This window comes from Roseobacter insulae (genome assembly GCF_019375555.1).
In the GTDB taxonomy this organism is placed as follows: Bacteria; Pseudomonadota; Alphaproteobacteria; order Rhodobacterales; family Rhodobacteraceae; genus Roseobacter; species Roseobacter insulae.
In genome coordinates, this window is the sequence record NZ_JAHXDN010000009.1 from 55,665 (window position 1) to 111,099 (window position 55,435).

Genomic DNA, 55,435 nt, shown 5'->3' on the forward strand with positions numbered 1-55,435 from the left:
CAACAAGGACGCCACGCTGGAAATTCTCGGGCGCTTTACCGAAGAGCTCTTTGCGCTGCAGCGGGCGATCCGAACGGGGGACGGAGATCACCTGCACGACTACTTCACCCGCACCCGGGCGATCCGCCGCGGGATCATCGAGGCGGGTCAAGATACCGACGCACCGGATTTCGGTCGCGTGAAACAACCGAAGTGAAGGTCCTGAGCCTTGTCTTTGCGCTGCTTGCCGGCGCTGCGCTGGCGGCGCCCGAAACGGTGAAACGACCGGTGGGCCGGCCGGGTTCAACCGCCGGGGGCACACACCCACTGGTGCTTGACGGGTCGGGCGCCATCGCAACACCCCAACGTGACCCCGCGGCCCAGGCAGCAACGCGTCGCGGCACCGCCCCCACAACATCCCTGCGACCGCAGAAACGAACCCGCGCGGTAATGCGCAGCGCGCGCAAGCACCGCAAGCTGCGCGAGAAGGGGGCGGTATGCGGCGACACCGATATTCAGGGGGAAATCGTCGGGCGCGTGGCCGGCAGGATCTCCGGATGTGGTCTTGCAGAGGCTGTGCGCGTGCGCTCTGTTTCAGATGTGACCCTCAGCCAGCGTTCGGTGATGGATTGCGACACCGCGCGGGCGCTCAAGAGCTGGGTGGATCAGAGCGTCAAGCCCGCCCTGCGCAAGCAAGGGGGCGGCGTGAAGGGATTGCGCGTGGCCGCGCACTACGCCTGCCGCACGCGCAACAATAAAAAGGGTGCGCGTATTTCCGAACACGGCAAGGGGCGCGCGATTGATATCTCGGGCTTCCAGCTGCGCGACGGGACGAGGATCACCGTGCTAAGGGGGTGGACCGCGCGCGCAACGGCGCAAGCCATGCGCGATATGCACCGAGGCGCCTGCGGGCCCTTCGGCACAGTGCTGGGGCCGAATGCCGACAGTTTCCACCGGGACCACTTTCACTTCGATACCGCAAGGTACCGTTCCGGGACGTACTGCCGCTAGCGCAAACGGAACCGGGGCGCGGGACCCAGCGGGATAAAGCCCAGAGAGACGAAGCCGTCGCGCAGGGTCAGTGTGACGTCCAGCGTCTCCGGGTTTCCGGCCAAGGAGGCTAAAGTCGACAGCGCCTGTTCGATCTGGGGTCGCAAACCGGACGGCAAAATGCCAGCGGTCTCGGCGATCGCCAGCATCGCGCGCCAGTTTCGGGCCTGCACATTCACACTGCCGGTCGCGGCCCCGGCCACGTCAACATCGAGGTTGGCCGCAAACCGCAACTGGAGATCGCCCCAGATCGCCTCTGCCTGCGGTATGGAAATCTGTCGGGGTTGAGGACGGGAAACTTCGAGCGCGGTGATGTCCCAGATCCGGTCAAATCGCACGGTTGACTGCACGCTCAACCGGTCGAAAGTCACCGGCCACTCTTGCGGAATGAACAAGGCCGAACGTGGTATCTCCCCCGGTCTCAACCCGTCGACATCAAGATTGAAATGGTAGGTCGCCGGCATCTCCGGGTCGTGCACAACAGCCGCACGAGACGTTCCACCGGAGAGCAGATCGCCTGCCTCGCCGTCGAGCAGCCACACGTCTGCAGATGCTTCCATCTGCTCCAGTGCAAGGGCCGCTCCGGTGTCCACGAACAGGTTTGCCCGGCCCTCCTGGGTCAGAAACCGGGTGCGTGTCTCGGGGCTTGCCAGAAGAATGGGATCATTCGGCAAAACCAGGGTGATTTGTCCCGGGTCCCACACCGGCGCCCCCAGGCGCAGTGCAGAGGTTTCCAGCGCCACACCGGTGTCAGGGTCAGCCAGCAGCGGGTCCTTCAGAGTGATGCGAATATCAAGCGGATAGCCTTCGAAAGCGATAGCGGAGGTTTCGGCCTGCCACCCTTCGGACTGCCGGGCCGCAAGCCAGCCTTCGATGCCCCGTACAGCTCCGAGCGTGGCCATGACCCACCATCCGCTCCACACCAGAGCGACAAGCACAACCAGCCAGATGACACGACGCATGACAGAGCCCTTTCCCTTGCCGCCGTTTTCAGGTTTACGCAATGCAGCGAGGGAGAACCAGCACGATGACGATGTGGGTATTCGGGTATGGAAGCCTGTTATGGAACCCCGGATTTGACGTGGCCGAACAGGCCGTGGGCATATTGCCAGGATATGCGCGATCCTTTTGCATGTGGTCGATTCACCATCGCGGCACTGAAGATCACCCCGGGCTGGTTCTGGCGCTGGACGAAGACCCCGCCCATGCCTGCGAGGGTGTGGCTCTGGCCGTTGCCGCCGGTCAGGAGGCGGTAACACTGGCCTATCTGCGAGAGCGCGAATTGATCTCCTCTGCATATCTGGAACGGGAGCTGGATATTGACCTTGTTGACGGGCGGCGGGTGCGCGCGCTGTGTTATGTGATCAATCCTGACCACGTCCAGTATTGTGGCGGAATGCCGCTGGAGGAGCAGGCGCAGATCATCGCGCGGGCCAAGGGCGGCATGGGTCCAAACACCGAATATCTTTACAATACCGCCACCCATCTGACCGAGATCGGCTTGCACGATCCGGACCTTGAATGGCTCAGTCAGCGGGTCCGTCACCTCACCGCATAAATCCTTGGCGCTGGTGGCGGTTTTCAGTGTAAGCTGCCGTCAGAGCAGAACAATAAAGCGCAGGAGCCAGAGCGCATGGCATTGCCAGAAAAAGAGGCAAGACCGGTTTTCTCCCAACCGGTGCGGCAGATTTCGCTGATGCTGATTGTACTCGCGCTGTCCAGTTTCGGCAGCTTTCTCGCCCTGCCGCGCGTGTTGCCGGTTTTTGAGGCGAACCCCTATCTGAATGGCTTCATTATCTTCGTGTTTATCATCGGGGTTTTTGCCTGTTTTTATCAGGTTTTTCAACTGATCGGATCCGTGCGCTGGATTGAACGATTTGCCACTGATTCCCTCGACAGCAGTATCAAGGCGCCGCAACTCCTCGCACCGCTGGCGTCCCTGTTGCGCTCGCGGGGCGCGCGCATGCAGGTGAGTGCCTCGTCCACGCGATCTATCCTCGACTCGGTCGTGAACCGTATCGAAGAGGCGCGGGAAATCACCCGATATATTGTCAGCATGCTGATTTTCCTGGGGCTTTTGGGCACGTTCTACGGGCTTGCAACAACCGTGCCCGCCATCGTGGAAACCATCAGCAGCCTAGCACCCGAAGAGGGTGAGGGCGGTCTTCAGGTTTTCAATCGCCTGATGAGCGGGTTGCAAACGCAGCTGGGCGGCATGGGTGTGGCCTTCGCGTCGTCTCTGCTGGGGCTTGCGGGCTCTCTCATTGTCGGCCTGTTGGAACTCTTTGCCGGGCACGGCCAGAACCGCTTTTACCGCGAGCTCGAAGAATGGCTGAGCTCGATCACCCGCGTCGGGTTTACAACCGGGGACGAGGCATCGGGCGATCAATCCGTGCTGGCCGGTGTTGTCGACCACATGGCCGAGCAGATGGAAGAACTGCAGCGGATGTTCATACAGTCCGACGTCAGCCGCGGGCAGGTGCAGGAACGGCTCGGCGCACTTGCAAATTCGATCGAACAGATGACCGACCGAATGGACCGGCCCGATCCCGCGACCCTAGCCCTGGAGCGGGTTGCCGAAGGGCAGGAGCGGCTGATCTCGGTTCTGGAAAATCAGACGCATGGCGACGGTATCGATGCCGAAAGCCGCATGCGGTTACGGTCCATAGATGTGCAGATGCTGAGAATTCTGGAAGAGATATCCGCCGGGCGTCAGGAGAGCATGGCCGAATTGCGCATGGATATTTCAAAACTGGCCGATGCTATGCGCCCCAGACGTGCGCGGCCCGTGATGAAATCAAACCCCGAGGATAGCTGAGCATGGCGCTGTCGCGACGCACCGGCGCACGCTTTCAGGCCTCGATCTGGCCCGGCTTTGTCGATGCTATGACCGGGCTGCTGCTGGTGCTCATGTTCGTCTTGACCATCTTCATGGTTGTTCAGTTTGTGCTGACGGAGCGGATCACTGGGCAGGAATCCGAGCTTGACCAACTGGCCGGCGAGGTTGCCGCACTGGCGCAGGCGCTGGGGCTGGAACAGCAATCGAACGCCGATCTGGAAAGACGGGTCGGCGCGCTGAGCACGTCCCTGACGGATGCGCAGGCGCGTATTGCCACGCTGACGGCCACCCGGAATGCGCAGGCCGCCGCATTAAACGAAGCCGAGACCCGGATCACCAGTTTCGAAGCGCAGGTAGCAGCGCTTATTGCCCAACGTGATACGGCGCTTGGTGACGTCGCCGCGTTGGAGCAAAGACGCGATGCGCTTGAGGAGACGCAGGCCGCGTTGCTGAGCGAACAGGAAGCATTGAACCTTGCGTTGGCATCTGCGCGCACGGAGATAGACGCGCAGGTCGAAGCGGCCCGGTTGGCGGCGGCACGGCGCGAGGCGCTGGATGCGCTGGTCGCGGACCTGCGGGCACGAAACGCTGAAACTGCAGGTCAGGTGGATCGGTTGACGGCCGAGTTGGACAGCGCCCAACAGGCGCTGAGCGCGGAAGAAGCCGCCCGGCTGACCGAGGCGGCGGCCGCCGAAGCCCTGCGCGCACGTCTGGCGGATGCGGATGCCGAATTGACGGCCATGACACTGGCGCTGGAGGCACAACGCAAGGATGCGGAAGACACGCTCACCCTTCTTGCTGCGGCGCGTACCGCGGAAAGTGATCTGGATGCGCAGTTGGCCGCCGCCCTGTTGCGGGTCGAGGGATTGGAAGAGACCGTTGATACAGCAGCACAACAGGCCGAGACACTGCGCGCGGCGGAACGGGCGCTGAAAGAGCGTCTTGCAACTGCCCAGACCGATGCGCAGGCGGAACAGGACGCGTCACGCGCCCGTCAGGCCGATCTTGAGGCGGAGCGGAAACTCTTGCGTGAACAGCTGGCCACGGCGCTGGCGGCGAAGCTTGCCGCCGAGACGCTGGCAGAAGATACCAGCACCGAAACCGAACGTCGCGCCGCCCTGCTGGCCGAAGCGCGCCGCGCGTTGGCGCAGGAAGAAGCGATCAGTGCAGAGGCGCAGCGTCAAACAGAACTGTTGAACCAGCAGGTTGCCGCCCTGCGGATGCAACTGGGGGATTTACAATCACTGCTGGACGATGCGGTGGCCCGCGACGCGGCATCGCAGATCCGGTTGCAGTCGCTGGGGTCCGATCTCAATACGGCATTGGCCCGCGTCGCCGCCGAAGAGCGCCGCCGTGCCGAACTGGAAGAGGCCGAGCGCATTCGTCTGGAAAAAGAAGCCGCACGACTGGCGGAAGAAGCGGAAAGGTTGACTGAGGAAACCAAGGATCTGGCACAGTACCGGTCGGAATTCTTCGGCCGTTTACGCGATGTTCTGGGACGTCAGGAGGGCGTGCGCATAGAGGGAGACCGGTTTGTGTTCTCCTCGGAGGTGCTGTTTGAGCCGGCGAGTGCTGATCTGTCCACCGCTGGACAGGCGGAGGTTGCAAAAGTCGCCCGCATTCTGGCGAGCGTCGCGGGAGATATCCCTGATGAAATCGACTGGATTATTCGCGTCGACGGGCATACCGACAACCTGCCGTTGTCGGGTTTCGGACAGTTTGCCGATAACTGGGAGTTGAGCCAGGCGCGTGCTCTGTCCGTCGTGAAATACATGGTGAATGCGCTGGGTATTCCGCCCAACCGGCTGGCTGCAAACGGGTTTGGTGAATTTCAACCCGTCGCTCTTGGCGACAGCGAGGACGCGCGGGCCCAGAACCGGCGCATTGAACTGAAGTTCACTGAAAAATAGCTTTTCCGGCGCGTCTTCGATCGTGTCACCGGCGGAGGCATTCAACTCGCTTAGTGTCGCTTTTTCCGGAATCTCCGGCACTTCATATAAAGACCCCCTGCCACGGTCAGCCGGGGCAGGGGGGAAGTCGGTTGAGGCGCAGATTGTCGCGCTTATTCGGCGGTCAGCAAGGGAGGCTTGTTCCCCGACAGTCTTGGCTTGTCGGGTCCTTCGATCTTGAGGTCGATCTCGCCACCTTTGACGCCGACCTTGACGATGCCGCCCTTGGCCAGCTTGCCGAACAGCAGGTCTTCGGCAAGCGGTTTCTTGATGTGCTCCTGGATCACCCGACCCAGCGGGCGGGCACCCATTTTCGCATCGTAGCCTTTGTCCGCAAGCCATTCCGCCGCCGGTTTGGTCAGCTCGATCGTGACATTGCGGTCCATCAATTGTGCTTCCAGTTGCAGCACGAATTTTTCGACCACGCGCAGGATCACCTCTTTCGGCAGCGGCGCAAAGCTGATCACCGCATCCAGACGGTTGCGGAATTCCGGCGTGAACGTGCGTTCAATTGCCGCCGTATCCTCGCCTTCCCGCCGATCCCGGCCGAAACCAATAGCCTCCTTGGCCTGCTCGGACGCGCCGGCGTTCGACGTCATGATCAGAACGACATTTCGGAAATCCACAGTGCGGCCGTTGTGATCGGTCAGCTTACCGTGATCCATTACCTGCAGCAGGATGTTATAGACATCCGGGTGCGCTTTCTCCATCTCGTCAAGCAGGAGGACGCAGTGTGGATGCTGGTCCACGCCATCGGTGAGCATGCCACCCTGATCGAAGCCAACATACCCCGGAGGCGCGCCAATCAGACGGCTGACCGCGTGTTTCTCCATATATTCCGACATGTCGAAGCGCAGCAATTCCACGCCCAGCGTGTCGGCGAGTTGTTTTGCAACCTCGGTTTTACCCACCCCGGTCGGGCCCGCGAACAGGTAGTTGCCAATCGGTTTTTCCGGCTCGCGCAAACCCGCTCGGGCCAGCTTGATCGCCGATGACAAGGCTTCGATGGCCTTGTCCTGTCCGAAAACCACACGTTTCAGCGACCCCTCGAGGTCTTTGAGCACTTCTGCATCGTCCTTCGACACGTTTTTCGGCGGAATGCGTGCGATCTTGGCCACCACATTCTCGATTTCCTTCGTCCCGATTGTCTTACGGCGCTTGGCAGCGACCACCAGATGCTGGGCTGCGCCTGCTTCATCGATCACGTCGATGGCGCTGTCCGGCAATTTGCGGTCATTGATGTAGCGCGAGGCCAGTTCCACGGAGGATTTGATCGCATCGGCGGTGTATTTGACCGAATGGTGATCCTCGAAATACGGTTTCAGGCCGCGCAGAATCTTGACTGCATCTTCCACCGAAGGCTCATTCACGTCGATCTTCTGGAACCGGCGGCTCAGCGCACGGTCCTTTTCGAAATGTTGTCGGAACTCCTTGTACGTGGTCGATCCCATGGTGCGCAGTTTGCCACCCGCCAGCGCGGGTTTCAGCAGGTTGGAGGCATCCATCGCGCCGCCGGAGGTCGCGCCCGCGCCAATCACGGTGTGAATTTCGTCGATGAACAGAACCGCGTCTTCGTGCTGCTCCAGTTCAGAAACCACGGCTTTCAGACGCTCCTCGAAATCGCCGCGGTACCTTGTCCCGGCCAGCAAGGCGCCCATGTCGAGCGAGTAAATGGTCGTATTCTCAAGAACTTCCGGCGTTTCGCCGCCCACGATCTTGCGGGCAAGACCTTCGGCGATGGCGGTTTTGCCAACACCGGGATCGCCGACCAGCAGCGGGTTGTTCTTACGGCGGCGGCAAAGCACCTGGATGCAGCGTTCCACCTCGGCATCGCGCCCGATCAGAGGGTCTACATCCCCATCGCGGGACTTGGCATTCAGATCCACGCAGTATTTCTCCAGCGCGCTCTCTTTCTTTTCGCCTTCCGTCACGCCCTGCGCTTCTTCTTCGTGCTCCGGCGCGCCGGACACCGGGCGCGGTTCACCAAAGGCCGGGTCCTTGGCGACCCCATGGGCGATGAAATTCACCGCGTCATAGCGGGTCATGTCCTGATCCTGAAGGAAGTAGGCCGCGTTGCTCTCGCGCTCGGCAAAAATCGCCACGAGCACGTTCGCGCCGGTCACCTCGGTGCGCCCTGACGACTGCACGTGGATCGCGGCGCGTTGGATAACCCGCTGAAACGCTGCCGTTGGCACCGCTTCGGAGCCGTCTACGTCTGTCACCAGATTGCTGAGGTCCTCATCCACGAATTCGACCAATGTTGCACGCAGATCGTCGATATCGACACTGCAGGCTTTCATCACCCGGGTGGCATCCGGTTCATCAATTAGGGCGAGCAACAAGTGCTCCAGCGTTGCAAACTCATGACGTCGGGCATTGGCGAGGGCCAATGCGGAATGAATTGCCTGTTCCAGTGTGGTCGAAAATGAAGGCACAATGCGCGCTCCTTCTGATCGGGGTCGGTGGCGGATCTGATTTATGCCGATCCTTCAGCCAACCATGGCCTCATAGTGTTAGAGTTTGGTTGATCGCAGCCCCTCTTCAAGTTTTTTCTTCCATTTTACGGTCACAATTTGTGTGAAACCGACATGAAAGGCTGCAATGTAAGCGTTAGAAAGCGTCCTTGCGGGCGCGGATTTCAGCGAAAACCTGGGCATCAGTAGCGTCTGGCAGACCCAGACGGGCGCGGATGTCAGGGCTAGAGGCACGCAGAAACGGATTTGTCGCCATTTCCAGTGCGAGGGTTGAAGGAACGGTCGGGATACCGGCAGCACGAGCGGTCGCTATCTCTTCGTTTCTTGATATAAGTTCAGGATTATCGGGATCAATGGTTAACGCAAACTTAGCATTGGACGCGGTGTATTCATGTCCTGAACAGATGAGCGTTTCCGGCGGCAGCGCCATCAGTTTGGTCAGACTGTCCCACATCTGGTCCGCCGTACCCTCGAAAAGCCGCCCGCACCCCAGTGCCATCAGACTGTCGGCGGTAAAAGCGGCGTCCGCATCGGGCATGTAAAACGCGATGTGTCCGCGGGTATGACCCGACACGTCAAGAACCAGCACCGACTGCCCGGCAAAGTCGAAGGTATCGCCATCTCTCACGCGGCGGTTGAGAGGCGGCAACCTATGGGCGTCCGCGTCAGCGCCCGTGACCTGTGCCTGATGGTCCTGAAGCACGCGCGCCAACCCCTGAACGTGATCGGGATGGTGATGGGTCAGCCAGACTTCATGCAGGCGCCACCCGCGGGCACTCAAAGCGTTCAAAACCGGGGCGGCTTCGGGGACATCCACAAGCGCAGTGCGCCCGGTAACGCTGTCATGCACCAGAAAGGCGTAGTTGTCCGACAGGCAGGGGACTGTCACGATCTCAACGGGCATGGTCATTTTCCTCATGGTTTGCGAAACTGACGCCAGAGTGACCGATACCGGGACGGGCTGCAATGCATCTGGACGTGCAGGACCTGCGCAATTTTTACTACCGCTCCGCCCTGGGCCGTGCTGCGCAGGCGAGCCTGCAGGCGCGGATGCGGGAGATTTGGCCGGAAGCCAAGGGGCAGACCGTGACGGGGTTCGGATTCGCGGCGCCGCTGCTCAGGCCCTATCTGAAAGAGGCGCGTCGGGTGATCGCCCTGATGCCGGGGCCGCAAGGAGTGATGCCATGGCCGCCGGGGCAGCCAAATGTCTCCGTTTTGACCGAGGAAACGCTCTGGCCCCTGGAGACCGGACATGTGGACAAGCTGGTGGTTCTACACGGGCTTGAAACCTCGGAACGGGCCTCGGATCTGCTGGAGGAGTGCTGGCGGGTGCTGGGTCCCGGAGGGCGTGCGCTTTTTATCGTGCCGAACCGGGCCGGGCTCTGGGCGCGCCGCGATCGCACCCCGTTTGGGTTCGGGCGTCCCTATTCGCCGTCGCAGCTGGAAACACAGCTTCGCAAACACCAGTTTTTGCCCGAGTGGCACGCCGGTGCCTTGTATCAGGTACCATCGACCCGGCGCATCTGGATGAAATCCGGACCGGCCTTTGAAAAATTCGGGCGGCGCGTGCCCACCATGATGGCCGGCGGTGCTTTCATGGTGGAGGCTACGAAACTGGTATATCCACCCAAGGGCAAAGTGGCGCGCCAACGGCGCCTGAGTGCGACCGGGGTACTGGAACCGACCGCAAAGCCGATTTAACGATTGAACCACTGGATTACCGGCACCGGGAATGAGCGCCAAAAACGCGTTTTCGCCGCTCGGGAATCGGATTTTTCCGCGATAATTGCCGCATTTTGTAAAGTTTCTGAGGGGCCAAACGGTCGCACCTCCGCCAAGCTGCTGAAAACATGGGAAAAGAGCAAATCGAGCAGTTCGCTATCTCATGTTGCGGGGTGTGATCCTCTCTGCTACATCACCGCTGATTTCGACGTCTTGAGTAATTTCAAGCCGCGCCAACACTCTCGGTGACGCGATCTTTTCGCATATCCGGGGCCAGAACATCGGAAGGGTGGACGTGTCAGAACCAGCTTCGATTTCCACGAGTATTGCCGGGCGTTATGCCACTGCGGTTTATGAAATAGCCAAGGACGGCAAAGCTGTGAAAGCTTTGGAAACCGATCTTGAGGCGCTGCAAGCCGCTCTGAGTGACAGCGATGATTTCCGCACCCTGATCCAGTCACCGATCTACTCCCGCGAAGAGCAGGGGGCTGCGATCTCCGCCATCGCGCAGAAAATGGACCTGTCAGACACTTTCGCCAACACATTGGCGCTGATGGCGCAAAAGCGCCGCCTGTTCGTTTTGCCGCAACTCGTTGCGGCCCTGCGCGACATTATTGCTGCCGAGAAGGGCGAGGTGACGGCCGATGTCGTCTCCGCCAAGGCCCTGACCAAGACGCAGGCCGACAAGCTGGCCAAGACACTGAAAGCCTCAACAGGCAAAACCGTAACACTCAATGCGACCGTTGATGAAAGCCTCATCGGCGGTCTTGTTGTCAAAGTTGGTTCGCGCATGATCGACACGTCGATCCGCTCGAAACTGAATTCCCTCCAGAATGCAATGAAAGAGGTCGGATAAATGGGTATCCAAGCTGCAGAGATTTCTGCGATCCTGAAAGACCAGATCAAGAATTTCGGTCAAGAGGCCGAAGTGGCCGAAGTGGGCCGTGTGCTTTCCGTCGGTGACGGTATCGCGCGTGTTTACGGTCTGGACAATGTTCAAGCCGGCGAGATGGTCGAGTTCCCCGGTGGTATTCAGGGCATGGCGCTGAACCTCGAATCCGACAACGTCGGCGTTGTGATCTTCGGCTCCGACCGTGACATCAAGGAAGGTGACACCGTCAAGCGCACCAACTCCATCGTGTCCGTACCGACAGGCGACGAACTGCTGGGCCGCGTTGTGGACGGTCTGGGCAACCCGATTGATGGCAAAGGCCCGATCAACGCCAAGACATCGTCACAGGCGGACGTCAAAGCGCCGGGTATCATTCCGCGCAAATCGGTGCACGAGCCCATGGCAACAGGTCTCAAGGCCGTTGACAGTATGATCCCGATTGGCCGTGGCCAGCGCGAGCTCATCATTGGCGACCGTCAGACCGGCAAAACCGCCGTGGCGCTCGACACCATTCTGAACCAGAAGTCGTACAATGACGGCGCGGGCGACGATGAGAGCAAGAAGCTCTACTGCGTCTATGTCGCCATCGGCCAGAAGCGCTCCACCGTGGCGCAGCTGGTCAAAAAGCTCGAAGAAACCGGTGCCATCGAATACTCGATCGTTGTGGCCGCGACCGCGTCCGAGCCCGCGCCGATGCAGTTCCTCGCACCTTACTCTGCGACCGCGATGGCCGAGCACTTCCGTGACAATGGCCGCCACGCGCTGATCATCTATGATGACCTCTCCAAGCAAGCGGTTTCCTATCGCCAGATGTCCCTGCTGCTGCGCCGCCCGCCGGGACGAGAAGCCTACCCGGGTGACGTTTTCTATCTCCACTCCCGTTTGCTGGAACGCTCCGCGAAACTGGGCGATGACGCGGGCAACGGGTCGCTGACCGCGCTGCCGATCATCGAAACCCAAGGTGGTGACGTGTCGGCCTTTATTCCGACCAACGTGATCTCGATCACCGACGGTCAGATCTTCCTCGAAACCGAACTCTTCTACCAGGGCATCCGTCCCGCCGTGAACACCGGCCTGTCGGTGTCCCGCGTGGGCTCTTCGGCCCAGACCAAGGCAATGTCCTCCGTGGCGGGCCCGGTGAAACTGTCGCTCGCCCAGTACCGCGAGATGGCGGCCTTTGCGCAGTTCGGCTCCGACCTTGATGCCTCCACCCAGCAACTGCTGGCCCGGGGTGCGCGTCTGACCGAGATCATGAAGCAGCCGCAGTACTCGCCCCTGACGAATGCGGAAATCGTCTGCGTCATCTTCGCGGGTACCAACGGCTATCTCGACAAGGTCGACGTCAAGGACGTGGGTCGGTTCGAGGCCGGTATGCTGGCGCACCTGCGCTCCAAGCACCAGGCGCTGCTCGACGATATCACCAACAACGACCGCAAGGTCAAAGACGAGCTGGCCGACAGCATCAAGGCTGCTCTCGACGAATTCGCCGCTGATTTCGCTTAAGAGGTAGGCCCATGCCCAGTCTTAAGGACCTGAAAAACAGGATCGAGTCGGTCAAATCGACCCGCAAGATCACCAAGGCCATGCAAATGGTTGCCGCGGCGAAACTTCGCCGCGCGCAGGAAGCCGCGGAACAGTCGCGCCCCTACACCGAGCGGTTCAATGCCGTGATGGCGGGGCTTGCCGCATCCGTGGGCGGATCGGATTCCGCCCCGAAACTGCTGTCCGGCACGGGCAGCGACAAGGTGCAGCTTCTGATCGTGATGACCTCTGAACGTGGCCTTTGCGGTGGCTTCAACTCCAACATCGCCAAACTGGCGCGGACCCATGCCACCAAGCTTCTGGCAGAAGGCAAAGAGGTGAAAATCCTCACTGTCGGCAAAAAAGGCCGTGATCAGATGAAGCGGGACTACAGCCAATACTACATTGGTCACGTCGATCTGACAGAAGTGAAACGCGTGGGCTATGCGGATGCTCAGAGCATCGCCAAAGATGTGCTCAGCCGCTTTGATGCGGGTGAATTCGATGTCGCCACACTCTTCTATTCGAAGTTCGTGAACGTGGTGTCGCAGATTCCCACCGCGCAGCAGATCATTCCCGCCTCTTTCGAACAAGAGGATGGCGCTGAACCTTCGACACTATTTGATTACGAGCCCTCCGAGGAAGCCATTCTGGCCGACTTGCTGCCCCGTGGTGTTGCCACGCAGATCTTTGCGGGTCTGCTGGAGAACGGCGCATCGGAGCAGGGCGCGCGGATGTCGGCGATGGACAACGCCACACGTAACGCTGGCGAAATGATCGACCAACTGACCATCGAGTTCAACCGCTCGCGTCAGGCCGTCATCACCAACGAGCTGATCGAAATTATTTCCGGCGCGGAAGCGCTGTAAGAACAAACCGGAGAAACGACATGGCAAATGCAGTCGGCAATATCACCCAGGTCATCGGCGCGGTCGTTGACGTTCAATTCGAAGATCACCTGCCGGAGATCCTCAACGCGCTGGAAACAGACAATAACGGCAACCGTCTTGTGCTCGAAGTGGCCCAGCACCTCGGTGAAAACACCGTGCGCGCGATCGCCATGGATGCCACCGAAGGTCTCGTGCGCGGTCAAACCGTAACCGACACGGGCGGCCCGATCTCGATCCCGGTTGGTAACGCCACGCTGGGTCGCATCATGAACGTCGTCGGCGAGCCGGTGGATGAAAAAGGCCCGGTCAACGCGGATGAAAAACGCTCCATCCACCAGGACGCGCCCGAGTTTGCAGAACAGTCCACGACATCTGAAGTGCTGGAAACCGGCATCAAGGTGATCGACCTGCTGGCACCCTATGCGAAGGGTGGCAAGATCGGCCTCTTCGGCGGTGCGGGCGTGGGCAAGACGGTTCTGATCATGGAACTGATCAACAACATCGCCAAGGTGCACTCGGGCTTCTCCGTGTTCGCGGGCGTGGGCGAGCGGACGCGTGAGGGCAACGACCTTTACCACGAGATGATCGAATCCAACGTGATCGACCCGGAAAACCTTGAGAATTCTCAGGTGGCGCTGGTCTACGGCCAGATGAACGAGCCTCCCGGCGCGCGGATGCGTGTGGCCCTGACGGGCCTCACACTGGCCGAGCAGTTCCGCGACCAATCCGGAACCGACGTTCTGTTCTTCGTGGACAACATCTTCCGCTTTACGCAAGCGGGTTCCGAAGTGTCCGCCCTTCTGGGTCGTATTCCATCCGCCGTGGGTTACCAGCCGACGCTGGCGACCGACATGGGCCAGATGCAGGAGCGGATTACTTCGACCAAAGCCGGTTCGATCACTTCCGTGCAGGCCGTCTACGTACCGGCGGATGACCTTACAGACCCCGCGCCTGCGACGTCGTTCGCGCACCTCGATGCGACAACCGTTCTCAGCCGTGCGATTTCCGAACTGGGCATCTACCCGGCGGTGGACCCGCTCGATTCCACATCGCGTCTGATGGACCCTGCGGTCGTGGGCGAAGAGCACTATGCGGTTGCCCGTGACGTGCAGGGAATCCTGCAGCGCTACAAGTCGCTTCAGGACATCATCGCGATCCTCGGCATGGACGAGCTTTCCGAAGAGGATAAGCTGACCGTGGCCCGTGCCCGGAAAATCCAGCGTTTCCTGTCGCAACCTTTCGATGTGGCCAAGGTCTTCACTGGATCTGATGGCAAACAGGTGCCTTTGGCTGAAACCATCGAAAGCTTCAAGGCCGTCGTGGCAGGCGAATACGACCACCTGCCCGAAGGCGCCTTCTACATGGTGGGCGGCATCGAAGAAGTGAAAGCGAAAGCCGAACAAATGGCGGCCGACGCTGCTTAAGGAGCCTGACTTATGGCAGATACGACGCAATTTGACCTGGTTTCGCCCGAGCGGCGGCTTGCCTCCGCGCAAGTCGTGTCGGTCCAGATACCCGGTGCCGATGGCGACATGACGGCAATGGCGGGCCATGCGCCCACCATCACGACACTGCGCCCTGGCTTACTGAGTACCGAAAGCCCGGACGGTACCTCCGAATATCTGGTGACCGGCGGTTTTGCCGAGATCACTGCGACGGGTGTAACCGTTCTGGCAGAGCGGGCGCTGCCGCGCAGCGAAGTCACGGCGGATCACCTTGCTGAAATGGTCAAGGAAGCCGAAGAAGCCTACGCGAAAGCCAAGGAGGTTTTCGTGAACGAGCCCGGTCCGGTGGACGATGCAGCAAAACTGCTTGCCGATATGGTGGCCGTGGGCGATCATATCCGCGTCTGATACAGGATCTGCCTGAAGACATGAAAGAAAACCCGCCGTGTACCGGCGGGTTTTTTTTATGTGCTGGTCTGATCGGGCGTCTGATCAACATGCTTGGACACCCATTTGGCGATCATGCGGTGTTGCACCGTCGCCTGAGCGGCCACCCGGTAAAAGGTAATGAGTTCACGCACCGGACCGGACATACGCTCGAACCCCGAGATGAAGGCGACGATCACGCCGATCTCGGTCTGGCCCTGCATCACCAGATACCCGCCAAAGATCAGCACCGTAAACGGCCCCAGCGCATTCAGCACGTTGAGTACCGTTTTCAGTGCGAATTTCAGCAGAAAATACTTCATCCGGTTGCTGAAAATCTTGGGCAGAATGGCGAGGCAATAATCATGTTTCGCCTCCGTCATATTGGAAATCTCGTCGCCCAGATCGCGGATGTAGCCTACGCGCTCCTCGACAAGTTCGTTCAGGCGCTTTTGCATCAGGGGCGTGATCAGGATCTGCGGGATCAGAAAGGCCAGCGCGAACAAGGCGATGCGCGGCTCGACCACGAGCATGTACCCCAGCACCCCCAGCAGCATGGTGATATTGACACATGCCTGCGACAGGGATTCGCCCACGAAGCCACCAAGCTTCTCGACCTCCGAACCGACGATGGACACGGTGCGCCCGCTGCTGTCTTCGGTCGGGTCGGACTGATCGCCGTACAGTCCCAGCAGGTGCTTGCGGGTGTAGATCGTCGCGCTCTCCGACAGCCACCCCTGATAGAGCTTCAACACGAACTTGCCGAACTTGTGCACTATGATGAGCACCAGATAGATCGCACCATATTGCAAGAGAAGGGGGACGTTCTGAGACTCCACCACTTCGTTGACGATCCGCCGTTGCAACTCCAGCGGAATGAGGTCGATCAATGCGAAAACGACAGCAAGCAGACAGACATAAGCCTGATGCCATTCGCTCATCCGCCAGACATAACCCATCAGCGAAGAAGCGGGCGCATCATCCCCCGTCCGGGACACGTCCCTCGGCTTACGAAATGGCATTTTCACCCGACCAACCTCCACCTGCTACGCGTTCACCGTTCGCTCAGCTAGCACGGCGAGGGGGCTTCTCAACACATGACTATTCGGCAGCGTACATACCGTCATAGATCGGGCTGAGGGTTTCGGCTTCAAAAAGCGAGGACACCGAGGTGCCGTTCCAGATGTTCAGGATCGCCTGCGCAAAGACCGGCGCGGTCGGCACAATGCGGATGTTGGGCGCGTTCTTGACAGCCTCGGTCGCGGCAATGGAGTCTGTAATGACGAGGGATTTCATCACGGAATTTGTCACACGCTCCACGGCGGGGCCGGACAAGACACCGTGGGTGATGTAGGAGTGAACTTCCTTCGCGCCATTGGACAAAAGAACCTCGGCCGCTTTGCACAGCGTGCCTGCCGTGTCGCAGATATCATCCACAATAAGGCATGTTTTCCCGGTGACATCCCCGATGACTGTCATTTCTGCGATTTCGCCGGGTTTTTCACGGCGTTTGTCCACAATCGCCAGTGGCGAATTGATCCGCTTGGCCAGTTCGCGGGCACGCGCCACGCCACCCACGTCGGGCGAGACGATCATCAACTCGCCCATGCGGTCCTTGAATGCTGTCTTGATGTCCAGCGCGAAAATCGGCGAGGCATAGAGGTTATCCACCGGGATGTCGAAGAAACCCTGGATCTGTGCGGCGTGCAGGTCCATCGTCAGCACCCGTTCGATACCGGTGCCGACCAGCATATTGGCCACCAGTTTCGCGGTGATCGGCGTGCGCGCCTTGGTGCGCCGGTCCTGGCGTGCATAGCCGAAATAGGGCAGCACGGCCGTGACGCGGGCAGCGGATGATCGGCGCAGCGCATCGGCCATGATCAGCAGTTCCATCAGGTTGTCGTTGGCCGGGTTCGAGGTGGATTGCAGGATGAACATATCCTCGCCGCGCACGTTCTCGTAAACCTCCACGAAAATCTCGCCGTCATTGAACCGTTCGACGCGCGCATCCACCAGACCCATTTGAACGCCGCGATGCATAGACATGCGGCGGGCAATGGCCTTTGCAAGCGGCATATTGGCATTGCCGGAGATCAATTTGGGTTCTTGGACGTGGGGCATGGGGGAGGTTTCCAGGAGCAGCAACAGGGAATTGTGACAGATTCGTGATGTTGACTTCACCTAACACGGCCTTACCAATCGGCAAAGAACTCGCGCGCGCTTAAGGAGCCCAAAATGGCACATATCGACCTCTTTTTCTCCACCATATCCCCCTATGCCTACCTGGCCGGGAATCGCGCTGAAGAGGTTGCCGCGAAACACGGCGCAACCATCACCTACAAACCCCTGGATATCATGGCATTGTTTGCCCGAACGGGGGGAACGCCGCCCAAGGATCGCCATCCCAGCCGGATCGAGTATCGCGCATTGGATCTGGTGCGTCAGGCCGCATTGCAAGGGCTGCCTTTCAACCTTCAGCCTGCGCATTGGCCGACAAATGCCGCCCCGTCTTCCTATGCCTTCATCGCGGCCCAGAACGCGGGCGGCGGTGATCTGGGCAAGCTGATGGCTGCCTTCTGCCGGTCGGTCTGGGCGGATGAAAAAGACATTGCCGAGGACGCCGTTGTGCGGGCTTGTCTGCAAGAGGCCGGGTTTGATCCCGCGCTGGCTGACAGCGGCCTTCTGGTTGGTGCGGAAACCTATGCCGCCAATCTCGAGGAAGCGGTCGACAAGGGGGTTTTCGGCTCACCTTTCTACGTGACCGATACCGGTCAGCGTTTCTGGGGTCAGGATCGTATTGATGATCTGGACGCGCATTTGTCCGGGAAGGTATGAACGCGGATTTCCACACCCATGCAAGAACTTATGGGCAAGGACGCAGACAGGCGCTGGCGCTTCATTGCACACTTGGGCATTCTGGCGCTTGGCGCAGGCTCGGAGAGGCGCTGGAGGACCGTCTGACGCTTGTTGCCATGGATTTGCCGGGCCATGGCAAGAGCGATGACTGGGATGGCCGGTGCGATCTGCACCAGCTTTGCACCGACGCAGCACGGCGGTATTTAACCCAGCCAATGGATGTGATCGGGCATTCCTTCGGGGCCACTGTCGCGTTGAGGCTGGCCGTCGAGCAACCGCACCTGATCCGCAGCCTGACGTTGATCGAACCGGTTTTCTTTGCTGCGGCGCTGGTTGATGCGCCCGAAACAGTGTCGGCATATGAAAGCGAAGCCGAACCATTTTTGTCGGCGTTGCGCGAGGGGAACAGATTGCAGGCGGCCCGCCTCTTTAACCGGTTCTGGGGGGATGGCACCAAATGGGATGACATTCCCGAAGCGACACGCCGGTACATGTCGGATCGCATCCATATCGTGTCGGGGCAATCGGCTGCCATCATCGACGATAACGCCGGCATGATGAAACCGGGTGTTCTGGCCAGGGCCCTGATGCCTTGCCTGCTGATACAGGGTGACCGAACTGCCGATGTGATTGATGCCATTCAGACAGGCCTTGCTGCGCGCCTTCCCGGTGCGCGGCGGGCTGTGATCACGGGGGCAGGGCATATGGCGCCTCTCACGCATCCGGCAGAGGTGGCCCGCGAGATCGCCGCGTTACTCGAAGTGGCTGAGGAATAAGTCGATCTGGTCGGGACGGATCGACCAGTCACATACCAGTCGCGCGGCAAGCATTTCGTCCGGATCATCGCCGTCCAACGTGCACTCCCACATGTAATACATGGCCCCTGCATCATGCAGCCGTTCGTGCACCCGGCGTGGGAAGCGCGCAAAAATCATGTTCGCTTGCGGTTCGTGCAGGAATTCAGCACCCCGGCTGCGCAGCCCTTGAGCAAGGCGCGCGGCGTTTTTATTGGCAGCCTTGGCGGTTTGCAACCAAAGCCCCTTGTCCAGGCAGCCGGCCATTTGCGCCGAGAGATACCGGTGCTTGGAAAAGAGATGTGCCCCCCGTTTGCGGCGCAGTTCGAATTCCCACGATTTATCCGGGTCAAAAAGAACAACCGCCTCAACACCCATGCAGCCGTTTTTCGTACCTCCGAAACTGACAACATCCACACCGGCCTTCCAGGTCATTTCGGCCGCTGAACACCCCAGTTGCACAAGGGCGTTGGCGAACCGTGCGCCATCCAGATGGACCGGCAGATCGAAGGATGTGGCGACCGCGGTCAAGGCGGTCAGCTCTTGCAGGGAATACAGGCTGCCACGCTCTGTGACCTGCGTAATCGAAACGGGGCCGCGTTGCGGGCCATGCACACCGCGCGTATTTTCCATGTCGATCCGGGCGCGCAGTGCGTCGGGGGTCATTTTATCACTGCCGGAGACAAGGCTCAGCTTGGCGCCGCCACTGTAGAATTCGGGCGCGTTGCACTCGTCTTCCTGAATATGCGACACGTCGGAGCAAAAGACCGTCTGCCAGGGTTGGCAATAGCACGCCAGCGCCAGAGAGTTCGCGGCCGTTCCTGTCGCAACAAGATACACAGCGGCCTGTGGCGCCTCGAAAATCTCGCGGATCTGTGTGCGGACTTCCTCCATAGCCGGATCGGCACCATAGGGCATGGCGTAGCCGGTGTTTGCATCCATCACGCGCTGCATCACCTGCGGGTGGGCGGCGCCAGCATTATCCGAAGCAAAAAACATCAGGTCGGCTCCTCAATGATGTGATCTTCCCAATCATCTTCGGGGATATCGAATTCACTTAAAGTCCAGCCCTGCACGGAAACGCCGGCATCATGTACCGATTGCGCAGTGCCGCTGATCAGCGGATGCCAGTCGGGCAATGGTTCGCCCTGCCAGAGCAGACGGTAGGCGCAGGTTTGTGGCATCCAATAGGCATGGGTGTCTAAGTTGTCGGGTTTCAGCACGATGCAATCGGGCACGAACTGGTGGCGGTTGTCGTAATGCGCGCAGCGGCAGGTGCTATCGTCCAGCAAGCGGCAGGCTATGCGTGTGAGGGCCACGGTGCCGCTGTCTTCGTCTTCGAGTTTGTTGAGACAGCATTTGCCACAGCCGTCACAGAGGGATTCCCATTCCTTCTGGCTCATTTTCGCCAGCGGCTTGCTTTCCCAGAACCGGCGTTTCAGCCCTTTGCGGTCAATCGGATCCGTCACAGCGTGCTCAAGATCCTGCGCGCCGCGGCGCTGTCTGCGTCCATCTGCGCGATCAGCGCGTCAAGGCTGTCGAATTTTTCTTCTGGCCGCAGGTGTTCGACCAAGGCGACGGACAGGGGCGCGCCGTAGAGATCACCCTTGAAATCGAAGATGAAGGTTTCCAGGTTTGGGCGGTTCTCGCCAAACATCGGACGAACCCCCATCGACGCGACGCCCCGGTAACTGCCGCTGTGCGGGCCTTCGAGCACATCCACCAGAACAGCATAAACGCCAAAAGCAGGTGGGTGCAGGCCTTCGATGGACATGTTGGCGGTGGGATAGCCCAGTTCACGCCCCCGTTGCTCGCCCCCGATGACGGGCCCTTCAATGCGGTGCCAGTGACCCAGCATATCTGCGGCAAGGCGCGGGTCACCGGCGCTGAGCGCTTTGCGGATCGCGGTCGATGAAACGGTCTTGTCAGACTGCGCAACGAGGGGCGCAATGGTGACGCCAAACCCCATGTCCTGTCCAAACTGCTGCAAATGCCGGGCTGTTCCCGCGCGCGCTTTTCCAAAGCAAAAGTCGGCACCGACAATGACATGTCGCAGCCCGAAGCCGTCGGCCACCACGCGCCTTGCAAATTCCTCGGGGGACAGGGCCGCGAGGGCAGCGTTGAAATTCAGTTCGTATAGTCTTTCCACCCCGAGCTTCTCCAGACGGCTCGCCCGCGCTTCGCGGCTCATCAGGCGAAAGGGCGGCGCGTCAGGGGCGAAATAGGCGCGGGGGTGCGGCTCGAAGGTGACAACCCCGAGGGGGGCGTCCGGTTCAGCGCAGCGGGCCAGCTCAATCACGGACTGATGCCCAAGGTGAACGCCGTCAAAATTGCCGATCGCGGCGCTGGCCCCGCGGTCTTCTGGGGCGACGAATTGGTAATCCCGGATGGTTCTCATGCGCCTTGGGTAACCGCCGCGCGCATGACACGCAAGCCGTCTGGAGATTGCGGTCAGCCACTTGCGGACATGCGTTCAGATCAGTCGAATTTGCGCGAGGGTGCCATTACCGTGGCCTCGCCGACCAGAACCTTCTTGCCGTCCACGGAGCAGTGACAATCGAGCTTGACCCGACGCTTTGCCATTTCGATGTCGATGACGGTGACTTCGGCGTGCACAAGATCACCAGGCCGCACCGGCGCCAGGAATTTCAGCGATTGTCCCATGTAGACAGTGCCGTGGCCCGGCAGCTGCTCCCCGATCACGGCGGAAATCAACCCGGCCGTCAGCATGCCATGCGCGATCCGCCCTTCGAAAATCGTATCCCGCGCGTAATCGTCATCCAGATGCACCGGGTTCCGGTCGGTGGAAATCTGCGCGAACATCTCGATGTCCTCATCGGTCACCACCTTTTGCAGATAGCGGGACATCCCCATCTCGATGTCTTCAATGCAAATTGTTCCGCGGGGCAGATTGTCCAACATGATGACCCTTCCGGTAATTTTCTGAGCATTGCGATGTGATTGTTGAAACTTAATTACTTCGCAGGCGCAGAAAAGCAAGGGAAAAATAGGTCAGCGAAGGTAACCTATTGTAAAGGTCGGGCTGGACATTTCTTTTTGTAAATAAACCCTTAGGGCATCCGGGTCAGGGTCTGTGCCGGTCTTGGTTTCTGCCGCCGCAAGACCGCCGGAAATAAACAGCGAATCGATGTCTTCACCCATGGCGCCTGCAATATCCGTGAGAACCCCGTCGCCTATCGCCAGAATGCGGCTGTCGGGCACATCCGCGCCAAGGGCAAAGAGCCTGCGACGCGCCAGATCGTAAATCGGCGGATGCGGTTTGCCAAAGTACAGGCTTTCGCCGCCCATTTCGGTGTACAGCTGTGCCAGAGCACCGGCACACCATTCCCGCTGCTCGCCCCTGTCCACAACGATGTCGGGGTTGGCACACAGCAGTTTCAGGCCGCGCTGTTTGGCCATCAGGAATTCAGGTCGCATCACGCTGGGGTCCGCAAGGGGATCGGCCGGACCGGTGCACACGATGCCTTCCGCCTGATCCAGCGGCACGGTGCGCACATTGACGGGATCATGAACCACGCCAATCGGCTCGAAGAAGCGTTCTTCTCCCGGGTAGCCGATGTGCCAGACCTTCTCGCCCACAACCCCGCGGAACATGGCGGCGCGGGCGCTGTCCCCCGAGGTCGCGATCGTGTCCCAGCTGTCATCCGGCACACCGAATCCGATCAGTTGCTTTTCCACCCCTGCCCGGGGGCGGGGGGAATTGGTGACCAAGACCACCTTGCCACCGGACGCACGGTAGGTCCTGAGGGCGGCAACCGCATCGGGCAGGGCTGCGACCCCGTTGTGCACGCAGCCCCACAGATCGACGAAAAGCGCGTCATATTGCGGAGCAATCTCGCTCAGGGCGTTGATAATGCGTGTCATGGAGCGTCCTGTCCTTGTGTTGGTATCAGGCACGCGGCCACGGATGCAGCCAACCCAGCCCGTCAAAGCCCCGATATCAAGATGCCGGGGCCCGGTTCGGTCAGACCTTGAGGTTCGGAATAATCTGTTTCTTTCGGCTCATGATGCCGGGAAGCACCACGGTGTCTCCGTCAACTTTCGCGTCAAAGCTTTTTTCGGCGATGGATTTCACCAGATCGTTCGGTACCAGCAATGTCGCTTCTTCTTCCAGGATGTCGACCACGAACAGCAGCACCTGATCCGCGCCGTCTTCGTCTGCTACGCCGGGCATTGCCGCCATCAGGGCATCCTTGCGGTCCATCACCAGCTGCGGCGCGGTTGTTTCCAGAACCGATACCCGGAACTGCTTGCCACCCACCTTGTATTCCTTGCTGTCCATGCGCAGCAATTCGGCGTCTGAAAAAGCGGAGACATCCGACTTGGCGGCAAACATTTCGGCGGCATACTCCGAGATGTTGATGTCCAGCGCCTGTGCCAGATCCCAGGCAATTGCCTTATCCTCATTCGTAGTGGTCGGGCTGCGGAATTCCAGCGTGTCGCTGAGGATGCAAGAAAGCATTGCCCCCTGAATGTCGCGGGGCATCTGCGCAATGTCCTTGCCAATCATTTTCCACATGATGGTGGCGGTACAGGCCAAGGGTTCAATCCGGATGTCGATCGGGCCCTTCGTCTCCAGTCCGCCGACGAGCTTGTGGTGATCAATGATGCCCTGAATATCCGCCGTATTGATATTGTCCGGCAGTTCGGCAGGGTTGTTCGTGTCGACGATCACGACGGGTGTGTCCGGTGCCACCTCGGAAATAATCTCCGGTTTTTCCAGTGACCAGCGGTCCAGAACAAACAGGGCCTCGGTGTTGGGTTCGCCCAAAAGGACGGGTTTCGCATCAACGCCCTTGATCTGGTTGAGGTACCACGCCCAGATGATCGGAGATCCGGTGCTGTCGGTATCAGGGGATTTGTGGCCAAAAACGAGCGTGGTCATGCGGGTAGTCCTACAATTGCTAGAAACAGATTTTCGCGCCTTATAACACGGCGATCAGCCTTGTCACCCCGCTGTCGCTGCGCCGCAGCATCACAGGCCCAGTTCAGCGCGTTTCTTCTGGGTCATCCCGGCGACAACGAGGTCATAGGAGGCGACGATATGGTTTTTCAATTCCTCGTCTGACAGGCCTCTTTCGTTATACTGCTGCAACCACTTCATTCCGCGCGATGCGAGGTAGGGGGCAGGCCGGATCCCCGGCGCGTTTTGCAGAACTTCAAATGCAAGGTCCGACGCCTTGAAGGTAAAAGCGTCCGCGCCGTCGTTCCAGCCGCATATTGCAAAGACTTTGCCTCCGACTTTCCACACATCCGAGTTGCCCCATTGAACCACGTGGGTTGTCTGTGCCATGGCGGCACAAAACCGGTTGAATTCATCTCGGGTCATGCGCCGAGCCTAAGGGTGCCCCGGATGTCTGGCAATGCGCGTGTTTTCCCGAAAGACTGGCAGGAGCGATTCGATCACGATAAGACGAGAGACCCGTTTGCCGGACGTGCGTGAAACAGACCTCTATCCCCCCATCAAGGCCTTTCTGGAGGCGCAGGGGTATTCGGTGAAGTCCGAGGTCGGTGCGGCGGATGTCGTTGCCTTGCGGGGTGGCGAGCCCCCGATTGTCGTGGAACTCAAGCTCGGGTTTTCGCTGACGCTGTTCCATCAGTGCATTGACCGTCTGGCGGTGTCCGATGATGTCTATCTTGCTGTCAGGCACCAGCCCGGCAAACGGTTTACGAAGGCCGTAAAGGATAATGTCAGACTGGCGCGACGCCTTGGATTGGGCGTGATCACGGTCAGGCTGACGGACGGTCTGGTCCAGGTGCACTGCGACCCCGGACCTTATGCACCGCGCAAGAACAAGAAACGTTCCGAGGCCCTGTTGCGCGAATTCGCCCGCCGTGTCGGCGACCCTAACGCGGGTGGGCAAACACGGTCTGGTCTCGTGACGGCGTATCGGCAGGATGCTTTGAAGATTGCGCTATACCTTTACGAAGTGGGCGCGTGCAAAGGGGCAGATGCCGCACGTGCGACAGGCATCGTACATGCCACGCGCATGATGCGGGATGATCACTACGGGTGGTTCGAGAAGGTTGAGACGGGTGTCTATGGTTTGACACCTGCGGGTGCTGCCGCGGTGTCGCAAGCCGGGTCGCTTCTGGGCAGCTAGTGAAAAAAGCAGCCGGGCGCTCGGGAGATGGCAAATTCATGCATTTTTTGCAATCACCGCTGTTGACTCGAAATGGGACTATGCCTAGCTATGCGCCGTTAGCACTCGACAGTAGCGAGTGGTAACGGTCCGGATCAACTGCAAAGCAGTTCGGATCAATTGGGAGAAACTTTGAGCCTTAAGGAGCTACAAAGATGGCATTGAAACCGCTTCATGACCGCGTGCTGGTACGCCGCACGGAAAGCGAAGAAAAAACATCCGGCGGATTGATCATCCCCGATAGCGCAAAAGAGAAGCCCTCCGAGGGTGAAGTTGTTGCGTGTGGCGAAGGTGCCCGCAAAGACAGCGGCGAGCTGATCGACATGGCTGTCAAAGCCGGTGACAAAATCCTTTTCGGCAAGTGGTCCGGCACGGAAGTCACGCTCGATGGCGAAGAACTGCTGATGATGAAGGAAAGCGACATCATGGGGATCATCGAGTAAGCCTGTCGGCTGCTCTGATTTTCAATCGCTGAACTCTAAATAGATATTCTCAAGAGGAGAAAAAAACATGGCTGCTAAGGACGTCAAATTCGACACCGATGCCCGTAACCGTATGCTCAAGGGTGTGAACATCCTTGCAGACGCGGTCAAAGTCACGCTTGGCCCGAAAGGCCGCAACGTGGTTCTGGACAAGTCTTTCGGCGCTCCGCGCATCACCAAGGACGGTGTATCGGTGGCGAAAGAGATCGAGCTGGAAGATAAGTTCGAGAACATGGGTGCGCAAATGGTCAAGGAAGTGGCCCAGCGGACCAATGACGAAGCAGGCGACGGGACAACCACCGCAACTGTGCTGGCCCAGGCCATCGTCAAGGAAGGCATGAAATCGGTTGCCGCCGGCATGAACCCGATGGACCTCAAGCGCGGCATCGATCTGGCGACAACCAAGGTCGTCGAAGCGATCAAAGCTGCGTCGCGTGAAGTCAGCGACAGCGCAGAAGTGGCGCAGGTGGGTACGATCTCTGCCAACGGCGAAGCCGAAATCGGTCAGCAAATCGCGGATGCGATGCAGAAAGTTGGCAACGAGGGTGTGATCACCGTCGAGGAAAACAAAGGCCTGGAAACAGAAACCGACGTCGTCGAAGGCATGCAGTTCGACCGCGGCTACCTGTCGCCTTACTTTGTCACCAACGCCGACAAGATGACCACAGAGCTGGAAGACTGCATCGTGCTGTTGCACGAGAAGAAGCTGTCTTCGCTTCAGCCAATGGTTCCGCTGCTTGAGCAAGTGATCCAGTCGCAAAAGCCGCTGCTGATCGTTGCCGAAGACGTGGAAGGTGAAGCGCTGGCGACCCTCGTGGTCAACAAGCTGCGCGGTGGTCTGAAAATCGCGGCTGTGAAGGCACCTGGTTTCGGCGATCGCCGCAAAGCCATGCTGCAGGATCTTGCGATCCTTACAGGCGGTCAGGTCATCTCCGAAGATCTGGGCATGAAGCTTGAGTCCGTGACCATGGACATGCTGGGCTCGGCCAAGAAGGTACAGATCACCAAGGACGAGACCACAATTGTGGACGGTGCTGGCGAGAAAGCCGAGATCGAAGCCCGGGTTGGTCAAATCCGCACGCAGATCGAAGAAACCACATCCGACTACGACCGTGAAAAACTGCAAGAGCGCGTTGCCAAGCTGGCAGGCGGTGTTGCGGTGATCCGCGTCGGCGGCATGACCGAGGTTGAAGTGAAAGAGCGTAAGGACCGCGTTGATGACGCGCTGAACGCAACACGCGCTGCGGTTCAGGAAGGTATCGTTGTCGGCGGTGGTGTGGCTCTGGTTCAGGCCGGTAAAACACTCGAAGGTCTGAAAGGCGAGAACAACGATCAGAACGTTGGTATCGGTATCGTGCGCAAGGCGCTCGAATCGCCGCTGCGTCAGATCGCTGAAAACGCCGGTGTTGACGGGTCGGTTGTCGCAGGCAAGATCCGTGAAAGCGATGATCTGAAGTTCGGCTTCAACGCGCAGACCGAAGAATATGGCGACATGTTCGCGTTCGGCGTGATTGACCCGGCCAAGGTGGTCCGTACTGCTCTGCAAGACGCCGCATCGATTGCTGGTCTGCTGATCACCACCGAAGCCATGGTCGCCGACAAACCCGCCAAAGAGGGCGCAGCACCTGCCGGTGGCATGCCCGACATGGGCGGCATGGGCGGCATGATGTAAGCTGTTCCCATCTTTAGAGAAAAAGGGGCTCGCCGAAAGGCGGGCCTTTTTTATGCGTGACGGGTCCGCATATCGCCGCGTGCATTACCGGAGTCCGCAGTCTGCGCGGTCGGGCCAGTCGCTCAACAATCCGGCAGTACCGTCTCAGCGCGTCTTGTCCGCCTGTTGCAATGATCGCAGCATTGGCGAATTCAGGAGTTCTCTCCACCGCGTTTATGCTGATCGCGCCAGCATCAACCAGTTCGAGAGTCACCTCTTTTTTCACACCTGGCATCGCTTTGAATAACAACAACCATCTCAAATGGCCTGTTCGTTGTGGACCATGTCGGACCTGCGCCGCCCGGGTATCAAGTCTACGGCCGATATCCATGCAGGTTTTGTCGCGATCACGTTGCTTGACGCCAGTTGTTACTCAATGATTTTTCGTTTCACGTGGTGGAAATAAGTAGTTGATCTATATCGCATTTTATTGATTTTTTGGGTCAGATAGCGCAATCCCAGGGCCATAAGTGTCCCATTGGCTTGGCGGAAATTTTTGATGAGCTTCAGGGGTTGAAATCTCTGCCTGCCCGTCGCCCCGACCAGTTGTTCCCGGGGGCGACAGGCGGGCACCGTCCGTGTTGTGCTTGTTCTCTGCGCTTTGGTGCGCCGTTAACAGTGTATTTAGTGCGGGCTGCTAGCGTGCCGGTCAACAATCAGTATCGAGGACAACGCCCCATGATTCCCAGTGCAACGCCACGCGCGCCCGACCCCTCATCGGCCGCCGCGTCCTCGGAACCCACGTCCAAAGACTTTGAAGACTTCATTTACCTGATCAGCCATGATGTGCGAAATTCGGTGCGCGCTCTGATCGAGCTTCCCCAATGGATCGCCGAGGACCTGACCGAGGCCGGTGTCAAGATCGACGGATCGGTTGCCGAGAGCATCGAGTTGATGAACAAGCATACCGGCCGATTGGACCGTATGCTGGTGGATTTGCTGACGTTTTCCCGGGTCGGGCGGATGCAGAACGTCGAGGAGGTTCAAATCGACGCGGCCCTGAGTGAAGTTCTTGAAGAAATACATATTCCACAAGGCTTTACCGTCCTGCGCGCTCTCGATTGTGATGTCTTGAAGATTGGCGAACGGGACATCATGACGCTGCTGACCGCATTGATCTCGAATGCCGTGAAACACCATGATCGCACCATCGGAAAGATCGTCGTGGCCTGTTATCGTGACCGGCATGAGGTCGTGTTAACCGTGCGCGACAACGGCCCCGGTATTCCGGCAGGCTATCACGAACGGGTTCTAGGGGCGATGACAACACTGCGACCCCGTGACGAGGTGGAAGGCAGCGGTATGGGCTTGGCCATTACCCGAAAAATCGCGCTGCTATATGAAGGTAGCGTGTCAATCAAAGAAATCAGCGAAGGGCGGGGCACAACGATCGAAGTCCGGTTGCCCGCGTGATCCCAGCAAACCCGATCACCTCCATTTTACCTTCGACCGTCTGAACAGTCCGATCATCGCCACATCCGGGCGCGCGGCATGTCCGCGTGTCACATCACCAAAAAGGCAGAAAGCCTATGTTTCTAAACCATGATTTCCCGGCCCTTTCAGCTCTGCCGTTGTTTGGGCCCATACGAACCCTTCTGCTGGACGACTGCCGTTTTGACCGCGCCAGGATGCGGCGATTGTGCCGCCAGACCAGCTTGATCATGACCGTGGAAGACGTGGCCGACCTCGCACAGTTTGACCGTGCACTGCAGTCCGGAAATCATGATCTCTATCTTGTGGATTACCACTTGCCTTCGGGATCAGGTCTCGATGCTCTCAGTGCCATTCACGGCGGGGTACCCGGTGCTGCCGCGATCATGATCAGCGGGACCGACAGGCCCGAGCTCGAATATGGCCTGAGCACTGGTTGCCACCCTGTTCTGAAAAAGGCATTCCTGACCCCGGATCTGCTTGAGACAGCAATTCGCGAAGCGGTCTTCAGCGCGCAGTACGAGGGGTCGTTGGAACCCGCGCCCCCCGTTGACGTCGACCGTTGCAGTCGCAACTCCATGCTGGCCTGACCACCGCTTGGCATTGGCGGCCTCTGCACCCAGACCTTGCTGGTTTAGCCAAGGCTGGCGACGCGCAGACCTCGGGCAGCCTGCTGTCACCATCCGCCGGGAATCCTGACCAGAAGAACACACCCGCGTGACGCTTCGGCACACCCGCGGCGACTGTTGATGATCGAGCGGCTTGGCTCTTCCAGAAAGAACGGCTATGGCGATTTCATGTGGCTCTTTCTTCTTACGGCGTTGACCATGATCGCCTTCGCCGCCAACTCGGTGCTGACGCGTCTTGCCGTTGATGGTGGTTTCATCGATCCGAGCAGCTTTGCATTGATGCGCGTCCTTTCCGGCGCGGTCGTGCTGGGCATGATCATGACAATCCGGGGTGGCAGCCTGCATCTGTTGCAACGCAACCGTGTGGTCGGCGCGTGCAGTCTGGCAACCTATATGGCGGGTTTTTCGCTGGCTTACCTGACCCTCGATGCGGGTCTCGGCGCCCTGATTCTCTTTGGCGTCGTTCAGGTCTCCATGTTCGCGCATGGTGCGATGTCCGGCTCTTCGCCCACCCACCGGCAGGTCGTGGGCGCATCAATTGCCTTTGCCGGATTGCTTTTGGCCCTGTGGCCGGGGCCGGGCGGGCAAGCGAATATTGTCGGGGCCGGGTTCATGATTGCTGCGGGGCTGGGCTGGGCCGTGTACACGATTTCTGGCCGGGCGTCCCCCGACCCGCTTGCCGCGACCACGGCGAACTTCATTTTGTGCCTGCCCGTACTGGCGGTTGTGCTGGTGGGCCTGGCCTCCCGGACGACCGCGCTTGGACTTGCACTCGCGATCCTGTGCGGCGGCGTCACCTCCGGTTTGGGTTATGCCTTGTGGTACACGGTCTTGCCGCGCTTGCAGCAAAGTGTTGCGGCCGTCATCCAACTCAGCGTGCCGATCATCGCGTTGATTGGCGGGGCGGTCCTGCTGGGCGAAACAATCACGCCGCTTGTCGCGCTTGCGACGCTTCTGGTGATCAGCGGGATTGCGATTGCCGTCACATCACGATCTGTTCAAGCGGATCGTACCTGAGCGGAGTTGCCGGGTCGAAGGCAATATCCGCAAGACTGCTCGGCTTCACGTTCAGACCGGACATGTCCTCCCGGCGCACCCAGGCATGGTGCGACACGATCTTTTCGGGATCCTGCCAGTTGTCAGGTATGTTCGCATCCCCCAGAATGGAGCATCTGAAGAACAGCTCCACCTGATGAAATCCACTGCGCGGATCATGAAACTCATTGACGAGGCAGGGCAACCCGACGCGGACCGTCAGGCCGGTTTCCTCCTGTACCTCGCGCGCGAGGTTATCGGGCAGCGACGCGCCGGGTTCGACACCGCCACCGGGCGCACATAGCAACGTGCTGCGCCCCTTTGGCCATGCGTTCACGAGCAAAAGCCGCTGCTTGTGAATAATCACAGCACGTGCGGCGAGGCGAACAGGGTTCGATGGCATAAAAATGGGCTTTCTTTAAAAGCGCGTGACGTCATACTTTTGTAGAGGGCACCGGGGCACTATCTCAAGGTCATGGTTCAACAGTTCAGAATTCTTTTTGCGCTTGTCGCGTTTAGTCTGGTTGCCACCGGCGCAGATGCCCGCTGTGCCGTGCTGCTGCACGGATTGGCGCGCACCGAATTTTCGTTTGCCTTGATGGAAGCGGCGCTGGAAGCCGAAGGCTACAAAGTCGTGCGCCCGGGATACCCGTCGACAGAAGCGCCCGTGGCCGAACTGGTGAAGCGTACCCTGCCGGATGCCGTTGCAAACTGCGGGCCGCGCGGCAAGGTGGATTTCGTGACCCATTCGATGGGGGGGATACTGGTGCGCCAGTGGGTGGCCGATGCCGCGCCAAACAGGATCGGGCGCGTGGTGATGCTGGCGCCACCAAACAAGGGCAGCGAAGTTGTTGATGCCCTCGATAACGTTGAAGCTTTTGGCTGGATCAATGGCCCGGCTGGCGCCCAGCTTGGCACGGACCCTGATGATCTGCCGCGGCGGCTGCCTCCTGTCACCTTCGAATTGGGGGTGATCGCGGGCGACCAGTCGCTGAACCCGTATTTTTCATCGCTTCTGCCGGGGCGGGACGACGGCAAAGTGTCGGTTGCATCCACGCGGGTCGAAGGCATGAAAGATCACATCGTTCTGCCTGTCACGCACACTTTCATGATGAACAATCCTCGTGTAATTGCGCAAACAATTGCGTTTTTGAACACCGGGGCGTTTAACCGGTCCCTGTCGTGGTTCGATGCGGTTTTGTTGCAACTTGGGTGTCCGGACGGCAGCTGTGTGCCGGACGTGGGAAAGATCATTGGTAAACCTTGACTTTAAAGGGGCAACCGTTCTGGGCCCGGAAGGGTTGGCAGAGGCGGAGCTTTTTGTTGCCGGTGGAATGATCGTTGATGGCCCGACAGGGCGCACCGTCAGCCTGCCGGGGTACCTGCTGCTGCCCGGGATCGTTGACGTGCACGGCGACGGGTTTGAACGGCATCTTGCACCACGACGCGGTGCAATGACGCAGATGGCCGAAGGATTGGTGGCCGCAGAGGCGGAGTTCGCCGCGAACGGTATCACCACGGCCGTCCTTGCACAGTTTGTCAGCTGGGAAGGCGGATTGCGCGGGCTCACCTTTGCCGATCAGGTATTTAACGCCATTCGCGAGACCGCCCCGTCGCTGGTCACCGATCTCAGGGCGCAATTGCGGTTTGAAACGCATATGCTCGACCTGTACGACAGCCTTCCGGAGCGTATCGACCAATGGGGTGTCGAATACGTGGTGTTCAACGATCACCTGCCGCATGCGCGTCTTGCCGAAAAACGCCAGCCACCGCGCATGGTGGGGCAGGCGCTGAAGGCGGGGCGCAACCCGGACGCGCATTTTGACATGATGCTGCGGCTGCATGCACAGTCGCCCGAGGTTCCGCACGCGCTGGATGCGCTCTGCGCCGTGTTGCGGGACGCTGGCATTCGCATGGGCAGTCACGATGAGGCAACGCGCGAAGCGCATGATACGTGGCGCGCGCGGGGCGCGACGATTTCGGAGTTCCCGGAGACGCTTGAGGCGGCGGAAGCGGCGCATCAGGCGGGGAACTCAGTTATTCTGGGCTCTCCGAATGTGGTCCGGGGCGGATCACACAAGGGCAATGTCTCTGCCGTTGAACTGGTTACGATGGGGCTGTGTGATGCCTTGGCGTCGGACTATCATTACCCAAGTCCCCGGCGGGCGGCGCTGATGCTGGACAAATGCGGCGTGGCGGATTTCGCGACATGCTGGAACCTGATATCGGAAGGCCCCGCTAAAGTTCTGGGGCTGACGGACCGCGGGGTGCTGTCCGCAGGTAAACGCGCTGATATCGTCATACTTGATGAGAAAAGCCACAGGGTTGCAGCGACCATGTCACAAGGTCGCTTCAGCTACATGTCCGGCGACATCGCGCACAGGTTTTTGGCTGCCTGACAGGTGGTTAGCTTACGATCCGGTTGACATGGCCCATTTTCCGGCCCGGCTTGGTTTCTGCCTTGCCATAGAGGTGAACGGCGCATCCCGCTTCCTTCGCCAGCGCCGGGAGTCGATCAACGTCATGCCCGATCAGATTCTCCATGACAACGTCGGCGTAGCGCGACCCATCGCCCAAGGGCCACCCGGATATCGCGCGAATGTGCTGCTCGAACTGGTCGACAACACAGCCATTCTGCGTCCAATGGCCGGAGTTATGAACCCTCGGCGCGATCTCGTTCACGATCAGGCCGCCGGGCGTCACAAACAACTCGACGCCCAGCACGCCGACGTAGTCCAGCGCATTGAGGATCTTGGCAGCGATCAACACCGCGTCGGTTCGTTGCGATGAACTCAGACGCGCAGGCACAGTCGTGGTGTGCAGAATGCCGTCCCGATGCACATTTTCGCCGGGATCGAAGCAGGAGACATCGCCCAGCACACTGCGAGCGGCGATCACGGACACTTCATGTGTGAAGGTGACAAACCCCTCCAGAACAGCGGGTTGACCAGCCATGTCGCGCCAGGCGGGCCCGACATCGGCCTCACTCTTCAACCGCGCCTGTCCCTTGCCATCATATCCAAAACGGCGGGTCTTCAGGATCGAAGGAACCCCGAGCCGGGTTACGGCAGACGTCAGCGAGGCCGCGTCTGATACATCCGCAAAGGGCGCTACAAGCAGCCCCAGATCCTGAAGATATGCCTTTTCCGTCAGCCGATCCTGACTGACCCGCAATGCTTCACGGCCGGGTCGGATCGGCACCAGCGCTTCGATCACGTCAAGCGCTGACGTGGGAATATTCTCGAACTCATAGGTAACGACATCGACGTTCCCGGCAAACGCGGAGAGCGCATCGGTATCATCGTAAGGCGCGGTGGTCAGTTGATGCGCCACATCGGCAGCGGGCGGATGGGCACCGGGCTCGTAGATATGCGATTTGAACCCGAGGCGTGCCGCTGCGACCGAGAGCATGCGCCCCAACTGACCGCCGCCCAGAATGCCGATGATGGCGCCGGTGGGCAGGGGATCAGTCATTTTCGGGCGCTTCCGGGATGGAGGCGGACAGGTCGGCGCGCCATTGGTCCAGTCGTGCAGCGAGGTCGGCATCCTGCAACGCGAGAATGCCGGCAGCCATCAACCCGGCATTTGCTGCACCTGCGGCTCCGATGGCCATCGTGGCGACCGGGTAGCCGCGGGGCATCTGCACGATGGAATAGAGCGAATCCACACCGGAGAGCGCCTTGGTCTGAACCGGGACGCCGATCACCGGAACCCGTGTTTTCGATGCCATCATCCCCGGAAGATGCGCGGCCCCCCCGGCCCCCGCGATAATCGCCTGCAATCCGCGCTGAACGGCGGTTTTGCCATAGTCCCAGAGCCGGTCAGGGGTCCGGTGCGCAGAGACGATGCGGGTTTCGTATGAAACGCCGAGCGCATCCAGAAGCTCGGCGGCTTCCCGCATTGTCGGCCAGTCGGACTGGCTGCCCATGATGATCCCGACAACGGGTCTGGTCATGTCAAAGGCTCCCTCGGCCCGATTTGTGGAAGCGGCACTATAGCCAAACGCAAGCCCATGGCAATGCGCCGTGCGATACTCTCATAAATGGCGTCAGGCGATGATGTCCGGGGTCAGCCGGTCCTCGATCTGGGCAATCAGATCCTTGAGCCGGAGTTTGCGTTTCTTCAGCCGTTGCAGGGTCAGCTGGTCGCCCATGCCCTTCTCGGCGAGCGCGTGAATCGCTTCGTCGAGATCCCGATGTTCACGTTTGAAGACTTCAAGTTCAACACGAAGCACTTCATCCGTTTTCATGGATAGATCGGAAGGCGCGTTCATCGTGGTGTGATTCCGTTTCTTTTCTGGTCGTATCATAGGCGTTCACCATCCGAGCGCCTAGCCCTTGTGTCGACGGCATTTGCTACCCATATTCAAGTCACGGGTTGCCATAACGGGGCCCGGATTTGACTGTCGCTTGACTGATGAGGACGTGTCGCATGACGAAAATGACCCTGGCGTCTTATCCCCATATGTTGGGATTCGAACAGCTTGAACGGCTTCTGGAACGCACCGCGAAATCTGGAAACGAAGGCTATCCGCCTTTCAATATCGAACAGACGTCGGATTACTCCTACCGCATTACCCTGGCTGTTGCCGGTTTTGCGGAAGACGACCTGTCTATCACAGTCGAGGACCGGCAACTGGTGATCCGAGGTCGCCAGACAGACGACAGTGAGGGCCGCGTATTCCTGCATCGCGGAATCGCCGCGCGTCAGTTCCAGCGGAGCTTCGTGCTGGCGGATGGTGTCGATGTCGGCGAGGCGGTCATGGAAAATGGCCTGCTTCACGTAGATTTGACCCGCGCCAAACCGCAGACCGTCGTTCAGACGATCAACATCAAGAAAGGGTAACGACATGGAACAACCGTTTGACACAGCGCCAGCTGAAAATCGCATCGTTTACGTCAAAGCCGTTGATGTGACTGAACTGCCATCCGAGGTCCGTGATCAGGCTGGCGATCTGGATCAGCTTTACGCGGTGCACGACAGCGACGGGCAGCAGCTCGCGCTTGTCGCTGATCGGAAGTTGGCGTTTCGATTGGCCCGCCAGAATGACTATGCCCCCGTCGCGGTGCATTGACGGCACGATCCCAAGATGGAAATGATGAGCCAGGCCGCAGATCGCTGCGGCCTTTTTCTTGCGGGGCGGGCGAGGCTATGGCTTTCGAATTCGATTGGGTGGATGCATTTACGGACACACCGTTCGGCGGTAACGGCTGCGCGGTTGTGCACGGCGGGGCCGCCCTGTCAGAGGCCATATGCATGGCATATGTGCGGGAAACGTCGCTGGTGGAATGCACATTCACGGGACCCTCTGAGATTGCCGACATCCGCGTGCGGTATTTCCTTGCAAGCCGGGAGATCCCCTTCGCCGGGCATCCGACCGTTGCGACTGTTGCGGCATTGCGGGCGCGCGGGATGATTGCCGATGGAGATCTGACACTTGAAACCCTCGCAGGGATAATTCCGGTAACGGTGGCCGGGGACCGTGTGACTATGACGCAGGTTGCGCCTCACTTCGGGCAAAAAGTTCCCGCGGACATCGTCGCCCCGGTGGGTGGCCTGAGCGCTGATGATATTGTCGGCATACCGCAGATTGTCTCCACCGGCCTGCCTTTTTGCATAACGGTTCTCAAGGATGTCGAGGCCTTGCGCCGCGTTGCCCTTGATATTGCGGCATTGTCGTCATTTGCCAGACATCTCGGACACTCCGACATCGATATGATGGAACCCTTCTGGGTGACCCTGTCTGGGGCCACGTCGGCGGGCGATACGTACGGCAGGTTGCTTCTGGCGCCACCAAGCCCACCGGAAGACCCGTTTACCGGCTCTGCGACAGGGGCCATGGCGTCTTACCTCTGGGCTCATGGCATGATCGCGCAGCCGGAGTTCGTTGCGGAGCAAGGGCACGGGATGGGCCGTCCGGGCCAAGCCGCCGTGCATGTTCTGGGACCACCGACCGGCATTACCGGCGTCGATGTGTCCGGCCAGGGGGCCATTGTCATGTCGGGACAGGTGTTCTTGCCGGACGATCTCTGACAAGATAAAACCGCCGACCCTGTGTGGACCGGCGGTTTATCAAACCTTGCTCGTCTGGATCAGGCGTTGCCGCTGATCAGACCCATGCTTTCAAGTTTCAAGAGGACCTGGTGGGCGCAGTTGTCCACATCCACATTCTCGGTCTCAACACTGAGTTCTGGATTCTGCGGCACGTCATAGGGGTCTGAAATTCCTGTGAATTCCTTGATCTTACCTTCGCGCGCCAGCTTGTAGAGACCCTTGCGGTCACGGCGCTCGCATTCCTCGATCGAGGTTGCGACATGCACCTCCACAAAGGCACCGAAAGCCTCGATATCCTCGCGAACAGCACGCCGCGTTGTGGCATAGGGCGCGATGGGCGCACAAATTGCGATGCCGCCGTTCTTGGTAATTTCCGAGGCCACGTATCCGATGCGACGGATGTTCAGGTCGCGGTGTTCCTTGGAAAAACCAAGTTCGGAGCTGAGGTTCTTCCGGACGATGTCGCCATCGAGCAGAGTCACCGGGCGTCCGCCCATTTCCATCAGCTTCACCATCAGGGCATTGGCAATGGTCGATTTTCCGGAGCCGGAGAAACCGGTGAAGAACACCGTGAAACCCTGCTGGTTCCGTGGCGGTCTGGTGCGACGCAGCTCTTTGACCACCTCGGGGAAGGAGAACCACTCGGGAATCTCCAGACCCTCTGCCAGACGGCGGCGTAACTCGGTGCCGGAGATGTTCAGGATGGTGACCTTGTCTTTATCCTTGATTTCGTCGGAGGGCTCGTATTGCGCACGCTCCTGCACCCAAACCATATGTTTGAAGTCCACCATCTCGATGCCCATTTCCTCCTGATGCGTCCGGAACAGGTCCTGGGCATCATAAGGGCCGTAGAATTCTTCACCGGCGGAGTTCTTTCCGGGGCCGGCGTGGTCGCGGCCGACGATGAAATGGGTGCAGCCATGGTTCTTGCGGATCAGGCCGTGCCAGACCGCTTCGCGCGGTCCCGCCATCCGCATGGCAAGGTTCAGCAGGGACATCGATGTTGTCGCTGCGGGATATTTGTCGAGAACGGCCTCGTAGCAACGCACGCGGGTAAAGTGATCCACGTCGCCGGGTTTCGTCATGCCGACCACCGGGTGTATCAGCAGGTTGGCCTGCGCCTCGCGCGCCGCGCGGAACGTCAGCTCCTGATGAGCACGGTGCAGCGGGTTGCGTGTCTGGAAGGCCACGACGCGCCGCCAGCCAACCTTGCGGAAGAAGGCCCGCAGTTCATTCGGCGTATCGCGGCGCGCGCGAAAATCATAGTGTACGGGCTGTTGAATGCCAGTTACGGGGCCGCCGAGATAGATGCTTCCGGCCTGATTGTGCAGGTAGTTCACGGCGGGGTGGGCGTCATCGTCCGCGCCGAAGACCTTCTCGGCCTCCCTGGCTTTGTTCGGCGTCCAGCGGTCTGTCACGGTCATGGTGGCGAGAATGACGCCTTCCTGGTCGCGCAGCGCGATATCCTGGCCAATCTCCAGACCTTCTGCGAAGGCATCGTTCACATCCAGGGTGATTGGCATTGGCCAAAGCGACCCGTCAGCGAGCCGCATGTTTTCAACGACGCCATCATAGTCGGCTTCGGTCAGGAAACCCTTGAGGGGGTTGAAGCCGCCGTTCATCAGCAACTCAAGGTCGCAAATCTGGCGTGGGGTCAGGTCCCAGCTGATCAGATTACCAGCTTCTGCCTTCAGTTTCTGGGCGGAGTCGTAGGAAACAAAGAGTTCGGGGATGGGCGCAAGATTGGGTGTAGACATCAAAATACTCACTTAACTAAGGGCGTGGCATTCCCCCCAAATGCCGTCGAACGCCCTTTAACGCGCCAAGTGCGTTTCTTTCAAGCAAAGAGTGTGGCGCCAGCGCGCTATTCTTTACCTTTGGTTAAGAAAATGTGGCCAAATGGGCCCACTTCCGCGCTTTACCCGGATAAGCGGATCAAACCCGGTCCAGAATCACCGGCAGACCGCCTTTTGGTTTGGGAATCGGCATGCGGTGCCAGTGCGGTGCCGAGCCTTGCAGACGGATGCGCCGGTTTCGCAGGAGTGTCGCGACGAACAGTTTCACCTGCAACGTGGAAAAGTGCATCCCGATGCATTTATGCGCCCCACCGCCAAACGGCGTCCATGCGAATTTATGCCGCTGATCTTCAGCCCGGTCGGGCCCAAAACGGTCCGGGTCGAAAACGGTGGGCTGACTGAAAAGCTCCGGCGACAGCATGGTGACCCCGGGGTTCAGGGCAATGGATGTCCCGGCGGGTACATCAAACCCTTTCCAGTGAAAGTCACGTGTCGCCAAGCGTGGAATAAAGGGAACCGGCGGCACAAGGCGCAACGCTTCACGAAAGACGTTGTTGGTCTGTGTCATCTGAGCAAGTGCGCCATCGTCCAGCGGGCCGTCTGCCAGTCCGTTGACTTCCGCGATCAGCCGGTCTTGCCACTGCGGATGCTGCCCCAGCGCGGCGATCATGACAGACAACGTTGTTGCCGTGGTGTCATGCGCCGCCATGATCAGGAGGTTAAACTGATCGAGTATCTCGTCTTCGCTCCAGCTCTCTCCGTTCTCGTCCCGCGCGAGGCACATCTGTGAGAAAAAATCATCGCCTCCGTTTGCCCGCCGCTCGGGGATCAGCTTGCGGAAAGTTTCGCGCAGAAAGCGCCGGCCGCGGACGCCGCGCCACATGGGCGTGAAGGGAACAGGCCGACGAATGACCGCCACAGATGCACGGATCTCGTCTTGAATGGCGCGGTTGACGCGTTGCGCCAAGTCACCATCCAGTGGCAACCCCATGAACACGGCTCCGCCCATGCGCAGGGTCAGGTCCTTGATGGCCGTGTAAAAGCAAGACGGCGTGCCAACCGGCCAGTCTTCCAGCAGCGTTTCCATCGCCTCTGTCATCCGCACGCGGTAGTCCCGGATCGCATTCGCACGAAAGGCCGCCGTCATGATGCGGCGGTTGCGGCGGTGATGATCAAAATCCTGAAGCAGGAGGCCGCCGGGATAGATACGCTTGAGAGCATCCCATCCGCCTTCGGAGGAAAAGATCCGGTCGCGGTCCAGAAGAACCATTTCCAGAGCATCCGCGCCACAGAGGTTGACGCGCCAGACGCCCAGCATTTTGGTTTTGTAAACAGGCCCGTAGCGTTGGATGTAGTCTTGTTGCGTGCCGTAGCTGTCGCGCGCGATGGTGAGTGTGTGCCCGATGATCGGGGTCGCGGGTGGGCCGGGGATATGCGATAGGGCGGCTTTCGTGGGCATGAAGTAACCTCGCGGATCAGGAGAAATCAGAGCGCACCAGAGCCGGTACGCGATGATTTATCCCGCCACGAGGTTTGAGGCATCTTAACCCACCGTACGCACGCAACGGCGCCGGGTATATGGGCGGGCAGGTTTAGTGAATTGGACGCATAGACCCGCAACTCCGCACGCGCAGGGCGCTGCGTGAAAGGAAGCCCCTATTCAGCTGCGCTGAAGCTGAGCGGCGCTATGGCCTCACTGTCTTCCTGCTCCGCCAGAAACCGTTCAGCCTCCAGCGCGGCCATGCAGCCCATGCCCGCGGACGTCACTGCCTGACGGTATTTGTGATCCGTCAGGTCGCCCGCTGCGAAGACGCCGGGAACAGAGGTTTCGGTGCTGTCAGGCTTAGTGACAACATAGCCCCCCATATGCGTCTCCAGAACATCCTTGACCAGTTCATTGGACGGCGCGTGCCCGATCGCGACGAAGACCCCCTTGGCCGGGATTTCGGTGATTTCGCCGGTTTTGGTGTGTTTGACCCGAACCGCCTCCACACCCAGCGGCGCGTCGGTGCCAAGCACCTCGTCAAGCTCATGAAACCACAGCGGTTCGATCTTGGGGTTTTTCATCAGACGATCGATCAGGATCTTTTCAGCGCGCAGCGCGTCGCGGCGGTGGACCAGCGTGACCTTGGAGGCGAAATTAGTCAGAAACAGAGCTTCTTCAACGGCCGTGTTGCCACCGCCGATGACCACGATTTCCTGACCCCGATAGAAAAAGCCGTCACAGGTCGCACAGGCCGATACGCCAAAGCCCTTGAATTTCTCTTCGGACGGCAGGCCAAGCCACTTGGCGCGGGCACCGGTCGCCAGAATGACCGCATCGGCCACATAAGTTGTGCCGCTGTCGCCTGTCGCGACGAAAGGACGTTTGGACAGATCCAGATCGGTGATGATGTCGCCGATGACTTCCGTGCCCATAGCCTTGGCATGCTCCTGCATGCGTATCATCAGGTCCGGGCCTTGCACCTCGGTATCGCCGGGCCAGTTTTCGACCTCCGTTGTGGTTGTCAGCTGGCCGCCCGGCTCGATCCCCTGCACCAGGATAGGGTTCAGCATGGCGCGGCTCGCGTAGACACCGGCTGTGTACCCGGCGGGTCCTGACCCGATGATAAGAACGCGTGTCTGTCTTGTTTCGGCCATTTCGACCCCCCAATAGATTCATAGCAGCGACACCGGATATATAGCGGGGTGGTCAGCTCTTAAACCCCTTCCGTATAGGCGTTCCGTGCAACCCTGCCTTGCGCGGATACCGGGAGGAGGAAAGAATCTTGCGCAGATACGAAAGATTATTGCGCGTGCTTTGGGGGATGTTATAACAACCGCAAATTCTGGGGGCAAAATGGCTGGCACGAGACTGGATCCGATTGATCGAAAAATTCTGGCGGAACTGCAAGCCGATGGGCGTATGACCAACGTCGAACTGGCTAAGCGTGTTGGCATTTCCGCACCGCCCTGTCTGCGGCGCGTGCGTACGCTGGAAGAAGCGGGTTACATCCGGGGCTACCATGCGGATGTCGATGCCCGCGAGTTGGGCTTCGAAGTTCAGGTTTTCGCCATGGTGGGTCTCGCCAGCCAGGCGGAGGTTGACCTGACCGCCTTCGAAGACCGCTGTCGCGCGTGGCCACTGGTACGTGAGTGCCATATGCTGAACGGTGAGGTGGATTTCATCCTGAAATGCGCCGCGCCCGACCTGTCCAGTTTTCAACGGTTCCTGACTGGTGAGCTTCTTACAACTCCCAACGTCGCCAGCGTGAAAACTTCACTGGTCATCCGGGGGGCCAAGGACGAACCCGGGGTGCCGTTTGATGTATTGGAAGAACGTCTTAGCAATTCCGCCTGAGGACGCTGTCAAGCGGCCGTCAGATCAAACTCATCCGTGGCGCGGGCATAGCGCATCGGGCCAAATTCGTTGACATGCGACACGTGCGGAAACAGCGACAGATACACATCCCGGAGTGTATGAGACAGCGATCGCAGGGCATTGGGACCCGGGTGATAGGTTTCAATCTCAAGACCGCCGGCAATCACAGCGGCATGGCTTTGCAGGCTGAGGTGGAACATCCGGATCGGTGTGGGCGGTGACACCTCGATCACGTTGACGCCTTCAACAAAAGCGCGTGCGGGTGTCAGCACACGCTTTTCGGCACCATCGCCGCGCAGGTGCGGCGGCGTTTGCAGCAATCGGGCGGCGGGTCCGAGGCTCAGGAAGCTGTCGGGCCGGTTGACCCCGAAACTGTCTGCCATAATGCGTGTCAGCGGTGTGCGATGCCCCCCATCCGACGGCGCAAATGTCGCCGAACCGATCCACGTGACCTTGCTGGCCTTGCCTTCTGCCGTCATCAGATCGTCGCCGGGTTGCAGGTCTTCCACGGCAATGAGGCCGGATGTCGTCTGTAGCAAAGTACCATGCGCAAAGGCTGAGAAAGCCATGTCGAACTGAGGCATTGTGGGAACTTTTCGCTGGCCGATCACGATACTGCCGTCGGATCTGAGTGCCGCGATGTCAACAACCCGCACGCCCACGGACGGCTTGCCTCGGGCGCCGCTGGCGGTCTGCACCTTGGCGTAGCTTTGCGGCGCGGCGGGGGGCGTTGCGCTGGCAGGCGGCGTATTGGTCATGCGATTACCCTTGCAGGCTGGTCACATCCCGTGTCGGCCCCCACCGACGAACACGGAAAGGACAGCTCGTGAACTTTCGTGTCTAGGAAGCATAGGAATCGCGCTTTTGCCGCTGCCCTGTCAAAATTTCGCTGTGATTGATTTTGGTGTTTGCGTTAATCCGGCAAGATCGCCGGTTTTGTTTCCGAAACTCAAAAAACGCCGCCACATTTTAAGAAAATAGCGCCCCCGGCGATTCGACACCTGGAGGCGCTTGTTGAGCGGTTTCTGGAACCCTGCCGGAAACTGGCGCCACTGCCTGTCAGCCGGTTTTCCGGGCCTCTTTGTCCGCTTCTGCTCGTTTCGCGATAAATGCCGCGCGACGTTTGCCGCGCGCCCAGGGCATAACGGTGTCTGACGCCGCTGCTGCCTCGGTGATCGATTTGATAAAACGGGTGTTCGTCTTCATGGGTTCATTCCTGCTCAGTGCGTTTCGGGCATTTGCCTCTTGCTGACACTGAAACTGACCGATCATTCGGGCCGGTTTTTGGCAAAAACCAAATAAGGTGAAAAAAATTACCGACATATTTTTGGCAAATGCGGGCAATTTGCCTCATTTGGCAAAAGCCCATGTTTTCCTGTGAAATTTCTCCACATCACGGCGCTTGACCGTGATCAATGCTCGGCGAGACGGCGGATTGTTCACAAAAAATATGGCGGTGTGGAGGCCCGGAGTGCCCCAATCTTGCCCGGTTTTCCCACATATCACAGCGCGATAGCAGCGATAAGCCGACCGTAGTCCGCCTCCTTCGCATGGGTGGCGCGCCGGTACGAAAAGAACCTTTCCGGGTCGGAATAGGTGCAGTGCCGGGTCCATTCGGCGGAGGCAATCCCCGCGCCGCGCAAACGCGACAATCCGAAAGCCGGCAGGTCGAACTGCATCTTGTCGCCCGTGCCACTGGCGAAAAACCGTGCGTTTTCCGGGGTCTCCGCCATGAAGTCGTCGAAAAACTCCGGACCGACCTCATACGCGGATTGCGAGATGGAGGGACCTATCACCGCTGTGATGCCGGATCTGTTGGCACCCAGATCGCACATCGCGTCAATCGTCGCTTCCAAAATTCCGTCAAGCGCGCCGCGCCACCCGGCATGTGCGGCTCCGATAACGCCGTTGTGGCGATCGGCGAACAGGACCGGCTGACAATCTGCCGTCAGCACCGACAGCGCCAGCCCGGGTTGCCTGGTCACCATCGCGTCGGCGCGCGGTTTGTCGGCGAAAGGCCCTGTCACCGTCATGACCGTTGTCGAATGGACCTGATGCAGGCTCAAGAGGTTGTCCGGGGTGACGCCCATGGCCTGCGCCACACGCGTCCGGTTGATTGCCACGATCTCTGTCTGATCGGAGCTGCCTTGCCCGCAGTTCAGCCCCGCGAATACGCCCGATGATGCGCCGCCGCGCCGCGTGAAAAACCCGTGGCGCAAAGGTGACAGGCTTTCGGATGTGAGAATCTCGAGCGTCATGTATCCAACCCAGGTGGCGGGCTGCTGCCATCTGGAAACAGACCCATCACCTTGAACAGGTTTCCCATTTCCTCGGGGTGCGTCAAGCGTCGATGTGCGGCAATATGCTTCTCAAGGGCGGCACCCTCCAGACCGGCAGCGAGCGCCTGTGCCCGATGCGTAATGCCAAGGCGTTCCAGAAACATGCCTTGGGGTGTCATCTGTGTGGTGGCACAGGGGGCCGCTCTGGTCAGCGCCTCGAAATCCACATGAGCCGTCAAATCCGCCTGTCCCGGCGCGGCCAGCGGGTCGACGCGCTCATGCGATTGCACAGCCTGAAATGTGTCGCCCAAACTGCGCCAGTCGCCGTAATCGATGATCAGCGCGCCACCGCCATGGGCAGCGATGCGGCGGCCCAGTTCATGGATTACCGGGCCGGCAGCCGGTGCATATTCGACGACATCGCCGACTTTTGTGTCGGTCAAACGCTCTGCCAAGGACGGTTGCGGTAATTCGGGGCCAAGGCCAAAGCGCAGGCTGTCCGCTTGCATCCCCACCTGGGTTTCGCGCCAATGCCTCTCGGATCGTGTGAACTGCCGGATGGGCAAGGCGTCGAAGAATTCATTTGCGATCGCAAACACGGGTCGGTCGGGCAGAACGTTCGCGGACCGGACATGGCCAACGTCATACCCGGCCAGAGCCTGCTTTTGAACATCTATCAGCCGCGGCGAAGCCTCGACGAGCACGATCTGCGCCGCCTCATGAAATCCATGGACACTCGATGTCGCCCGCAGCATGTCCGCCATCAGCGTCCCGCGTCCCGGTCCAAGTTCCGCCAGAGCGAAAGGCGCGGGACACCCCTGATCCATCCAGCAATGGGCAAGGCACAACCCAATGAGCTCGCCGAACATCTGGCTGATCTCTGGTGCGGTTACGAAATCTCCCTGCGCGCCAAAGGGGAGTTGCGTGGTGTAATAGCCATAGTCGGGATGCATCAGGCATTCTGACATGTAGTCGGCCAGACTGATCGGCCCGCTTTGCGCGATGCGCGCCATCAGCACGTCGCGCAGACTCATGTGGCGCGGCGTGCCCGTGTGACCAGCCAGACGCCCAAGAGGATCATCGGCAGGGACAGGATCTGGCCCATTGTCAGGCCCCATCCGGAAACATGCCATGCCAGCCCCAGCGGATTGCCGTCGGAGACGAATTGCGCGTCCGGTTGGCGCGCAAATTCGACGGCAAATCGGGCCAGCCCGTAGCCTGCGAAAAACACCCCTGCCACGAGGCCCGGTGTCTTTAACGCGCCCAGCCGCCAGACCAGCCAAATAAGCACCGCGCCCAGCAGCAGGCCTTCCAGCCCCGCTTCGTAAAGCTGCGAGGGATGGCGCGCGCAGAGCCCCTCGACATCTGGGCAATCCTGCGCCGCTTCCGTTGGAAATGCGACACCCCACGGCAGATCGGTGGGACGGCCCCAGAGCTCGGCGTTGATGAAGTTGGCGATGCGACCCAGCAAAAGACCCGGCGGAACCCCCAGCGCCATGACGTCCGCCGCACTCATCCTTGGTATGTTGTGGCGCCTGGTAAAGATGAACCCGGCGAGAATAACGCCCAGCAACCCGCCGTGAAATGCCATGCCGCCTTGCCAGACGGCTAGTATTTCTGCCGGATTCTGCAGGTAGTAGGCAGGTTGATAGAAGGTGACATACCCTAACCGTCCGCCCAGGATCACGCCGATGATCACCCATGTCAGCAGGTCTTCGATCTGAGCAGGGGTCATCACGACCGTATCATTACGCCAAAGCCGCGGCGTCTTTACCGCCATGACCACCAGACGCCAGCCCAGGATGATCCCGACAATGTAAGCCAAGGCATACCAGCGCAGCGCCAGTTCGTAGCCGAATATGGAGATTGAGAAAATCTCGGGCGAGATATCGGGAAATGGCAACAGCGCACGCATGCGGCATGCATGCCCGCCGCGCAATGGGGAAGTCAACCTTGCAGGAAGCGGCATTTGGCACCATATACCATTTGTGAACAGCCGGAGGCGACAGATGCAAACGCGCAATAAGATTTTCGACGATATCTCGCAATTGATGACCAATGCGATGGGCGTGGCGCAGGGCGCTCGGGACGAAGCGGAAACGGCCATGAAGGGCATGATGGATCGCTGGCTCGCAGACCGCGATTTCGTCACCCGCGAGGAATTTGATGCGGTCCGGGCGATGGCGCAAAAAGCTCGTGAGGAAAACGAAGCGCTCAAGGCGCGTCTGGATGCGCTCGAGGCAAAGCAAGACTGAAGCCACAACCGGGTTTACGTCGACCGCGCATGAGGAATTAACCTTTGCGCCCGGATCGCGTGTTTTTACGACGGATTTGTTCACCATTTGTTAAGAATGGTAACATTTTGGGGCGTAGCACGTGGTCATCCACAACTTATTGCGGTTACCCACAAGAATAGGGGTTGCCACAGGATCGTTCTGACCTCACCATATCTGGTATAGGCACGGGGGCTCGCCCCGGTCTGTAGAGCAGGCACCTAGCATTGGGGGCCATCCCCGGTCCACAGCGCTAGCGCGATAAAAAGAGGTGGCACCATGGCCCTGTCCGAGCAGTTTTTGGAAGACGATATTCACCCCATCGACATCGTTGAGCATCTTGCGGCCCACCACGAGTGGGATTTCGACCGTATTTCCGATGAACAGATCGCGATGGCTGTCGAAGGTCAGTGGCGCACCTATTCGCTAACCCTCGCATGGTCGGCCTTTGATGAAACCCTGCGCATGATTTGCACGTTTGACATGGAGCCGCCGGAAGAGAAACATGCCGAGCTCTACGAACTTCTCAATCATGTGAATGACCAATGCTGGGCCGGGGCCTTCACCTACTGGGCAGAACAGAAGCTGATGGTCTATCGGTACGGGCTTGTTCTGGCGGGCGGTCACGTGGCCAGTGCGGATCAGATCGACACGATGATCGGCGCGGCGGTCATGAGTGCGGAACGTTATTATCCTGCGATGCAATTGCTCGTGTGGGGCAACCAGACGCCGGAACAGGCATTGCAGGTCGCCATTGCAGAGGCCTACGGTCGCGCGTAACACTCACCCCCGGACTTATGGGTATCGGGGGGCTTCATTCATGAAAGACAGTCGCATCGCGCGCCAGGGGCTGGTGCTGTTGGGCTGCGGTAAGATGGGATCAGCCATGCTGGCAGGATGGCTGGCGCAAGGCTTGCCGCCGACCTCTGTTTGGGTTGTCGATCCGAAACCCTCCGACTGGGTGGCCTCGACGGGGGTTCATCTGAATGCAGATCTGCCTCCGGTTCCTGCGGTCGTTCTGGTTGCTGTCAAGCCGCAGATGATGGCTGACGCGCTGCCGACGCTGAAAGCGATGGGAAATGGCGACACGGTGTTTGTCAGCGTGGCGGCGGGCATCACTATCGCCCGTTTCGAGGAGATCCTTGGCGCGCGAACGCCCATTGTACGCGCAATGCCCAATACGCCAGCGGCTATTTCCAAGGGAATCACCGCGATCATTGGCAATAACGTTGCAGATGCCACAGCGATGGACGAGGCGGAAACCCTTCTGAGCGCGGTAGGAGAGGTTGTCAGACTTGAAAGCGAGGCGCAAATCGATGCCGTCACCGGTGTCAGCGGCTCGGGTCCGGCATATGTTTTTCACATGATCGAAACCATGGCGGCTGCGGGTGAGGCGCAGGGGCTGGACGCGGATCTGGCGCTCAGACTGGCAACGGCGACAGTCGCCGGTGCCAGTGCCCTGGCGCAGTCAGCAGAGGAACACCCCTCGCAATTGCGGGTCAATGTAACCTCGCCGAATGGAACCACGCAGGCGGCGCTTGAAATACTCATGGATACGGAGGCCGGCCTTCCCGCCTTGCTGAACCGCGCCGTGAAAGCGGCAACGGACAGATCCCGGGAACTTGCAAATGGCTGATATTACCTACGACGACTTTCTCAAGCTTGACATCCGGTGTGGCACCGTCACCCGTGCGGAGCCGTTTCCGCAGGCGCGCAAACCGGCCATGAAGATGTGGGTGGATTTTGGACCGGACATCGGGGAGCGGAAAACCTCCGCGCAAGTGACAGCGCATTACACACCTGAGGCTCTCGTTGGCAAACAGGTGATGGCCGTTGTCAATTTCCCGCCGCGTCAGATTGGGCCGTTCATGTCGGAGGTACTGGTATTGGGGGTACCTGACGAGCAGGGCGAGGTCGTTTTGATATCACCCGATCACGAAGTGCCCTCGGGAGGGCGAATGCATTGACCAAAGTCCTGATGACCCGGCCCTTGCCGGAAAAGGTGCAATCGGCTGCGGCAGCCCTTTTTGATCTCACCGTTCGGCCCATGACCGCGCCGCTGACCGTCGAAGAGATGCGCAGCGCACTTTCTGACTATGACGGTGTGGTCCCGACCCTGGGAGACATGTTCTCCGCCGAGATTTTCGCGGCGCAGGATAACTGGCGCTGCCGGATTCTTGCGAATTTCGGGGTCGGATACAATCATATCGACGTGGCTGCGGCGAAGCGTGCCGGTTTCACGGTGACGAACACGCCGGGTGCGGTGACCGATGCAACGGCCGATGTCGCGATGACCCTGATGCTGATGAGCGCGCGCCGGGCGGGCGAGGGGGAACGACTGGTGCGCGCGGGGTATTGGGAGGGCTGGCATCCAACGCAGCTTCTGGGGATGCATCTTGGTGGCAGGACGGTGGGCATCGTGGGCATGGGGCGGATCGGTCAGGCCATCGCGCGCCGGTGCCATTTCGGTTTCGGCATGCAGATCGCCTACCACAGCCGCTCAGAAAAAGCGCTGACATTTCCGGCGCGGCGCATGGACAGCCTGCTGGCGCTTGCCGCAGCCGTCGACATCCTGGTCGTTGCGGTGCCGGGGGGTGATGCGACCCATCATCTGATCGATGCCGAAGTTCTGGGGACGATGCAGAGACACGCTCACCTGATCAACATCGCGCGCGGCAATGTCGTGGAGGAGGCTGCGTTGATCGACGCGCTGGCCACGCATAAAATTGCCGGCGCTGGCCTCGATGTCTATGAATTCGAACCGGATGTTCCGATGGCCCTGCGCACGATGGAAAACGTGGTTCTGCTGCCTCATATCGGTACTGCGGCACTCGAAGTGCGGGAGGATATGGGCATGATGACGGTGGAGAACCTCAAATCCTTTTTTGCTGGTGACACGCCCCCCAACACCGTCTGACCGTCAGCCGTCTCCGACCGCTTCGCGCCAGTGGCGGCGACAGAGCGACACATAGGTTTCGTTGCCCCCGATCTGAACCTGCGCGCCATCGCGCAGCGCCTTGCCCTCGGCGTCCATCCGAACGACCATCGTGGCCTTCTTGCCGCAATGACAGATTGTGCGCACTTCTCGCATCTCGTCGGCAAGGGCGAGAAGCGTCGCAGATCCCGGGAACAACTTGCCGCGAAAATCAACGCGCAGACCGAAACACATGATCGGAACATGCAGGTCGTCGACCGCTCTGGCCAGTTGCCAGACCTGTGCCTCGGTCAGAAACTGCGCTTCGTCGATAAAGACACAGGCCGCAGGGCCTTGCTGCAGTCTGTTCGCGATGCGGTCAAACAGATCGTCGCCCGTGGTGAAGGTGTCGGCTTTTTCCCCGATGCCGATGCGCGAGGCAATGCGCCCGTCGCCGGCGCGATTGTCGAACTGTGCCGTCAGCAAATAGGGCACCATACCGCGTTCACGGTAGTTGTGCGCGGCCTGCAACAGCACGGTCGATTTGCCCGCGTTCATAGTGGAATAGTGGAAATAGAGCTTCGCCATAAGCGCTTGATAGGCCGCTGTTTACCGGCCTGCAAGCACCCTCAGGCCCATTGTCGGGGCCCGTGCGCGGCTGTCGGCGCAATGCCAACCTGCCATTCCCTCGTCGGCAGAGCGCAACAGGGCTCCAAACCGAAACCGACGCAGGGAACGCCGGCCACTCATTAATCCCCCGAACAATGGGAGTGTTTTTATAAATGACATTTCCCTGACATCGGATTAATGGAAAAACCAAGATCGTTTTCCCCTTGCGGTGAATGCGTATAATTTGAGTAGGATGAGGTTCATAATGACGGCAATTGGGAGATACCTGAAAAAGCACACAGAGTCCTTGGTCAAGGACGTGGGCATCGAACAGGCGTGCAAGCTGACCGGTAAATCCAAGGCAACGCTCGGGCGCTACTATTCGGACCATGATGAGCATTCGGACCGCTTCATGCCAATTGAAACCGTGGCCCTGCTGGAGCAGGCCGCAGCGTACCCGCATGTAACCGGCGCCTTGGCGGAGCTTTCCGGCACGTCACTGCAATATGACGAACGGCGTCCGAACGACGAGCGGCCAGGCGGGGTAAACGCGGACGTCATCGCCTTGAGCCAGCGTTTTGCGATGCTCATGGGCGAATACCAGCAATCCATGGAAGACGGAAAAATAACCGTGAACGAGGCCAAGCGGCTATTGCGCGAGACCGGCCTGCTTCAGCAGGTTCTCATCGACATGAAACTGCATCTGGAAAATGATCACGGCGCTGCGTGACGCGCAGCCTACCGTTACCCGTGCTTTTCCACCAGAACCGACCCGACCGAGTAGCCCGCGCCGAAAGAGCAGATCAGCCCCTTGTCGCCGCTGTTCATGTCCGCGGAGTATTTTGAAAAGGCGATGATCGACCCGGCAGACGAGGTATTCGCATAGTCTTGCAGGATGTTGGGTTGTTCGGAAGGTTGCGGCGTGCGGCCCAGAACCTTCCGCCCAATGAAGTCGTTCATCGTCTTATTGGCCTGATGCAGCCACAGCCGTTTCAGACCTGTCGCGTCGACGCCGCCGTCTTGCATATGCGCGGCGATATGTTCTGACACCATCGGCAACACTTCTTTGAAAACCTTTCGCCCATTCTGCATGAATTGCATGTCCCGGCGGTCGATCATCCCGTCAGGGCGCGACCGGCGCAAATAGCCGTTGTTGTTGCGGATGTTGTTGGAGAACTCCGTGGCGCACCGTGTCGACATTATCTCGAAATATGGTCCGGCAGCGTCTTCCGCCCGCTCGATCAGTGTCGCCGTGGCGACGTCACCGAAGATGAAATGACAATCCCGGTCGCGCCACTCCAGATGTGCGGAACAGATTTCCGGGTTGATCACCAAGGCACTTTTGATGCTGCCTGACTTTACCATGTCCGCCGCCGCCTGAATCCCGAATGTTGCTGACGAACAGGCGACGTTCATGTCGAAAGCAAAGCCCTGCACGCCCAGAAGCTGCTGAATTTCGATGGCGACCGCCGGATAGGCGCGCTCCATATTCGAGGCGGCACAGATCACCAGATCGACATCACCAGCGGTCCTGCCCGCCATATCGAGCGCCTTGCGCGCAGCGTCCAGACCCATCTCGGCCATCAGGGAGGGCTCTTCATCGCTGCGTTGCCGCAGCAGGGGGTGCATGACCTCGGGATCAAGGATGCCTTTTTTATCAATGACATACCTCTGATTTATGCCGGATGCCTTGACAATGAAGTCTTCCGAAGAATGTTCCTTGGGCGCCAGCGTGCCATTGTCGATCTCTGTGGCGTGTTCGGCGTTGTAAAGGTCTGCATAGGCATTGAAGGCTGTCACCAATTCGGCGTTGGTGATGATATTCTCCGGTGTGAAAACGCCGGTTCCGGTGATGGCGGGTTTATGCATGTCGCGGCCTCCTGCGGGGTCGCAGGATATGGCCGATAAATCGACCTCGGGTCAAGTGTGACAATGCGTGACGCTCAAACCGGACAGCACATATTGGTAAGCAGGGCAAACGTTCCGGGTTTGCTCCCGCGCTTGACGGGCGGGGGTGAGGTCATTCGTCATTCGGGTTTTGCCGGTGGTGTCTGGTCGTGCGCCGAACAGCCCAGCTGTCAAGCCAGTTGAGCGTGCCGGACACGCCACCCAGCAGGCCACCGACTTTCTTCGCGTCTACCCCTGAAGCGCCTTCACGCCAACATCGCCATCCGCCTGTGCCCGGATGGCCAGCGCGGCGGCGTAGCTACCGGCTGCGGTCGTGAAGTACGGGATCTTGTCATAAAGCGCGATACTGCGAATGGACTTTGAATCCTCCACGGCCTGCGCCCCTTCCGTGGTGTTCATGACCAGATGGATCGCTTCGTCTTTCATCATGTCAGTCACGTCGGGACGCCCCTCGTAGACCTTGTTGACAACGCCGCAGGCCAAGTCATGAGCGGTGAGCCATGAGGCCGTGCCACGCGTTGCCACAAGCGTGAAACCCTGATCCAGCAGGATACGCGCGGCAGAGAGCATGTCGTCTGTCTTGTCGGCGTCCTTGATCGACAGAAAGGCGCAACCCTGCGCAGGAAGGATCGTTCCGGCACCCATCTGCGCCTTGAGGAAGGCACGGGGGAAATCGCGGTCCCATCCCATGACTTCGCCCGTGCTGCGCATCTCTGGGCCCAGCAGCGTATCGACGCCGGGGAACCGGGCGAAGGGCAGCACGGCCTCTTTCACCGAAAACCACGGCATGTTGGGATCCGCCAGGGTCATCGGATCGCCGAGCGGGAGGATTGCGTCATACGCCACGTTTGCATCGTAGGCGGGGCGTTGCGGGAAATTCGAAAGCGGCTCGCCCGCCATGATCCGCGCCGCGATGGAGGCGATGGCGCTGTCGGTGGCCTTGGCGACAAAGGGCACGGTGCGTGAGGCGCGGGGGTTGACCTCGATCAGAAAAATCTCGCCGTCCTTGATGGCAAACTGGATGTTCATCAATCCCACCACTTTGAGCGCTCTGGCAAGGGCATGGGTTTGTTTTTCGATCTCGGCGATGATGTCCCGGGACAGCGAGTAGGGCGGGAGCGAACAGGCGCTGTCACCCGAGTGTACGCCGGCTTCCTCGATATGCTGCATGATGCCGGCCACATGAACGTCTTTACCATCGCACAGCGCGTCCACATCCAGTTCGACCGCGCCTGCCAGATAGCTGTCCAGCAAGACCGGGCTGTCGCCCGAAACGACGACAGCAGAGGTGATGTATCGTTCCAGCGAGGCCTGATCACGCACGATCTCCATCGCCCGGCCACCCAGCACATAAGACGGGCGGATCACCAGCGGGAAGCCAATATCTTTCGCGATTTCAATAGCTTCACTGTCTGAATGTGCAATACCGTTGTTCGGCTGGCGGAGGCCAAGACCCTGCACCAACTGTTGGAAGCGCTCCCGATCTTCGGCCAGATCAATGGCATCCGGCGTCGTGCCGAGAATTGGGATCCCTTCAGCGTGCAGAGCCCCCGCAATTTTCAGCGGAGTCTGACCACCGAATTGGACGATCACGCCGTGCAGCGTGCCGTTTTCCTGCTCCACCCGAAGAATTTCCATGACATGCTCGAAGGTGAGCGGTTCGAAATACAGCCGGTCGGAGGTGTCGTAGTCGGTTGAGACGGTCTCCGGGTTGCAGTTGACCATGATCGTCTCGTAGCCCGCGTCAGTCAGCGCATAACAGGCGTGACAGCAGCAATAGTCGAACTCGATCCCTTGGCCAATTCGGTTGGGACCACCGCCCAGTATAACCACTTTCTTGCGGTCGGAGGGGCGGGCCTCGCATTCCACTTCGCCAAAAACAGGGGATTCGTAGGTGGAGTACATATAGGGCGTCTGTGCTTCGAACTCGGCCGCGCAGGTGTCGATGCGCTTGAACACTGCCGTGACGCCAAGGTTATGACGGGCCTGACGCACGTTGGTTTCGTCGCGTCCGGTAAGATGGGCAAGACGCGCGTCCGTGAACCCCATCATTTTCAGGTGGCGCAGCCCGGTTTCCGTGACCGGAAGGCCGTTCCTGAGCAGGCCCCGTTCCGCCTCAACGATTTCGCGGATACGGGCCAGAAACCACGGGTCGAACATGGTTGCGCTATGGATTTCATCATCGCTCAACCCATGCCGCATGGCCTGCGCGATCGTGCGGAGCCGGTCAGGTGTCTGCTGGCTGATCGCCTTGACGATGGCCGCTCTGTCGGCCCCTTCCGCATCCCAATGTCCGACGCCGACACCCGGGATGTCGATCTCGTCGAACCCGGTCAGACCGGACTCCATTGAAGCCAGCGCTTTTTGCATGCTTTCGTGAATGGTCCGGCCAATGGACATCGCCTCGCCCACGCTTTTCATCGCAGTGGTCAGGTCCGGCGTGGCGCCGGGGAATTTCTCGAAGGCGAATTTCGGGATCTTGGTGACCACGTAGTCAATGGTCGGCTCGAATGAGGCGGGTGTGACCTTGGTGATGTCATTGTCGAGCTCATCCAGCGTGTAGCCAACCGCCAGCTTCGCCGCGATCTTGGCGATTGGAAAGCCTGTTGCTTTCGAGGCCAGTGCCGAAGAACGGCTGACCCGCGGGTTCATCTCGATCACCACCATGCGGCCATCGTCGGGGTTCACCGCCCACTGCACGTTGGAGCCGCCCGTTTCCACCCCGATCTCACGCAGCACCGCGATGGAGTGGTAGCGCATGATCTGGTATTCCTTGTCGGTCAGCGTCAGCGCCGGGGCCACGGTAATGGAATCGCCCGTGTGCACACCCATCGGGTCGACGTTCTCGATGGAGCAGACGATTATGGCGTTGTCGGCGGTGTCGCGCACCACCTCCATCTCGAACTCCTTCCAGCCGAGCAGCGACTCGTCGACGAGAATCTGACCCACGGGGCTCGCATCCATGCCGGAGCGGCAGATCGCCTCGTAATCATCGCGGTTGTATGCCACGCCGCCCCCTGTGCCGCCCATGGTAAAGGCGGGGCGGATGATCGCGGGCAGCCCAACTTCTTCCAGCGTATCGAGGGCCAGCCGGACACCTTCTGCAAGGTCTTTCTTGCCGTTGGAGTCCCTGGGAGCGGTGACAATGGCAGCCTTGGGGTTCTCGATGCCCAGACGGTCCATCGCCTCGCGGAACAGCTTGCGGTCTTCGGCCATCTCGATCGCAGCGCGTTTCGCCCCGATCATCTCGACGTTGAACTTGTCGAGCACGCCCATTTCTTCAAGCGCCAGCGAGGTGTTCAGCCCGGTTTGTCCACCCATCGTAGGCAGCAGCGCATCGGGGCGTTCCTTTTCGATAATCTTGGCGACCATTTCCGGTGTGATGGGTTCAATGTAGGTGGCATCCGCCAGTCCGGGGTCCGTCATGATCGTCGCGGGGTTGGAGTTGACGAGGATGACCCTGTAGCCCTCTTCCTTCAAAGCCTTGCAGGCCTGGGCGCCGGAGTAGTCGAACTCGCAGGCCTGACCGATCACGATAGGGCCTGCGCCGATGATCATGATCGATTTGATATCGGTTCTTTTCGGCATGAGGCGGCCCCTTTGCTTTTGAACACCCCCGTGTGTCCAAATTGTCCTGCGTTATAGGCAAGAGCGGGCGCTGTGCAAGGGCTGAATCCCCACGTGCATGGCATATTGGAAAACAATGCCGCAAAACGCGAAAAAGGCGACCGTTCAAAGGCCGCCTGCATCGCGTCAATCTATATGAGAGGTCAGGTTTTCTTGCGGCGGCGCATCACGCCAAAGCCAGCCAGCGCCGTGCCGAACAACAGCATGGAGGCCGGGACCGGCACCGAGGCGATTTCTACCAGTTCCAGATCGTCCAGTGACACCTTGCCGTCATCTTCGCCAGACGAGTCTACGTCCTGAAAGAGGGTTGTGCTTGGCGATCCGC

At 59.6% G+C, this 55,435-nt stretch carries 59 protein-coding genes (2 of these 59 only partly in view); 31 read left to right on the forward strand and 28 right to left on the reverse strand.

Annotated features, from left to right (window positions below; translation table 11 throughout):
• Positions 1-196 carry the 3' portion of a prephenate/arogenate dehydrogenase family protein gene (locus tag KX928_RS22605; RefSeq protein ID WP_219507425.1) on the forward strand. Its footprint begins 725 nt before the window's first position, so 196 of the gene's 921 nt are visible here — the last part of the coding sequence; its start codon lies beyond the left edge, outside the window; it ends in the stop codon at positions 194-196.
• A complete protein-coding gene (locus KX928_RS22610) occupies positions 193-990 on the forward strand; it encodes an extensin-like domain-containing protein (RefSeq protein ID WP_219507428.1) in 798 nt (265 codons plus the stop codon). The genes KX928_RS22605 and KX928_RS22610 overlap by 4 nt, the downstream gene beginning before the upstream one ends.
• On the opposite strand, the gene KX928_RS22615 is transcribed toward KX928_RS22610, so the two are convergent.
• Positions 987-1,991 (reverse strand): DUF2125 domain-containing protein, encoded by a 1,005-nt coding sequence (locus KX928_RS22615; RefSeq protein WP_219507431.1) that lies wholly within the window; start codon positions 1,989-1,991, stop codon positions 987-989. The genes KX928_RS22610 and KX928_RS22615 overlap by 4 nt on opposite strands.
• A 65-nt stretch (positions 1,992-2,056) precedes the next feature.
• On the opposite strand from KX928_RS22615, the gene KX928_RS22620 reads away from it, so the two are divergent.
• The 3 genes from KX928_RS22620 to KX928_RS22630 all read left to right on the forward strand — a co-directional run bounded on the left by KX928_RS22620 (position 2,057) and on the right by KX928_RS22630 (position 5,778).
• Positions 2,057-2,587 (forward strand): gamma-glutamylcyclotransferase, encoded by a 531-nt coding sequence (locus tag KX928_RS22620; protein WP_219507442.1) that lies wholly within the window; start codon positions 2,057-2,059, stop codon positions 2,585-2,587.
• A gap of 75 nt (positions 2,588-2,662) precedes the next feature.
• Positions 2,663-3,847, forward strand: a complete 1,185-nt coding sequence (locus KX928_RS22625) for a biopolymer transporter ExbB (protein ID WP_219507444.1) — start codon at positions 2,663-2,665, stop codon at positions 3,845-3,847.
• 2 nt (positions 3,848-3,849) lie between these two features.
• Positions 3,850-5,778 (forward strand): peptidoglycan -binding protein, encoded by a 1,929-nt coding sequence (locus KX928_RS22630; RefSeq protein WP_219507446.1) that lies wholly within the window; start codon positions 3,850-3,852, stop codon positions 5,776-5,778.
• A gap of 152 nt (positions 5,779-5,930) precedes the next feature.
• Here the strand turns inward: KX928_RS22630 and clpA are convergent, their stop codons facing one another.
• Positions 5,931-8,252, reverse strand: a complete 2,322-nt coding sequence (clpA, locus tag KX928_RS22635) for an ATP-dependent Clp protease ATP-binding subunit ClpA (RefSeq protein ID WP_219507448.1) — start codon at positions 8,250-8,252, stop codon at positions 5,931-5,933.
• A gap of 175 nt (positions 8,253-8,427) precedes the next feature.
• Complete coding sequence (gloB, locus tag KX928_RS22640; protein WP_219507458.1) at positions 8,428-9,195, reverse strand: hydroxyacylglutathione hydrolase; 768 nt, start codon at positions 9,193-9,195, stop codon at positions 8,428-8,430.
• A gap of 62 nt (positions 9,196-9,257) precedes the next feature.
• Here gloB and KX928_RS22645 point away from each other — a divergent pair, with 62 nt between their 5' ends.
• The 6 genes from KX928_RS22645 to KX928_RS22670 all read left to right on the forward strand — a co-directional run bounded on the left by KX928_RS22645 (position 9,258) and on the right by KX928_RS22670 (position 15,169).
• Complete coding sequence (locus tag KX928_RS22645) at positions 9,258-9,992, forward strand: methyltransferase domain-containing protein (RefSeq protein WP_219507460.1); 735 nt, start codon at positions 9,258-9,260, stop codon at positions 9,990-9,992.
• Between the two features lie 316 nt (positions 9,993-10,308).
• Positions 10,309-10,869, forward strand: coding sequence for a F0F1 ATP synthase subunit delta (locus KX928_RS22650; RefSeq protein ID WP_219507462.1), 561 nt, complete (start codon positions 10,309-10,311; stop codon positions 10,867-10,869).
• Entirely contained in the window at positions 10,870-12,408 is a 1,539-nt protein-coding gene (gene atpA / locus KX928_RS22655) for a F0F1 ATP synthase subunit alpha (RefSeq protein ID WP_219507464.1), read from the forward strand.
• Between the two features lie 11 nt (positions 12,409-12,419).
• Positions 12,420-13,295, forward strand: coding sequence for a F0F1 ATP synthase subunit gamma (locus KX928_RS22660; protein ID WP_219507473.1), 876 nt, complete (start codon positions 12,420-12,422; stop codon positions 13,293-13,295).
• A gap of 20 nt (positions 13,296-13,315) precedes the next feature.
• Positions 13,316-14,740, forward strand: coding sequence for a F0F1 ATP synthase subunit beta (atpD, locus tag KX928_RS22665; RefSeq protein WP_219507476.1), 1,425 nt, complete (start codon positions 13,316-13,318; stop codon positions 14,738-14,740).
• Between the two features lie 12 nt (positions 14,741-14,752).
• Positions 14,753-15,169, forward strand: coding sequence for a F0F1 ATP synthase subunit epsilon (locus tag KX928_RS22670; RefSeq protein WP_219507478.1), 417 nt, complete (start codon positions 14,753-14,755; stop codon positions 15,167-15,169).
• A 56-nt stretch (positions 15,170-15,225) separates the two neighbouring features.
• On the opposite strand, the gene KX928_RS22675 is transcribed toward KX928_RS22670, so the two are convergent.
• Both KX928_RS22675 and KX928_RS22680 read right to left on the reverse strand, forming a co-directional pair.
• Positions 15,226-16,209, reverse strand: a complete 984-nt coding sequence (locus KX928_RS22675) for an ABC transporter transmembrane domain-containing protein (RefSeq protein WP_257884038.1) — start codon at positions 16,207-16,209, stop codon at positions 15,226-15,228.
• Between the two features lie 79 nt (positions 16,210-16,288).
• Positions 16,289-17,308: a ribose-phosphate pyrophosphokinase gene (locus KX928_RS22680; RefSeq protein ID WP_219507480.1), complete on the reverse strand. Its 1,020-nt coding sequence runs from the start codon at positions 17,306-17,308 to the stop codon at positions 16,289-16,291.
• A gap of 114 nt (positions 17,309-17,422) precedes the next feature.
• Here KX928_RS22680 and KX928_RS22685 point away from each other — a divergent pair, with 114 nt between their 5' ends.
• Both KX928_RS22685 and KX928_RS22690 read left to right on the forward strand, forming a co-directional pair.
• Entirely contained in the window at positions 17,423-18,022 is a 600-nt protein-coding gene (locus KX928_RS22685; protein WP_219507481.1) for a 2-hydroxychromene-2-carboxylate isomerase, read from the forward strand.
• Complete coding sequence (locus KX928_RS22690; protein ID WP_219507484.1) at positions 18,019-18,819, forward strand: alpha/beta fold hydrolase; 801 nt, start codon at positions 18,019-18,021, stop codon at positions 18,817-18,819. The genes KX928_RS22685 and KX928_RS22690 overlap by 4 nt, the downstream gene beginning before the upstream one ends.
• Here the strand turns inward: KX928_RS22690 and KX928_RS22695 are convergent.
• The 7 genes from KX928_RS22695 to KX928_RS22725 all read right to left on the reverse strand — a co-directional run bounded on the left by KX928_RS22695 (position 18,796) and on the right by KX928_RS22725 (position 24,187).
• Positions 18,796-19,836: a threonine aldolase family protein gene (locus KX928_RS22695; protein WP_219507486.1), complete on the reverse strand. Its 1,041-nt coding sequence runs from the start codon at positions 19,834-19,836 to the stop codon at positions 18,796-18,798. The genes KX928_RS22690 and KX928_RS22695 overlap by 24 nt on opposite strands.
• Positions 19,836-20,306: a YcgN family cysteine cluster protein gene (locus tag KX928_RS22700; RefSeq protein WP_219507489.1), complete on the reverse strand. Its 471-nt coding sequence runs from the start codon at positions 20,304-20,306 to the stop codon at positions 19,836-19,838. The genes KX928_RS22695 and KX928_RS22700 overlap by 1 nt, the downstream gene beginning before the upstream one ends.
• Entirely contained in the window at positions 20,303-21,235 is a 933-nt protein-coding gene (locus tag KX928_RS22705) for a bifunctional riboflavin kinase/FAD synthetase (protein ID WP_219507491.1), read from the reverse strand. The genes KX928_RS22700 and KX928_RS22705 overlap by 4 nt, the downstream gene beginning before the upstream one ends.
• Before the next feature lie 80 nt (positions 21,236-21,315).
• Positions 21,316-21,759 (reverse strand): MaoC family dehydratase, encoded by a 444-nt coding sequence (locus KX928_RS22710; RefSeq protein ID WP_219507493.1) that lies wholly within the window; start codon positions 21,757-21,759, stop codon positions 21,316-21,318.
• 90 nt (positions 21,760-21,849) lie between these two features.
• Positions 21,850-22,722, reverse strand: a complete 873-nt coding sequence (locus tag KX928_RS22715; protein WP_219507496.1) for a TIGR01459 family HAD-type hydrolase — start codon at positions 22,720-22,722, stop codon at positions 21,850-21,852.
• Positions 22,723-22,822: 100 nt separating this feature from the next.
• On the reverse strand, positions 22,823-23,743 hold the full coding sequence (locus tag KX928_RS22720; protein WP_219507498.1) for a manganese-dependent inorganic pyrophosphatase: 921 nt from the start codon (positions 23,741-23,743) through the stop codon (positions 22,823-22,825).
• A gap of 90 nt (positions 23,744-23,833) precedes the next feature.
• Complete coding sequence (locus KX928_RS22725) at positions 23,834-24,187, reverse strand: MmcQ/YjbR family DNA-binding protein (RefSeq protein ID WP_219507507.1); 354 nt, start codon at positions 24,185-24,187, stop codon at positions 23,834-23,836.
• Between the two features lie 97 nt (positions 24,188-24,284).
• Here KX928_RS22725 and KX928_RS22730 point away from each other — a divergent pair, with 97 nt between their 5' ends.
• The 6 genes from KX928_RS22730 to KX928_RS22755 all read left to right on the forward strand — a co-directional run bounded on the left by KX928_RS22730 (position 24,285) and on the right by KX928_RS22755 (position 30,271).
• A complete protein-coding gene (locus tag KX928_RS22730; protein WP_219507515.1) occupies positions 24,285-24,962 on the forward strand; it encodes a DUF2161 domain-containing phosphodiesterase in 678 nt (225 codons plus the stop codon).
• Positions 24,963-25,156: 194 nt separating this feature from the next.
• Positions 25,157-25,444 (forward strand): co-chaperone GroES, encoded by a 288-nt coding sequence (gene groES / locus KX928_RS22735; protein WP_219507517.1) that lies wholly within the window; start codon positions 25,157-25,159, stop codon positions 25,442-25,444.
• Between the two features lie 67 nt (positions 25,445-25,511).
• Positions 25,512-27,155 (forward strand): chaperonin GroEL, encoded by a 1,644-nt coding sequence (gene groL / locus KX928_RS22740; protein WP_219507519.1) that lies wholly within the window; start codon positions 25,512-25,514, stop codon positions 27,153-27,155.
• A gap of 717 nt (positions 27,156-27,872) precedes the next feature.
• The gene (locus KX928_RS22745) at positions 27,873-28,607 is read left to right on the forward strand and encodes a sensor histidine kinase (RefSeq protein ID WP_219507521.1); all 735 of its coding nucleotides are present in this window, start codon (positions 27,873-27,875) and stop codon (positions 28,605-28,607) included.
• 116 nt (positions 28,608-28,723) lie between these two features.
• Positions 28,724-29,215, forward strand: a complete 492-nt coding sequence (locus KX928_RS22750; protein ID WP_219507523.1) for a response regulator — start codon at positions 28,724-28,726, stop codon at positions 29,213-29,215.
• 159 nt (positions 29,216-29,374) lie between these two features.
• A complete protein-coding gene (locus KX928_RS22755; RefSeq protein WP_373274820.1) occupies positions 29,375-30,271 on the forward strand; it encodes a DMT family transporter in 897 nt (298 codons plus the stop codon).
• Here KX928_RS22755 and KX928_RS22760 read toward each other — a convergent pair.
• Complete coding sequence (locus KX928_RS22760; protein ID WP_219507525.1) at positions 30,237-30,692, reverse strand: NUDIX domain-containing protein; 456 nt, start codon at positions 30,690-30,692, stop codon at positions 30,237-30,239. The genes KX928_RS22755 and KX928_RS22760 overlap by 35 nt on opposite strands.
• A gap of 72 nt (positions 30,693-30,764) precedes the next feature.
• Here KX928_RS22760 and KX928_RS22765 point away from each other — a divergent pair, with 72 nt between their 5' ends.
• Together KX928_RS22765 and KX928_RS22770 are read left to right on the forward strand one after the other, a co-directional pair.
• Positions 30,765-31,556, forward strand: a complete 792-nt coding sequence (locus tag KX928_RS22765; RefSeq protein WP_219507527.1) for an alpha/beta hydrolase — start codon at positions 30,765-30,767, stop codon at positions 31,554-31,556.
• A complete protein-coding gene (locus KX928_RS22770; protein WP_257884039.1) occupies positions 31,543-32,688 on the forward strand; it encodes an alpha-D-ribose 1-methylphosphonate 5-triphosphate diphosphatase in 1,146 nt (381 codons plus the stop codon). The genes KX928_RS22765 and KX928_RS22770 overlap by 14 nt, the downstream gene beginning before the upstream one ends.
• Positions 32,689-32,695: 7 nt before the next feature.
• Here KX928_RS22770 and KX928_RS22775 read toward each other — a convergent pair whose 3' ends face one another.
• The 3 genes from KX928_RS22775 to KX928_RS22785 all read right to left on the reverse strand — a co-directional run bounded on the left by KX928_RS22775 (position 32,696) and on the right by KX928_RS22785 (position 34,562).
• Positions 32,696-33,763, reverse strand: coding sequence for a 5-(carboxyamino)imidazole ribonucleotide synthase (locus tag KX928_RS22775; protein WP_219507540.1), 1,068 nt, complete (start codon positions 33,761-33,763; stop codon positions 32,696-32,698).
• Entirely contained in the window at positions 33,756-34,244 is a 489-nt protein-coding gene (purE, locus tag KX928_RS22780) for a 5-(carboxyamino)imidazole ribonucleotide mutase (protein ID WP_219507550.1), read from the reverse strand. Before purE ends, KX928_RS22775 begins: the two co-directional genes overlap by 8 nt.
• Positions 34,245-34,337: 93 nt before the next feature.
• Positions 34,338-34,562, reverse strand: a complete 225-nt coding sequence (locus KX928_RS22785) for a YdcH family protein (RefSeq protein WP_219507665.1) — start codon at positions 34,560-34,562, stop codon at positions 34,338-34,340.
• A gap of 158 nt (positions 34,563-34,720) precedes the next feature.
• Here KX928_RS22785 and KX928_RS22790 point away from each other — a divergent pair, with 158 nt between their 5' ends.
• The 3 genes from KX928_RS22790 to KX928_RS22800 all read left to right on the forward strand — a co-directional run bounded on the left by KX928_RS22790 (position 34,721) and on the right by KX928_RS22800 (position 36,322).
• A complete protein-coding gene (locus tag KX928_RS22790; protein ID WP_219507553.1) occupies positions 34,721-35,134 on the forward strand; it encodes an Hsp20 family protein in 414 nt (137 codons plus the stop codon).
• 4 nt (positions 35,135-35,138) lie between these two features.
• Positions 35,139-35,363: a DUF1150 family protein gene (locus tag KX928_RS22795; protein ID WP_219507555.1), complete on the forward strand. Its 225-nt coding sequence runs from the start codon at positions 35,139-35,141 to the stop codon at positions 35,361-35,363.
• 77 nt (positions 35,364-35,440) lie between these two features.
• Positions 35,441-36,322, forward strand: coding sequence for a PhzF family phenazine biosynthesis protein (locus tag KX928_RS22800; protein ID WP_219507558.1), 882 nt, complete (start codon positions 35,441-35,443; stop codon positions 36,320-36,322).
• A 59-nt stretch (positions 36,323-36,381) separates the two neighbouring features.
• On the opposite strand, the gene KX928_RS22805 is transcribed toward KX928_RS22800, so the two are convergent.
• From KX928_RS22805 to trxB, 3 genes are all read right to left on the reverse strand, one after another.
• A complete protein-coding gene (locus KX928_RS22805; RefSeq protein WP_219507560.1) occupies positions 36,382-38,100 on the reverse strand; it encodes a bifunctional sulfate adenylyltransferase/adenylylsulfate kinase in 1,719 nt (572 codons plus the stop codon).
• 178 nt (positions 38,101-38,278) lie between these two features.
• Positions 38,279-39,598, reverse strand: a complete 1,320-nt coding sequence (locus tag KX928_RS22810; RefSeq protein WP_219507563.1) for a cytochrome P450 — start codon at positions 39,596-39,598, stop codon at positions 38,279-38,281.
• Between the two features lie 197 nt (positions 39,599-39,795).
• Positions 39,796-40,779 (reverse strand): thioredoxin-disulfide reductase, encoded by a 984-nt coding sequence (gene trxB / locus KX928_RS22815; protein WP_219507566.1) that lies wholly within the window; start codon positions 40,777-40,779, stop codon positions 39,796-39,798.
• Between the two features lie 199 nt (positions 40,780-40,978).
• On the opposite strand from trxB, the gene KX928_RS22820 reads away from it, so the two are divergent.
• Positions 40,979-41,479 (forward strand): Lrp/AsnC family transcriptional regulator, encoded by a 501-nt coding sequence (locus KX928_RS22820; protein WP_219507568.1) that lies wholly within the window; start codon positions 40,979-40,981, stop codon positions 41,477-41,479.
• Between the two features lie 8 nt (positions 41,480-41,487).
• Here the strand turns inward: KX928_RS22820 and KX928_RS22825 are convergent, their stop codons facing one another.
• The 5 genes from KX928_RS22825 to lgt all read right to left on the reverse strand — a co-directional run bounded on the left by KX928_RS22825 (position 41,488) and on the right by lgt (position 45,694).
• The gene (locus KX928_RS22825; RefSeq protein WP_219507569.1) at positions 41,488-42,258 is read right to left on the reverse strand and encodes a Hint domain-containing protein; all 771 of its coding nucleotides are present in this window, start codon (positions 42,256-42,258) and stop codon (positions 41,488-41,490) included.
• 301 nt (positions 42,259-42,559) lie between these two features.
• Positions 42,560-42,844 carry a hypothetical protein gene (locus tag KX928_RS22830; RefSeq protein WP_219507667.1) on the reverse strand — a complete coding sequence of 95 codons (285 nt, stop codon included), beginning with the start codon at positions 42,842-42,844 and terminating at the stop codon, positions 42,560-42,562.
• A gap of 158 nt (positions 42,845-43,002) precedes the next feature.
• Positions 43,003-43,758, reverse strand: a complete 756-nt coding sequence (gene pgeF / locus KX928_RS22835) for a peptidoglycan editing factor PgeF (RefSeq protein ID WP_219507573.1) — start codon at positions 43,756-43,758, stop codon at positions 43,003-43,005.
• Entirely contained in the window at positions 43,755-44,813 is a 1,059-nt protein-coding gene (locus KX928_RS22840; protein ID WP_219507575.1) for a class I SAM-dependent methyltransferase, read from the reverse strand. The genes pgeF and KX928_RS22840 overlap by 4 nt, the downstream gene beginning before the upstream one ends.
• Positions 44,810-45,694: a prolipoprotein diacylglyceryl transferase gene (lgt, locus tag KX928_RS22845; protein WP_219507577.1), complete on the reverse strand. Its 885-nt coding sequence runs from the start codon at positions 45,692-45,694 to the stop codon at positions 44,810-44,812. Before lgt ends, KX928_RS22840 begins: the two co-directional genes overlap by 4 nt.
• A gap of 94 nt (positions 45,695-45,788) precedes the next feature.
• Here lgt and KX928_RS22850 point away from each other — a divergent pair, with 94 nt between their 5' ends.
• The 5 genes from KX928_RS22850 to KX928_RS22870 all read left to right on the forward strand — a co-directional run bounded on the left by KX928_RS22850 (position 45,789) and on the right by KX928_RS22870 (position 48,969).
• A complete protein-coding gene (locus KX928_RS22850) occupies positions 45,789-46,034 on the forward strand; it encodes an accessory factor UbiK family protein (protein WP_219507580.1) in 246 nt (81 codons plus the stop codon).
• A gap of 297 nt (positions 46,035-46,331) precedes the next feature.
• Positions 46,332-46,832 (forward strand): type III secretion system chaperone family protein, encoded by a 501-nt coding sequence (locus tag KX928_RS22855; protein WP_219507582.1) that lies wholly within the window; start codon positions 46,332-46,334, stop codon positions 46,830-46,832.
• 40 nt (positions 46,833-46,872) lie between these two features.
• Positions 46,873-47,688 (forward strand): pyrroline-5-carboxylate reductase, encoded by an 816-nt coding sequence (gene proC / locus KX928_RS22860; protein ID WP_219507592.1) that lies wholly within the window; start codon positions 46,873-46,875, stop codon positions 47,686-47,688.
• Positions 47,681-48,019 (forward strand): tRNA-binding protein, encoded by a 339-nt coding sequence (locus KX928_RS22865; RefSeq protein ID WP_219507598.1) that lies wholly within the window; start codon positions 47,681-47,683, stop codon positions 48,017-48,019. Before proC ends, KX928_RS22865 begins: the two co-directional genes overlap by 8 nt.
• Entirely contained in the window at positions 48,016-48,969 is a 954-nt protein-coding gene (locus tag KX928_RS22870) for a 2-hydroxyacid dehydrogenase (RefSeq protein WP_219507599.1), read from the forward strand. The genes KX928_RS22865 and KX928_RS22870 overlap by 4 nt, the downstream gene beginning before the upstream one ends.
• A 3-nt stretch (positions 48,970-48,972) precedes the next feature.
• Here KX928_RS22870 and KX928_RS22875 read toward each other — a convergent pair whose 3' ends face one another.
• Complete coding sequence (locus KX928_RS22875; protein WP_219507601.1) at positions 48,973-49,554, reverse strand: thymidine kinase; 582 nt, start codon at positions 49,552-49,554, stop codon at positions 48,973-48,975.
• 286 nt (positions 49,555-49,840) lie between these two features.
• On the opposite strand from KX928_RS22875, the gene KX928_RS22880 reads away from it, so the two are divergent.
• Positions 49,841-50,305 carry a hypothetical protein gene (locus KX928_RS22880; RefSeq protein WP_219507603.1) on the forward strand — a complete coding sequence of 155 codons (465 nt, stop codon included), beginning with the start codon at positions 49,841-49,843 and terminating at the stop codon, positions 50,303-50,305.
• Positions 50,306-50,319: 14 nt separating this feature from the next.
• Here KX928_RS22880 and KX928_RS22885 read toward each other — a convergent pair whose 3' ends face one another.
• From KX928_RS22885 to KX928_RS22895, 3 genes are all read right to left on the reverse strand, one after another.
• Positions 50,320-51,444: a beta-ketoacyl-ACP synthase III gene (locus KX928_RS22885; RefSeq protein ID WP_219507605.1), complete on the reverse strand. Its 1,125-nt coding sequence runs from the start codon at positions 51,442-51,444 to the stop codon at positions 50,320-50,322.
• A gap of 267 nt (positions 51,445-51,711) precedes the next feature.
• Entirely contained in the window at positions 51,712-55,071 is a 3,360-nt protein-coding gene (gene carB, locus KX928_RS22890) for a carbamoyl-phosphate synthase large subunit (RefSeq protein WP_219507613.1), read from the reverse strand.
• Between the two features lie 182 nt (positions 55,072-55,253).
• On the reverse strand, positions 55,254-55,435 hold the final stretch of the coding sequence (locus KX928_RS22895; RefSeq protein ID WP_219507615.1) for a VPLPA-CTERM sorting domain-containing protein. It continues 451 nt past the right edge of the window; 182 of the gene's 633 nt are visible here — the last part of the coding sequence; its start codon lies beyond the right edge, outside the window; its stop codon occupies positions 55,254-55,256.

Excerpts from the sequence above, each read along its gene's own strand:
- KX928_RS22615 (WP_219507431.1), bottom strand. The coding sequence starts at position 1,991 with ATGCGTCGTGTCATCTGGCTGGTTGTGCTTGTCGCTCTGGTGTGGAGC.
- KX928_RS22620 (WP_219507442.1), top strand. The coding sequence starts at position 2,057 with ATGACGATGTGGGTATTCGGGTATGGAAGCCTGTTATGGAACCCCGGA.
- KX928_RS22625 (WP_219507444.1), top strand. The coding sequence starts at position 2,663 with ATGGCATTGCCAGAAAAAGAGGCAAGACCGGTTTTCTCCCAACCGGTG.
- KX928_RS22630 (WP_219507446.1), top strand. The coding sequence starts at position 3,850 with ATGGCGCTGTCGCGACGCACCGGCGCACGCTTTCAGGCCTCGATCTGG.
- gloB (WP_219507458.1), bottom strand. The coding sequence starts at position 9,195 with ATGCCCGTTGAGATCGTGACAGTCCCCTGCCTGTCGGACAACTACGCC.
- KX928_RS22645 (WP_219507460.1), top strand. The coding sequence starts at position 9,258 with ATGCATCTGGACGTGCAGGACCTGCGCAATTTTTACTACCGCTCCGCC.
- atpA (WP_219507464.1), top strand. The coding sequence starts at position 10,870 with ATGGGTATCCAAGCTGCAGAGATTTCTGCGATCCTGAAAGACCAGATC.
- KX928_RS22660 (WP_219507473.1), top strand. The coding sequence starts at position 12,420 with ATGCCCAGTCTTAAGGACCTGAAAAACAGGATCGAGTCGGTCAAATCG.
- atpD (WP_219507476.1), top strand. The coding sequence starts at position 13,316 with ATGGCAAATGCAGTCGGCAATATCACCCAGGTCATCGGCGCGGTCGTT.
- KX928_RS22670 (WP_219507478.1), top strand. The coding sequence starts at position 14,753 with ATGGCAGATACGACGCAATTTGACCTGGTTTCGCCCGAGCGGCGGCTT.
- KX928_RS22675 (WP_257884038.1), bottom strand. The coding sequence starts at position 16,209 with ATGCCATTTCGTAAGCCGAGGGACGTGTCCCGGACGGGGGATGATGCG.
- KX928_RS22680 (WP_219507480.1), bottom strand. The coding sequence starts at position 17,308 with ATGCCCCACGTCCAAGAACCCAAATTGATCTCCGGCAATGCCAATATG.
- KX928_RS22685 (WP_219507481.1), top strand. The coding sequence starts at position 17,423 with ATGGCACATATCGACCTCTTTTTCTCCACCATATCCCCCTATGCCTAC.
- KX928_RS22690 (WP_219507484.1), top strand. The coding sequence starts at position 18,019 with ATGAACGCGGATTTCCACACCCATGCAAGAACTTATGGGCAAGGACGC.
- KX928_RS22695 (WP_219507486.1), bottom strand. The coding sequence starts at position 19,836 with ATGTTTTTTGCTTCGGATAATGCTGGCGCCGCCCACCCGCAGGTGATG.
- KX928_RS22705 (WP_219507491.1), bottom strand. The coding sequence starts at position 21,235 with ATGAGAACCATCCGGGATTACCAATTCGTCGCCCCAGAAGACCGCGGG.
- KX928_RS22710 (WP_219507493.1), bottom strand. The coding sequence starts at position 21,759 with ATGTTGGACAATCTGCCCCGCGGAACAATTTGCATTGAAGACATCGAG.
- KX928_RS22715 (WP_219507496.1), bottom strand. The coding sequence starts at position 22,722 with ATGACACGCATTATCAACGCCCTGAGCGAGATTGCTCCGCAATATGAC.
- KX928_RS22720 (WP_219507498.1), bottom strand. The coding sequence starts at position 23,743 with ATGACCACGCTCGTTTTTGGCCACAAATCCCCTGATACCGACAGCACC.
- KX928_RS22725 (WP_219507507.1), bottom strand. The coding sequence starts at position 24,187 with ATGACCCGAGATGAATTCAACCGGTTTTGTGCCGCCATGGCACAGACA.
- groES (WP_219507517.1), top strand. The coding sequence starts at position 25,157 with ATGGCATTGAAACCGCTTCATGACCGCGTGCTGGTACGCCGCACGGAA.
- groL (WP_219507519.1), top strand. The coding sequence starts at position 25,512 with ATGGCTGCTAAGGACGTCAAATTCGACACCGATGCCCGTAACCGTATG.
- KX928_RS22745 (WP_219507521.1), top strand. The coding sequence starts at position 27,873 with ATGATTCCCAGTGCAACGCCACGCGCGCCCGACCCCTCATCGGCCGCC.
- KX928_RS22750 (WP_219507523.1), top strand. The coding sequence starts at position 28,724 with ATGTTTCTAAACCATGATTTCCCGGCCCTTTCAGCTCTGCCGTTGTTT.
- KX928_RS22755 (WP_373274820.1), top strand. The coding sequence starts at position 29,375 with ATGATCGAGCGGCTTGGCTCTTCCAGAAAGAACGGCTATGGCGATTTC.
- KX928_RS22760 (WP_219507525.1), bottom strand. The coding sequence starts at position 30,692 with ATGCCATCGAACCCTGTTCGCCTCGCCGCACGTGCTGTGATTATTCAC.
- KX928_RS22765 (WP_219507527.1), top strand. The coding sequence starts at position 30,765 with ATGGTTCAACAGTTCAGAATTCTTTTTGCGCTTGTCGCGTTTAGTCTG.
- KX928_RS22775 (WP_219507540.1), bottom strand. The coding sequence starts at position 33,763 with ATGACTGATCCCCTGCCCACCGGCGCCATCATCGGCATTCTGGGCGGC.
- purE (WP_219507550.1), bottom strand. The coding sequence starts at position 34,244 with ATGACCAGACCCGTTGTCGGGATCATCATGGGCAGCCAGTCCGACTGG.
- KX928_RS22785 (WP_219507665.1), bottom strand. The coding sequence starts at position 34,562 with ATGAACGCGCCTTCCGATCTATCCATGAAAACGGATGAAGTGCTTCGT.
- KX928_RS22790 (WP_219507553.1), top strand. The coding sequence starts at position 34,721 with ATGACGAAAATGACCCTGGCGTCTTATCCCCATATGTTGGGATTCGAA.
- KX928_RS22795 (WP_219507555.1), top strand. The coding sequence starts at position 35,139 with ATGGAACAACCGTTTGACACAGCGCCAGCTGAAAATCGCATCGTTTAC.
- KX928_RS22800 (WP_219507558.1), top strand. The coding sequence starts at position 35,441 with ATGGCTTTCGAATTCGATTGGGTGGATGCATTTACGGACACACCGTTC.
- KX928_RS22805 (WP_219507560.1), bottom strand. The coding sequence starts at position 38,100 with ATGTCTACACCCAATCTTGCGCCCATCCCCGAACTCTTTGTTTCCTAC.
- KX928_RS22810 (WP_219507563.1), bottom strand. The coding sequence starts at position 39,598 with ATGCCCACGAAAGCCGCCCTATCGCATATCCCCGGCCCACCCGCGACC.
- trxB (WP_219507566.1), bottom strand. The coding sequence starts at position 40,779 with ATGGCCGAAACAAGACAGACACGCGTTCTTATCATCGGGTCAGGACCC.
- KX928_RS22820 (WP_219507568.1), top strand. The coding sequence starts at position 40,979 with ATGGCTGGCACGAGACTGGATCCGATTGATCGAAAAATTCTGGCGGAA.
- KX928_RS22825 (WP_219507569.1), bottom strand. The coding sequence starts at position 42,258 with ATGACCAATACGCCGCCTGCCAGCGCAACGCCCCCCGCCGCGCCGCAA.
- pgeF (WP_219507573.1), bottom strand. The coding sequence starts at position 43,758 with ATGACGCTCGAGATTCTCACATCCGAAAGCCTGTCACCTTTGCGCCAC.
- KX928_RS22840 (WP_219507575.1), bottom strand. The coding sequence starts at position 44,813 with ATGAGTCTGCGCGACGTGCTGATGGCGCGCATCGCGCAAAGCGGGCCG.
- lgt (WP_219507577.1), bottom strand. The coding sequence starts at position 45,694 with ATGCGTGCGCTGTTGCCATTTCCCGATATCTCGCCCGAGATTTTCTCA.
- KX928_RS22850 (WP_219507580.1), top strand. The coding sequence starts at position 45,789 with ATGCAAACGCGCAATAAGATTTTCGACGATATCTCGCAATTGATGACC.
- KX928_RS22855 (WP_219507582.1), top strand. The coding sequence starts at position 46,332 with ATGGCCCTGTCCGAGCAGTTTTTGGAAGACGATATTCACCCCATCGAC.
- proC (WP_219507592.1), top strand. The coding sequence starts at position 46,873 with ATGAAAGACAGTCGCATCGCGCGCCAGGGGCTGGTGCTGTTGGGCTGC.
- KX928_RS22865 (WP_219507598.1), top strand. The coding sequence starts at position 47,681 with ATGGCTGATATTACCTACGACGACTTTCTCAAGCTTGACATCCGGTGT.
- KX928_RS22875 (WP_219507601.1), bottom strand. The coding sequence starts at position 49,554 with ATGGCGAAGCTCTATTTCCACTATTCCACTATGAACGCGGGCAAATCG.
- KX928_RS22880 (WP_219507603.1), top strand. The coding sequence starts at position 49,841 with ATGACGGCAATTGGGAGATACCTGAAAAAGCACACAGAGTCCTTGGTC.
- KX928_RS22885 (WP_219507605.1), bottom strand. The coding sequence starts at position 51,444 with ATGCATAAACCCGCCATCACCGGAACCGGCGTTTTCACACCGGAGAAT.
- carB (WP_219507613.1), bottom strand. The coding sequence starts at position 55,071 with ATGCCGAAAAGAACCGATATCAAATCGATCATGATCATCGGCGCAGGC.